Raw genomic sequence first — 55,235 nt, forward strand, 5'->3', positions numbered from 1 at the left:
CCGCGCCGTCGCGCTCCAGCGTGCCGCGCAGCTGGACGATCTTGGGGCCGCCGTAGAGGCCGCCCGCGTTCGCGAGCAGGTCGGTGATTTCCAGCTTCAGCACGGGCACGCCCTGCGCATGGGCGGGCAGCGGCGGTGCGAGCAGGAACTCGTAGGGCGCGAGCAGCTGGTCCTGCACGGCCTGGCGCAGCGAGGCCGGCACGTCGCACGAATCATCCGCCTTCGACAGCGCGACGCCCTTGGCAGTGGTGCCGTAGGCCACGGGCGCCATGACCACGCTGTTGCGCGCCGTGGCCTCGGGCGGCGGGGGTTCGGGTGCGGCGGGCTGGCGCGTGCCGCAGGCGGCCAGCAGCGAGGCGGCGCCCGCGAGTGCAAGAAGCCGCGCGGCAACGCGCGCGGCGAACGGATGTTCGGTCATGTGGAATCCCCCTGAATGATTTGTTCCGCGCCAGGTGGCGCGCGCCGATTCTGCGTCAGCAGCGGCTTGCGCAATGCGCCGCAGAGTCTAGGCCGCGGGGCCCTTCAGCTCGACGCCGTTGCCATCGGGATCTTCGATGTAGATCGAAGGACCACTGCCCTCGGCTCCGAAGTTGTTCTGCACCTCGCCCTGCACCGGCACGCCGTGCCGCGCCATGCGCGCGCGGATCGCGGCCTCGTCGAAAGGCTCGATGCGCAAACACAGGTGATCGACGTTGCGGCCCTCGCGCCCGGCCAGCGCGCCGCCCTGGCGGCCCAGCTTGCCGTCGTGCGTGACGAGGTCGATGAGGCTGCTGCCGGCGCGCAGGTGCACGAGGCCGAGGTCGTCGCGGCGCTTCTCGAGCGTGCAGCCGAGCACCTCGCAATAGAAGGCCATGGACCGCGCGGCGTCGCGCACGCGCAGCACGACGTGGTCGATGCGCAGCACCGCGAACGGGGCCGCATCGGCTGCGGAAGCAACAGGGGACGAAGCAGGCGGGCGCGTCATGCCCGCCAGTGTGTCAGAGCACCCCGGCCGCGCGCAATGCCTCGAAGCGCGAGGCGTCGACGCCCATTTCGGCCAGCACCTCCTGCGTGTGCTGTCCGAGCGCGGGCGGTGCGCGGCGCAGCACGGGCGGCGTGGCCGTGAGGCGCAACGGGCTCGCCACGCCGGTGATGCTGGCGATGCCGTCGCCTGCATCGCGCGGCAGCGTGACGGCCAGGCCGCGCGCCTGGACCTGCGCGTCATCGAAGGCCTGCGCGATGTCGTTGATGGGACCGCAGGGCACGGCCTTGTCTTCGAGCAGCGCAACCCAGTCGGCGGTGGTGCGGGTGCGCGTGAGCTCTTCCATCATCGGGATCAGCACGCCGCGGTGTTTCACGCGCAGCGTGTTGGTCGCAAAGCGTTCGTCGGCGGCCCACCCGGCGTGGCCGGCGGCTTCGCAGAAACGCGCGAACTGGCCGTTGTTGCCGATGGCCAGCAGCATCGCGCCGTCCTGCGTCGGAAAGTCCTGGTAAGGCGCGAGGCTCGGGTGCGTGTTGCCCTGGCGGCCCGGCGCCTTGCCGGTGTTGAGAAAAGCGCTCGCCTGGTTGGCGAGGATGGCCATGCCCACGTCGAGCAGCGCCATGTCGATGTGCTGGCCTTCGCCGGTGCGGTCGCGCACCTGCAGCGCCGCGAGGATGGCGGTGCTTGCGTACACGCCCGTGAACAGGTCGGTGAGCGCCACGCCCACGCGCAGCGGGCCACCGCCGGGTTCGCCGTCGGGGCGGCCGGTGATGCTCATCATGCCGGTCATGGCCTGGATCATCAGGTCGTAGCCCGCGCGCTCGGCGTAGGGGCCGTCGTGGCCGAAGCCGGTCACGCTGCAATAGATCAGGCGCGGGTTGGTCGCGCGCAGGCTTTCCTGGTCGAGGCCGTACTGCTTCAGGCCGCCGGTCTTGAAGTTTTCGACCACGATGTCGGCCTGCGCCGCCATCTGCTGCAGCAGCGCCTGCCCTTCGGGCGTGGCCATGTCGATGGTGACCGAACGCTTGTTGCGGTTGCAGGAGGTGAAGTAGCTGGCCTGGTCGGTGTCGTGGCCGTTCGCGTCCTTCACGAAGGGCGGACCCCAGGTGCGCGTGTCGTCGCCGACGCCGGGGCGTTCGATCTTGACGACATCGGCGCCCAGGTCCGCGAGGATCTGCGTGCACCACGGGCCCGCGAGCACGCGGGACAGATCGAGGACCTTGATGCCGTCGAGTGCTGCGGGCTTGGTGCTCATGCGTTCGTTCAGTTGGCGAAAGCTGCGATGCCGGTGATGGCGCGGCCCAGGATCAGCGCGTGGATGTCGTGCGTGCCTTCGTAGGTGTTGACCACTTCGAGGTTCACCAGGTGGCGGGCCACGCCGAACTCGTCGCTGATGCCGTTGCCGCCCATCATGTCGCGCGCCATGCGGGCGATGTCCAGCGACTTGCCGCAGTTGTTGCGCTTCATGATCGAGGTGATTTCCACCGCGGCAATGCCTTCGTCCTTCATGCGGCCCAGGCGCAGGCTGCCTTGCAGGCCCAGCGTGATCTCGGTCTGCATGTCGGCCAGCTTCTTTTGAATGAGCTGGTTGGCGGCGAGCGGGCGGCCGAACTGCTTGCGGTCCAGCGTGTACTGGCGGGCGCGGTGCCAGCAGTCTTCGGCGGCACCGATGGCGCCCCACGAGATGCCGTAGCGGGCGCTGTTCAGGCAGGTGAACGGGCCCTTGAGGCCTTGCACTTCGGGGAAGGCGTTTTCTTCAGGGCAGAACACGCCGTCCATGACGATTTCGCCGGTGATGCTGGCGCGCAGGCCGACCTTGCCATGGATGGCGGGAGCGCTCAGGCCCTTCATGCCCTTTTCGAGCACGAAGCCGCGGATCGGGCCGACCGTGCCGCTTTCGCTGACTTCCTTGGCCCACACCACGAACACGTCGGCGATGGGCGAGTTGCTGATCCACATCTTCGAGCCGCTGAGCGAATAGCCGCCCGGCACCTTCTTGGCGCGCGTGGCCATGCTGCCGGGGTCGGAGCCGTGGTCGGGTTCGGTCAGGCCGAAGCAGCCGATCCATTCGCCGGTGGCGAGCTTGGGCAGGAACTTCTGCTTCTGCGCTTCGGTGCCGAATTCGAAGATCGGCACCATCACCAGCGAGCTCTGCACGCTGGCCATCGAGCGGTAGCCCGAATCGACGCGCTCGACTTCGCGGGCGATCAGGCCGTAGGCCACGTAGTTCAGGCCGGGGCCGCCGTACTGCTCGGGGATCGTCGGGCCGAGCAGGCCGAGCGCGCCCATTTCGCGAAAGATGGCGGGGTCGGTTTCGCCGGTACGGAAACCTTCGATGACGCGGGGCGCCAGGCGCTCCTGGCAGTAGGCGTTGGCCGCGTCGCGGATCATGCGTTCTTCGTCGGTCAGTTGCTGGTCGAGAAGAAGGGGGTCGTCCCAGTGGAATTGCGCTTTGGCGGCCATGTGGATGTCTCCGGAAAAGGAAGAAGAAACAAAAGAAGGGGGAATGCGGTCGATCGTAGCCACGCAGGAGGCCCGGCGCAAACGATGAATCCTCACCCAGATATGCGTCTGACGCACATCTTGAGAGATACATCTTGTTGATTTACTGGTGAAACCAGAACGCCAGTCATACACTCCCGGCATACATGCGCCGCAAGATCCCGCCCCTGCAGACCCTCGTGTGCTTCGACGCGGCCGCGCGCCACGAGAGCTACACCCGCGCCGCGCAGGAACTGGCGCTCACGCAGAGCGCGGTGTCGCGCCAGGTCGGGGCGCTCGAGGCCTTCCTGGGCGTGGCGCTGTTCCGCCGCACGCGGCACGGCGTGGCGCTCACGGCCAGCGGCGCCGCCTACGCGCGCCAGATCGCCCGCCGCCTGGAGGCCATGGAGCGCGACACGCTCGACGCCATGGCGCATCAGGGCGAAGGCGGGTCGCTGTCGCTGGCCGCGGTGCCCACCTTCGCCACGCGCTGGCTGGTGCCGCGCCTGCGCGGTTTTGCAGCGCTGCAGCCCGACGTGGTGGTGCACATCGAGACGCGCACCCGCCCCTTCCTCTTTGCCGACGCGGAGTTCGACGCCGCGCTGTACGCCGGCACGCCCGCGCAGGTCGAGAACTGGGCCGGCACGCGCGCGCTGCTGCTCATGCATGAAGACGTGGTGCCCGTGTGCAGCCCTTCGCTGCTGCCCCACGGCAAGGCCGTGTCGCCCGCGGCCATCGCGCGGATGCCGCTGCTGCAACAGAGCACGCGCCCCGACGGCTGGCGCCAGTGGTTCGACGCGCAGCAGGTCGACGCCCCCACCGCCCGCGGCGGCCCGCGCTACGAGCTGTTCTCGATCCTCGCCGCCGCCGCCTCGCACGGCCTGGGCGTGGCGCTCATGCCGACCATGCTGGTGGCCGACGAGCTGGCGCGCGGCGAGCTGGTGGTGGCCTGTCCGCGGGCGCTGTCGGGGGAGCGCAGTTATTACCTTGTGACGCCGGAGCGGGCGGACCAGCGGCCGTTGTTGAAGTTGTTCAGTGATTGGCTGTTGGGGCAGGCGCGCGAAGGTTGAAGCAGCCAAAAAATGTATCTCGTACTAGACATTTCATTAGTTTTGCCTAATATGAGATACACATATGCCATCCACCGCCCCGCCGACCTTGGACAAAGCCAACCGACGCCTTGAAGTGTTCGGCCGGCATATCCATGCCCGTCGGAAGTCGCTCAGGATCAGCGCGACCACGGCCGCCGAGGCGGCGGGCATGTCGCGCATGACGCTGCATCGCATCGAACGCGGCGAGCCCTCCGTCACGATGGGGGCCTACATGAACGCCCTGGCGGCATTGGGTCTGGATGTCGAAGTGACGGCACCGGTCGCAGGCACCGCCAAAGAGATGGCGACGCCGGCGCCTTCGCGCACGCCGACGCAGACCGTCCGGGTGGGCGACTTCGCGCAGTTGCGCCGCCTCGCCTGGCAATTGCCCGCGGACGCGGAACTCACCCCCGAAGAGGCCTGGGGCACCTACGAGCGCAACTGGCGTCACGCCGATCCGTCCGCGCTCGAGGCCAACGAACGCCAGCTGCTGGCCGAGCTGGCCCGCCTGCTGGGCCGAAAGCCACTCGATGTTTGAGCGCGCACACCATCGCCAGGTGGCCGAGGTGCTCGCGGCGCTGAATGCGCCCCTGCTGGCGGACAACCATTGCCTGTTCGGCGGCGGCACCGCCATCGCGCTGCGCCATGGCGAATACCGCGAATCGGTGGACATCGACTTCCTCGTGTCCGATGTGGCGGGCTACCGCTGCCTGCGCCAGCTCGCCACCGGCAGCGAGGGGCTGCGCGCGCTGGCCCGGGAAGGCGCGAGCCTGCAGCAGGCCCGCGAGGTGCGCGCCGATCAATACGGCATCCGAAGCGCCGTTCGCGTGGGCGAGACGGACATCAAGTTCGAGATCGTGCTCGAGGCGCGCATCGCACTCGAAGCTCCCGGCGCCGCAGACCGCATCGACGGCATCGCCACCCTCACGCCGCTGGACATGGCGGCGAGCAAGCTGCTCGCCAACTCCGACCGCTGGGCCGACGACAGCGTGTTCAGCCGCGACCTGATCGACCTGGCGATGATGCAGCCCGGCAAGCCCCTGCTGCAGCGCGCGGCAGGCAAGGCGCGGCTCGCCTACGGCGACAGCATCGATGCCGATCTTGCGAAAGGCCGCCGATGCGCTGCTGGAGCGGCCCGGACGCATAGAGCGGTGCATGCACATGCTGCAGATGACCGCGATCGCGCCGGCCTTGCTGCGCAAGCACATCAAGGCCCTGCTGCCGCGAGCGCCGCGCGCGAAGCGCAACCCCGGCTCTTGAGGGACACCCGCTGCGATGTACGACCAGCGGCCGTTGCTGAAGCTGTTCAGTGATTGGTTGCTCGCGCAGGCCCGCCAAGGTTGAGAATGCGCGCCATGCCGCGCGACAGCCGCTCCGAGTACGAATGGCGCATGCACAAGGTGCTGACGCACATCGACGACCACCTGGACGAGGCACTCGATCTCGCGGCGCTGGCCGACGTGGCGCATTTCTCGGCGTACCACTTTCATCGCCTCTTCGCAGCCTGGGCCGGCGAGACGCTGGGCGACTACATCCGGCGCCGCCGCGTGGAGGTGGGTGCGCTGCGGCTCGCGACACAGCCGCGCCTGTCGGTGCTCGAGGCGGCGGTGTCGGTGGGTTTCGGTTCGGGCGAGGCGTTCACCCGCGCGTTCCGCGCGCATTTCGGCAGCGCGCCCAGCGCGTGGCGTGCATCGCACGACTGGGCGCTGCCCTGCGACGATCCCGCACGCAAGAGCAATCCTGATCAGATCGCCCTGCACGGCTTCACGAAGAATGGATCTCCATCGCGCAACGCCGCGCATCATCAGGAGCCACCCGTGAATGTCCAACTGATCACCCGCTCTCCCGTCACCATCGCCTACCTGCGCTACACCGGCCCGTTCGGCGCGCCGGTGGGCGCGTTCTGGGCCGAGAAGGCCGCGCCCTGGATCGGCGCGCACAAGCTGTGGTCGCATGCGCGCTACGGCATCAGCCACGACGACCCGAGCATCACCGCGCCCGAGCACTCGCGCTACGACGCCTGCGTGGAAGTGCCCGACGATTTCGTGCCCGATGGCGGCTTCCAGAAGACGGTGCTGCCGGGCGGACGCTATGCCGCGCTGCGGTTCCAGGGCCTGCCCGAGGAGATCAACGACGCATGGACGCGCCTCATGCGCGACTGGCTGCCCGCGAGCGGCTTCCAGTTCGACAGCCGGCCCGCGTTCGAGTACTACGCGCCCGACATGGCCTTCGACGAGAAGACGAGTGCGTTCGAATGCGACATCTGCATTCCGATCGCGCCGCTCTGAAAGGCGCGGGACGGCAACTGGCCAGCGCGGCGCGATCAGCCCTTCGCGGGCCGGGCGCCTTCCCGCGCATAGGCTTCGATCATCGCCGGAAAGGCGTCCATCGCAGGCAAGGTGCCGAAGCTGTGCTTCGCGGGCGTCGTGGCCCACGGCAACTTCTCGTCGGTCCAGGTTTCCGCAAAGGGCGCGACCCATTCGTGCCGGTCGAGCATGGTGGCGCGCAGGTTGACGAAATAGTCCATGCCCTCGGTGCGCGTGAACATCCAGCTCTTGCAATGCGGGCAGAAGAAGTGGTGCGACTCCTCGCCGTGCAGGCCACCGATGACGGGTTCCCCCGACACCACTTCGAAGCCCGGCGCGGGGATGGCCAATGACAGCGAGAACGCACTGGCGCTCATGCGCTGGCAACCGGTGCAGTGGCAGGCCATGGCCAGCAGCGGCGGCGCGGTGATCCGCAGGCGCACCTGGCCGCAGCGGCAGCCGCCGGTCCAGGGGAGTTGCCAGTCGTTGGTGGTGTCTTGGGGGGTGGGGTTCTGGGTGCTCATGGAATGCTTTCGGGCTTGGTCTTCAGGATGATCGCTCAAGCCGGGCCCTGCTCCACCGAAACCCGCGTCCGAAAACGGCGAGCCCGCATCCCGCCACCGCGCGACACTGCCCGCATGAGTTCTTCCGTCGCCGCCCGCATCCACGCCCTCGACTGGCCCCGCATCGATGCCGACCTCGCCGCGCGCGGCTGTGCCGTCACCGGGGCGTTGTTCACGCCCGCGGAATGCGCCGCGCTCACGACCATGTACGACGAAGGCGCGCGCTTTCGCAGCCGCGTGGTCATGCAGCGCCACGGCTTCGGCCAGGGCGAGTACCAGTACTTCGCGAACCCGCTGCCGTCCAAACTCGTGGCGTTTCGCAGCGCGCTGTACGAGCGCCTCGCGCCGCTGGCCAATGCCTGGGCCACTGCGATGGGCCAGCCGGCCGACTACCCGCCGGACCACGCGGCCTACCTCGCGCGCTGCCACGCAGCGGGACAGCTGCGCCCCACCCCACTGCTGCTGCGCTACGGCGAGGGCGACTACAACTGCCTGCACCAGGACCTGTACGGCGACCTGCAATTTCCGCTGCAGCTCACGGTGCTGTTGAGCCGGCCCGGCGAAGACTTCACGGGTGGCGAGTTCGTGCTGACCGAGCAGCGCCCGCGCATGCAGTCGCGCGCCGAGGTGGTGTCGCTCGCGCAAGGCGAGGCGGTGATCTTCGCGGTGAACCAGCGGCCCGTGGCGGGCACGCGCGGCAGCTACCGCGTGACGATGCGCCACGGCGTGAGCCGCGTGCGCAGCGGACAGCGCCACACGCTGGGCCTGATCTTTCATGACGCGCGCTGAATAGAACGAACGTCCGTTCGCAATCAAGCCCTCGGGCGCAGCAACATCGCACCAAGCGTGCAAAGTTGCACACATGTACCAAATACAGGCGAAAATCCCGCGCGCATCCGGGGGATTGCCAGGATGGCCGGCGCACACGATCGGCCCCGCAACACCCTCCGGACGCCGGACCACGACCTCGTGAGGAGGAGCCGGGGTCCGTTCCGAGTTGTCGTCAGGGAGCTGTATGTACAAGGAATCGTCCGGGCCTCCGGATGCGGCGGGTCGCCCGTCTTTCGCGCACGTCACCACGCCGGTGCCACCATCCCCGTCCCCTTCCACCGCCGAGAGTCCGCCGCCCCGACGCCCGCGTCGCTTCCGGGTCGATGTCGGCTCCATCGTCAGTGCCGTGGCGCTCGCGCAGTCGCTGCTGCTGGTCACGCTGGGCTACTGGGGCTCGCAGCGGCTGGTGACGACGATCGGCACCTCGGCGCACAAGTCGAACCACGACCGCACTGAAGACAAGGTGCTGGCCTTCCTGGCCAAGGCCGAGTCGGCGGTCGGCGCGATCGGCAGCTCGCCCAGCCTCACGCCCGCGGGCGAGAACGTGGACCGCACGGCCGAGCTCCTGTGGACGCTGCTGCAGCAGTCGCCCGAGCTCGACAGCGTCTACGTGGCGAACGTCGAGGGCAAGATGCTGATGGCGCTGCGCTACCCGGTGCCGGCCATCCGGCACATCGCGCGCGGCGCCGACTTCACCACCGAGACCTGGCAGTACAAGCTGCCGCTGGGTTCCGAGGCCGACGTGCAGCAGCGCTTTGCCACGCAGCGCGTCGAGGCCTACCGCAGCAACTACAACCCGACGCAGCGCAGCTGGTTCGTGCAGGCGCGCAAGACGCAGGGTCCGGTCTGGACCGTCCCCTATGTGTTCGCCGCCGCGCAGGAACTGGGCGTGACCTACGCGCTGCCCAGCCAGCGCCGCCAGGCCGAGGGCAGCCCGCAGGCGATGGTGGTGGCGGGTGACGTGTCGCTGGGCCGGCTGTCGGAGTTCGTGCGCCTGTTCAGCCGCAACGGCAACGGCAACAGCGCGCTGCTGAGCGCCGACCACAAGGTGCTCGCGCGCAGCGACATGCCGGGCGTGCTGCACACGCTGGAGGCGCCCACGGGCGCACTCGGCGCTCTGAACGCCCAGATGGTGGCCGACGGCATCGCCGGCAGCGGCAGCGACAAGGCCTTCGCCTTCAGCCACGAGGGGCGGCGCTACCTGGTGCAGGCCTCGCGCATTCCCGCCACCGGCTGGCAGCTGGTCAGTTGGGTGCCCGAAGACGTGCTGCTGGGCGGCCTGCGCCGCGCGGTGGCGTGGTCGCTGCTGCTGGCGCTGGTGTTCCTGGGCCTGGCGCTGTACATGTCGCTCAAGCTCTCGAAGCTGGTGACGGCGCCGGTCGAGAACCTCTCGCGCATCGCGCACCGCATCGGTCGCCTCGAGCTCGACGACCTGCCGCGCGAGCCCAGCCGCGTGCTCGAGATCCAGCACCTGGACCAGGCGCTCGACGATTCGGCGCGCAGCCTCAAGGCCTTCAGCAAGTTCGTGCCGGTGGACGTGATCAACCAGCTGGTGGCGCAGGGCCACGCGCTCGCGCCCAACGGCTCGCCGCGCCAGGTGACGGTGATGTTCACCGACGTGGAAGGCTTCACGTCGATCTCCGAATCGATCGCGGCCGATGTGCTGGTGCGCCAGCTGACCGAGTACTTCAACCTCGCGGCCGCGGTGTTCGCGCGCCACGGCGGCGTGATCGACAAGTTCATCGGCGACGGCATCATGGTGCTGTGGGGCGCGCCGGCCGACCTGGAAGACGCCGAGTACAAGGCCTGCCGCGCCGCGCTCGAACTGCACGCCGAGATGCACCAGCTCAACCGGCAGTGGGCCGAACAGGGCCTGCCCGAGTTCCGCACGCACATCGGCATTCACACGGGCGTGGTGGTGGCGGGGGTGCTGGGCTCGAACGACCGGCTGTCGTACACGGCGTTCGGCGACGTGGTGAACGTGGCCAGCCGCATCGAAGGCGCGAACCGCCAGCTGGGCACGCGCATGCTGATCTCGGAAGTCACCTACGCGGCCCTGAACGGCCGGCTCGCCACACGGCGCATCGAAGAGCTGGTGGAGCTGCGCGGCCGGCAGACGCGCATGGTGCTGCACGAACTGCTGACCTGATCCGCGCGAGCCTGTCGCGCGGATCGGTCGATCAGCGCGAGGGGCGCGGCGGCGGCGGTGGCGTGGCCACGCGCACCAGCATCAGGTTGGCGGTGGTGCCGTTGCCCTGCGTGAGCACCGAATACTGCGTGTCGTTGATGAACAGCAGCTGCTCGCCGCGCGTGATGCGCGCCGCCACGGCGTAGCGCATGCGCGGGTCGATGCGCGCGGCATCGACGCTGAGCTCGAAGGCGAAAGGCGGCTGCTTGCCGTTGGCGGGAATGCGCTGCTCGGCGAGCACGACCGAGGGCGCGTCCATGCGCGACACGTCGAGCAGTTGCACGCGCACTTCGGCCGCGGGGTCGAGCGCGATGCGCTCGCGGTAGGCCACGGTGCCCGTCACGCGCAGCGGTGCGGCGGCGGGTTGGGCCGGCGTGCCGGGCGAGCCGCCCGCGCAAGCGCTCAGGACGGAGGCGCCGGCAACGGCGGAGAGCATGAGGAGGCTGGTGCGTCTTTTCATCGCCCCATTATGCGGAGGCCCGCTGCGCGGCGAAAGCCACATACCAATCCAGGCTGCCGGGGTTTGCCATCGCCTCGCGGTTCACGACCTTCTCGATGGGCTGGCCCAGCAGCAACTTCTTGATCGGCAGCTCCTGCTTCTTGCCCGACAGCGTGCGCGGAATCTCGGCCACCTGGAAGATGTCGTTGGGCACGAAGCGCGGCGACAGCGAGGTCTTGATCGCATTGTTGATGCGCGTGCGCATGGCCTCGTCGAGCGCCACGCCGGGGCGCAGCACCACGAACAGCGGCATGTAGCTGTCGCGGCCCAGGTATTCGAGGTCGACCACCATCGAGTCGAGCACCTCGGGCAGGCCTTCGACCGCGCTGTAGATTTCGCTGGTGCCCATGCGCAGGCCTTGGCGGTTGATGGTGGCGTCGCTGCGGCCGTAGATGATGCAGCCGCCGTCGCTGCCGACCTTGATCCAGTCGCCGTGGCGCCACACGCCCGGGTAGGTGTCGAAGTAGCTCGACACATAGCGCGCGTTGCCTTCGTCGCCCCAGAAGTACAGCGGCATCGACGGAATGGGCTGCGTGCACACCAGCTCGCCGACCTCGCCGATGACCGGCTGGCCCTGCTCGTTCCAGGCCTCGACCGCGTGGCCGAGTTCGCGACACTGCATCTGGCCCGGCACCTCGGGCAGCTCGCGGTTGCCGCCGACGAAGGCGCCGCAGAAGTCGGTGCCGCCCGAGATGTTGCACCACCACACCTCTTTGGAGCCCGCGTCGAGGATCTGCTGCGAGCCCCAGCGCTGCACCTCGTCGGGCAGCGGCGAGCCGGTGCTGCCGAGCGCGCGCACGCGCGACAGGTCGCCGCAGTCTTTCGCGACGAGCCCCGCCTTCATGCAGTTGGTGAAGTAGGCCGCGCCCGCGCCGAAGAAGGTGACGCGGTGCTTCGCAACGAAGCGCCACAGCACGCCCCAGTCGGGCTTCTCCTTGCTGCCCGCCGGGTTGCCGTCGTAGATGCAGATGGTGGCGCCGAAGGCCAGGCCCGAGAGCTGCGAGTTCCACATCACCCAGCCCGTGGAGCTGTACCAGTGGTAGCGCTCGCCGAAGTTGTTGGCGCCGTAGCTCGCGCCCACGTCGTTGTGCAGGCCGCAGGCGTGCATGGTGAGCAGGATGCCGCCCTGCCCGTGCACGATGGGCTTGGGCAGGCCGGTGGTGCCGCTCGAATAGACGATCCAGATCGGGTGGTCGAAGGGCAGCCACTCGGGTTCGAAGGCTGCGACCTGCGCGTCGTCGCGCGCGATGGCTTGTCGCCATTCGACATCGTGCGCCACTGCGTTCGCAGCAAAGGGCGACTGCACGAGCAGCAGCTTCTGCACGCTCGGCAGTTGGCCGCGCAGCTCCTGCAGCACGGTGCTGCGATCGAGCGGCTTGCCGCCGTAGTGCACGCCGTCGACCGCGATCAGCAGCGTGGGTTCGATCTGGCGGAAGCGGTCGGCCACGGCGGCCGTGCCCATGTCGGGCGCGCACACACTCCACACCGCGCCGATGCTGGAGCACGCGAGGAACGCCACCATGGTCTCGGGCACGTTCGGCATGTAGGCGGCCACGCGGTCGCCGCGGCGCACGCCGAGCGACTTCAGCGTGAGCGCCACCGAGGCCACCTGCCGGCGCAGCTCGGGCCACGACAGCTCGCGCACCTCGCCGCGTTCGTTGTCGCTCACGATGGCAGGCAGGCCGGCCGCATGGGCCGCGTCGGCGTGGCGCAGCACCTCGCGCGTGTAGTTGACCTGCGCGCCGGGAAACCAGCGCGCGCCGGGCATGCGGCGTTCGGCGAGCACCGCGGTGTGTGGCGTGGGCGAGCGCAGGCCGGCGTAGTCCCAGATGCTCTGCCAGAAGGCATCGAGGTCGGTGACGGACCAGCGCCACAGCGCGTCGTAGCTGTCGAAGGCCAGGCCGCGCGTGTCGCGCAGCCAGTTCTGATAAAGGCGGATCTGGGGGATGTTGGGAGCGGGCATGCCACGAGCGTAGCGCCGCGAACGGCCGTGCTCAATGAGGGTTGACCTCAGGGTTTGTACGTGTGTTCAACATTTTTGTACAGCCGTTCAATACGCCCCCATGAACGCTCGCACACCGCCGGCCCGAAAACGCAGCGCCTCGCCTGCATCACGCGCCCCGACCGTCGCGCCCGAGGCCGCGCGACCCGACCGCCGCCAGGCGATCCTGCTGGCGGCCGAGAAGCTCTTCGCGCAGCACGGCTACCACGCCGTGACGATCCGCCAGATCGCCGAAGAAGCCGGCGTGCCGCTCGCGCTGGTGGGCTACTACTTCGGCCCGAAGCACGAGCTGTTCCAAGCGATCTTCGAACACTGGAGCCACAGCATCGACGAGCGGCTGGCGCGCCTCGCGGCCGTGACCATCGACCCCGACGACGCGCGCACGCTGCCGCGCATCATCGAGGCCTTCACCGCGCCCGTGCTGGCGCTGCGCGCGAGCACCGAAGGCGAGTACTACGCGCTGCTGGTGGCACGCGAGCTGTACCACGCCACCGAGGAAGCCGACCGCGTGCTGCGCGGCTACTTCGACCCGCTGGCCGAGGCCTACATCGACGCGCTGCACGTGGCGCTGCCGCATGCCACGCGCAGCCAGGTCGCATGGGGCTACCAGTTCGCGCTGGGCGCGCTGCTGCACCACCTGACCGACAGCCGCATCGAACGGCTCTCGCGCGGCGAGAACACACGCGCCGACCCGGCCGTGGCGCCGATGCTCGTGAACTTCATCGCCGGCGGTCTGCGCGCCGCGCTGCCGAAACCGAAGGCGGCTGCCAAGGCCGCCGCCGCCAAGTCCTCACGCACGAAAAAGACCATCCCCAGGAGACCCCAGCCATGATGAATAGACGCACCCTGCTGTCGGCGCTCGCGGCCGCATCGGCCACCGCCTCGTTGCCTTCGCGCGCACAACAGGCGCACCCGAAGATCGTGTTCGGCTACACGGCGGTGACCGACTTCGCCTCGGTCTTCGTGGCGGCCGAAGAGGGCTACTTCAAGAAGCGCAGCCTCGACGTGGAGCTGAAGTTCATTCCGCTCAACTCCACCATCCCGGCCGCGCTGCAGTCCGACTCGCTGCAGATCGGCGGGCCCACGCCCTCGGTGTTTCTGCAAGCGGTGGACGGCGGGCTCGACCTGGTGCTGGTGGCCGGCGGCGGCCTCACCTCGAAGACGATCACGGGCTTCGGCCTGGTGGCGCGCGCGGGCTCGGGCATCAAGAGCGCGCAGGACTGCGTGGGCAAGAAGATCGGCGTGCCGGGGCTCGGTGCCTTCCTGCACGTGACCTTCCGCGCGTGGCTGAAGGACAGCGGCGTCGACTATCGCAAGGTCAACTTCATCGAGGCCGCGTTCCCGCAGCATGCCGACCTGCTGCGCGGCGGCTCGGTCGACGCGGTGGTGTCGGCCGACCCGTTCATGAGCCGCATCACCGAGAGCGGCGCGGGCTACGTGGCCTCGTACTACTCGACCTTCCTGCCCGAGAACAACCAGACCATCGTGCACGCGGCCAAGCGCGAGTGGGTGGCGAAGAACCCCGCCACCGCGCGCGCCTTCCGCGAGGCGCTGGTCGAGGCCGGCGCCTTCATCCAGCAGCCGAAGAACGACGCGAAGGTGCGCACGGCCATCGGCAAGTACATCAAGCTGCCGCCCGAGGTGCTGGCCAAGGTGCAGGTCTCGCCGCCCGGTCCCGTGGTCACCGACAAGCAGCTGGGCTACTGGACCGGGCTCATGAAGGAGCAGGACATGCTCAAGACGAACATCGACGTTGCGAAGCTGATCGCCAAGTGAGCGCGGCCGCCGATTCCTTCCTGCGCTTCGACGGCGTCACCATCCGCCTCGGCGGGCGCGAGATCCTGTCGCCCACCTCGTTCGATGTGGCGCGCGGCGAGTTCGTCTGCATCGTCGGCCCGAGCGGCTGCGGCAAGACCACGCTGCTACGCGCAGCCAGCGGCCTCGTCACCGCGAGTGCCGGCGAAGTGCGACGCAAAGGCGTGCCGATGACAGCGCCCTCGCGCGAAGTGGCCTTCGTGTTCCAGGACTACGGCCGCGCGCTGCTGCCGTGGCGCACGGTCGAAGGCAATGTGAGCCTGGCGCTCGAGGCCGCCGGCGTGCCCGCGGCCGAGCGCGCACCGCGCATCGCCGACGTGCTCGGCAAGGTCGGGCTCGCCAAGCACGCGCACAAGTTTCCGGTGCAGCTGTCGGGCGGCATGCAGCAACGCGCGCAGATTGCGCGCTGCCTCGCGCAGAAGCCCGAGCTGATGATGATGGACGAGCCCTTCGGCGCGCTGGACGCGCTCACGCGCCAGAGCCTGCAGGACGAGCTCGCGCGGCTGGTGCGCGACGACGGGCTCACGGTGCTGTTCGTCACGCACGACCTGGAAGAAGCCATCTACCTCGGCGACCGCGTGATCGCGCTGCAGGCCAACCCCGGACCGGGTCGGCCGAGCCTGGCGCGGATGATCGACGTGAAGATTCCGCGCCCGCGCGACCAGCTCACGACCAAGGAGCATCCGGAGTACCTGCAGTTGCGGCGTGAGCTGTTCGCCTTCATCGAGCAGGGCCATGACTGAAGGCCGTCTCTTTCGCTGGCTGCGGCCGTGGGTGTTTCCCGCGCTGCTGGTCGGCGCCTTCGAGTGGTACGCGCGGCGTGCGGCGGCCTTGGGCAGCGATGCGCTCGCACCGCCGAGCGCAGCGGCCAAGGCCTTCGTCGGCGCGGCGATGGACGGCTCGCTCTGGCAGGCCACGGGCTTCACGCTCGGCACGGCGGCGCTGGGCCTGCTGCTGGGCGCCGTGCTCGGCATTGCATTCGGGCTGTTGCTCGGGCTCTCGCGCCGCGCGGCGCAGCTGGGCGCCGTCTCCATCGAGGTGCTGCGCCCCGTGCCGTCGGTCGCGCTGATCCCGCTTGCGATGCTGGGCTTCGGTTTCGGCGTGCGCATGGAAGTGGCCATCGTCGCCTTCGCCACCTTCTGGCCACTGCTGGTGCTGGTGCAGTCGGCGGTGCAGCAGATCGAGCCCCGGCTGCTCGAGGTGAGCCGCGTGCTCGGGCTGTCGGCGCGCGAACGTGCCTTCAAGATCGTGCTGCCGGCCATCGTGCCTCGCCTGTTCGTCGCGCTGCGCCTCGGTGTGGCCGTAGCGCTGGTGGTGGCGGTGACGGTCGAGATCGCCGCGAATCCGCACGGCATGGGCTACGCGATGATGATCGCGCAGCAGAGCTTCGACCCCGCGCTGATGCTCGCGTGGCTGGGCTGGATCGGCGTGGTGGGCTTCGCGGTCAACGCGGGCATGGTGCGCCTGCAAGCCTGGGTCGCGCGACGCATGGGGGTGCAGCCATGAACAACAACCGCAACGGCCGACTGGGCCTGGGGTGGCTGGGCTCGGTGGGCGTGCTGCTCGCACTGGTTGCGCTGTGGTGGGTCGCGAGCAACGCGGGCTGGGTCAGCCGCGTGTTTTTGCCGACGCCGCAGGCCACCTTCGCGAGCCTGCTCGAAGGGCTCAACCTCTCTTCGGGCAACGATGGCAATGGCGAACTGCTCGCCTTCACGCAGGCCACGGTCGGCCGCATGGTCGAAGGCTGGCTGCTCGCATCGCTGTTCGGCGTGCTGCTGGGCGCGGCCATCGGCGTGTCGCCCGCAGTGCGCGCGTGGGTGCAACCGACGCTGGAGTTCATCCGACCGCTGCCTGCGTCGGCGCTGCTGCCGCTAGCCATTTCGATCTTCGGGCTGAACCCCGGCATGGTGCTCTTCGTGGTCGCCTTCGGCGCGATGTGGCCGGTGCTGCTGGCCACGGTGCACGGCTTCGCGGCGGTGGAGCCGCGCCTGTCGGAGGTGGCGCGCTGCCTGCAGATGTCGCGCACCGCGTACATCTGGAAGATGGGCCTGCCCAACGCCATGCCCGACATCCTGGCCGGCATGCGGCTGGCGTTGACCATCGCGCTGATCGTCGCGGTGGTGGGCGAAATGATCGCCTCGCAAAGCGGCCTGGGCCAGGCCATCCTGCTGGCGGCGCGCGCCTTCCGCGCCAGCGATCTGTTCGCCGGCATCGTGCTGCTCGGGCTCATCGGCTTCGTGAGCAACGCGCTGCTGGCCTTGGCCGAGAAGCGCCTGCTGCGCTGGCAACAGCCCTGATCGATTGCTTCTTTTCCTTCACGCCAACACCAACATCTCCCACAAGGAACTCGCCATGCCACGCAAATTCGTCGACCTCTCGATCTTTCTGGAGAACGATGTGCTCTCCGACCCGCCCGCCTTCGCGCCGAAGATCCAGTACTTCACGCACGAGCAGACCTACGAGCAGATCGAGCCCTTCTTCCCCGGCTTGAAAAAGGAGGACCTGCCCGACGGCGAAGGCTGGGCCGTGGAGCTGGTGCAGCTCTCCACGCACAACGGCACGCACCTCGATGCGCCCTATCACTTCCACTCGACCATGGACAAGGCGCTCGGCGAGAAGAAGCCTGCCATCGCCATCCACGACGTGCCGCTCGAATGGTGCTTCCAGCCGGGCGTGAAACTCGACTTTCGCCACTTCGCCGACGGCTACGTGGTCACGGCCGACGACGTGGAAGCCGAACTCAAGCGCATCGGCCACACGCTGAGCCCGCTGGAGATCGTGGTGGTCAACACGCGCGCCGGCAAGCGCTACGGCAACCCCGACTATGTGTCGGCCGGCGCGGGCATGGGCTACGAAGCCACCATGTATCTGCTGGAGCGCGGCGTGCGCCTCACCGGCACCGACGCCTGGAGCTGGGACGCGCCCTTCGTGCACACCGCGAAGAAGTACGGCGAGACGCACGACGCCTCGCTGATCTGGGAAGGCCACAAGGCCGGCCGCGACATCGGCTACTGCCACATCGAGAAGCTGCACAACCTGGAGGTGCTGCCGCCGACAGGCTTCTTCATCAGCTGCTTTCCGCACAAGATCCGCGGCGCCTCGGCGGGCTGGACGCGTGCGGTCGCGATCTTCGACGACGCGTTGATGGCATCGGCCTGAACGAAAGAGAACCCCTTCGATGACCGAACTCAACCACACACACGACGCCAGCGCCCGCAGTTGGGTCGAGACCGCCAACGCGGCCGGCACCGATTTCCCGATCCAGAACCTGCCGTATGCGGAGTTCCGCCGCATCGGCAGCCCCGAGCCCTTTCGCGGCGGCGTGGCCATCGGCGACCAGGTGCTCGACCTCGCGGCGCTGGCCGCGGGCTCGCATGTCGACGGGCTGGCGCTCGATGCGGCGCGGGTCGCGGCACTGCCCGCACTGAACGACTTCTTCGCGCTCGGGCCCACGGCGTGGCAGGCGCTGCGCCATGCGGTCTTCGCGCTGCTGCACAGCGACGCGCCGGCCGCGACCGCAAACGACCTGCGCGGCTGCCTCGTGCCGCAGGCCGAGGTCGAATACACCATGCCCGCGCGCATCGGCGACTACACCGACTTTTACACCTCGATCGACCACGCGCTGAACATCAGCCGCCTGATGAACCCCGACGGCGACGTCACGCCCAACTTCCGCTGGGTGCCGACCGCGTACCACGGGCGCGTGTCGACCATCGGCGTGAGCGGCCAGCGCTTTCACCGGCCGATGGGCCAGGCCATGGCGCCCGGCGCGAAGGCGCCGACCTACCAGGCCTGCGCGCGGCTCGACTACGAGCTGGAGCTGGGCGTGTGGATCGGCCAGGGCAATGCGCAGGGCGAGGCGATTCCGCTCGCGCGCGCGGAAGAGCACATCTTCGGTCTCTGCCTGCTCAACGACTGGTCGGCGCGCGACATCCAGTTCTGGGAGATGGCGCCGCTCGGGCCCTTCCTGGCGAAGAACTTCGCCACCACGATCTCGCCGTGGATCGTGACGATGGAAGCGCTGGCGCCCTACCGCCAGGCGTGGACGCGGCCCGCGAACGAGCCGCAACCGCTGGCGTACCTGGAGAGCAGCGCGAACCGAGAAGGCGGCGCGCTCGACATCCGGCTCGAGGTGTGGCTCGAAAGCGAGAAAGCGCGCGCGCAGAAGACCGGGCCGTCGCGCCTGTCGGCCACGAGCTTCAAGCACCAGTACTGGAGCGTGGCGCAGATGGTGGCGCACCACACGGTGGGCGGCTGCAGCCTGAACCCGGGCGACCTGTTCGGCAGCGGCACCATCTCGGGCCCCGGCGAGGGCGAGGCCGGCGCGATCATCGAGCTGACGCGCGCGGCCCAAACCCCGGTGACGCTGGCCAACGGCGAGACGCGCGGTTTCCTGGAAGACGGGGATGCGGTGCTGCTGCGCGGCTGGTGCGAGAAGCCCGGCCATGCGCGCATCGGTTTCGGCGAAAGCCGGGGGACCGTGCTGCCGGCGCGGGGATGAAAGCGACGCGCCAATGAAAAAGGCCACCTGGTGAGGTGGCCTTTTCATGCGATTTGGAGCGGGAAAAGAGTCTCGAACTCTCGACCTCAACCTTGGCAAGGTTGCGCTCTACCAACTGAGCTATTCCCGCGTGAGCCTCAGATTATAGGGTGGTTTGAGGCGGTTTGCCATCCTCCCCCGAAAAAATTTGAAATCAGGCGCCGAACACCAGCGCGCGGTGCATCGACACCCCGGCGAACAGCCCGTCGGCCGAGGCCAGCGTGGCGTTGGAAAAAGCCATCGCCACATCGCCCGCCGCGTACACGCCGGGCACCGTGGTCGTCTTCATCGCGTCGACGCGCAGCACCGGGCCCGTGGGGCCGTCGTCGAACGCGCAGCCCAGCTGCTCGGCCAGCGGACTGGTCGGCCGCGTGTGCGGTGCCACGAACAGCGCTTCGATCGGCACGTGCCGGCCGTCGTCGAGACGCACGGCCGCGAGGTTCGTCCCCTGCCCTTCGAAGCCGGCGATGCGCCCGGGCTCCACGGCCACGCCGCGTGATTGCAGCCGGGCGCGTGCCTCGGCATCCGGCCCCGCGTCGCCATTCAGGAAGAGCGTGGTCGGGCCCCACTCGGCGATCAGCAGCGCGTGATCCGGCGGATGCGCGCTGTGAAAGAGCACGCCCAGCGGACGGTCGCCGAACTCGTAGCCGTGGCAATAGGGACAGTGCAGCACGCTTTGGCCCCAGCGCTCGCCGAGGCCCGCGATGTCCGGCAGGCCGTCCTGCACGCCGAAGGCCAGCAGCAGCTTGCGCGTCGACAACTGTTCCCCGCTGTTCAACGAGACCGTGAAGCCCTCCGCGCCATCGGCCGTTGCCGCAGTCGCCATGCCCTCGACAAAGGTGACCGATGGATAGGCAAGCAGCTTGTCGCGCGCATCGGCAATCATCTGCAGCGGCGGCATGCCGTCCTGCCCGAAGAAGCCATGCGAGGCCGCGGCGAAGCGGTTGCGCGGCGCGCCCGCGTCGACCACGCAGACCTTCCTGCGTGCGCGCGCCAGTTGCATGGCAGCGGAGAGGCCGGCAAAGCTGCCGCCCACGATGAGTGCGTCATAGCGCATGTGCGATGTCCTTCGCGGTGAAGCCGCCACCCGTCATGCGGCGATGAAAGTCCCTGGAGAGATCGGCCAGCGTGATCCCGTTGAGCCGCCGCAGCAGCAGCGCCTCGGCCTCCTGGCAGGCGCCGTCGAGCGCCGCGTTCACCGCCTGCTCGACGATGCAGCCCGGGCTCTCGGTGCGGTTGCCCATGGCCAGCAATGCAGGCGCACCGACGGCGTTGTGGATGTCGCCCAGCGTCACCGAACCCAGCGAGCACGACAGCACCCACCCGCCGCCGTGCCCCTTGGCCGAGCTGACGAAGCCGGCCTGCCGCAGGCCCGCCATGAGCCGGCGCACGACCACAGGGTTGGTCTGCATCGCCGCGGCGAGCGCCTCGGAGGTAATGGGGGCGTCCAGCTCGGCCATGTGCAGCAGCACGTGGAGCACACCGGAAAGCTTGCTGTCTCGTTTCATGCAACATTATGAGTTGCATGTTTTCAATGGCACTGCGCGTCGCACCAAGAAACCCCGGATCGGGCGGGGATTTGCAAACGCCGCCCTAACGCACGAGCCCCCGATTCCGCCGACGGTCGATTCCCACAGCGTCGAGCGAACGCGCCGCACATGGCGACAACCTGCCGGCCCGTCATGGTTGCCCCCGAATCGATCGAACCCCGGTCGGTTCTGCAAACCGTGACTCAGCAACGAAAGGAACTGTCACTCATGACTACACATGCAACCAACCGCATCTTCATCGGCGCCATGCTGGCGGGCCTGCTGGCCCTCGGCGGGACGGCCCAGGCGCAAGGCGTCGGGGTCGGCGTGGGGGTCAACGCCGATGTGAAGGCCTCGGGCAGCACCGGCGCGACGCAAGGCGGCGCAGCAGGCGCACGCGCGCAGACCGGTGCGTCGGCCGATGCCAACGCGGACACCTCCACCTCCGGCGCGACCGGCGGCGTGGGCAATGCCGTCGGTGGCGTGCTCGGCACGGCCACGGGTGCGGTCGGCGGTGCCACCGGCGCCGTGGGCGGCGCGACGCAAGCCGTCGGCGGTGTGACCAACACCGTGGGCAGCACCGTGAACAGCGCGACCGGTGCCGCTGGCGCCGTGGGCGGCGCCGTGAAACCGGCCACGGCCGGCGCCAAGGCGAGCGGCAAGGCCCAGGGCTCGGGCGCGGTCGACCTGCACAAGAAGTAAGCAGGTCCAAGCTACAGCGGCCGGACGCGGCTGTTGCAGCGCATCGCTCCGCAAGTAATCAAGCCCGCAGCGCTAACGCGTTGCGGGCTTGTGTCGTTCAGAGGTCGGGGGCGGGCAGCTTGAAGAGGCTGGTGACTTCGGTGTCGAGCACCACCAGCGCGCGCTGGTTGAACAGCCGCCAGCGCCAGCGCAGGATGCCGAGCGTGGGGCGCTTCTCGGAACGGCGCACCTCGATCACATCGGCCACGAGCCGCAGCGCATCGCCGGGTCGCACCGGGTTCGGCCAGCGCACGTGCTCGAGCCCGGGCGACGCGAACGATTCGGAACCGGCCAGCGCCGCCTCCACCACCAGCCGCATCGCGATCGAGCAGGTGTGCCAGCCGCTCGCGATGAGCCCGCCGAAGGGGCTGCCTGCCGCCGCCTCGGCGTCGGTGTGGAAGCACTGCGGGTCGTAGGCCCGCGCGAACTGCACGAGTTCGGCTTCGGTGAGCACATAGGGCCCGGCCTCGATGACCTGGCCTGCGTGGAAGTCGGCGAACTGCATCCGCCGCAGCTTAGTACGTTTCGAGGTGCAGGCGGCCTTCGCGCTTCAGCGCGGCGCCCACGGTGTCCCAGTCGAGCCCCGCTTCTTTCGCCACATCGCGCAGTGCGAGCACCACGCCCTCTTCCATGCTCTTGAGGCCGCACACGTAGAAGTGGCTGGCGCCGTCTTTCAGCAGCGCGGCCAGGTCGGCGGCGCGTTCGCGCATCAGGTCCTGCACGTAGCGCTTGGGTTGGCCCGGCGTGCGCGAGAACGCGAAGTTGATGTCGATGAAGTCTTTCGGCAGCGATTGCAGCGGGCCGAAGTACGGCAGTTCCTGCTGCGTGCGCGCGCCGAAGAACAGCATGAGCTTGCCGCCTTCGAACTTGCCGCTCTTGCGCAGGCGGCGGCGCCATTCGGTCATGGCGCGCATGGGCGCGCTGCCGGTGCCGGTGCAGATCATCACGATGTGCGACTTGGGGTGGTTCGGCATCAGGAACGATGCGCCGAAGGGCCCCACCACCTGCACGGTGTCGCCCACCTTGAGGTCGCACACGTAGTTGGAGCACACGCCGCGCACCGGGTCGCCTTCGTGGTCCTCGGTGACGCGCTTCACGGTGAGCGAGACGTTGTTGTAGCCGGGCCGCTCGCCGTTGCGCGGGCTGGCCACCGAGTACTGGCGCGCATGGTGGCGCTTGCCGATGGCATCGACGCCCGGCGGCACGATGCCGATCGACTGGCCTTCGAGCACCGGGAACGGCACCACGCCGAAGTCGAGCACGATGTGGTGCGTCTCGCTGTCGAAGCCGGCCTCGGTGCAGTTGAAGTTGCCCACCACGGTGGCGGTGGTCGGCGTCTTCGGCGGAAAGAGGTTGGTGTAGGCGTGCGCGGCCGACCAGGGCGGCACGCTGGCGCCGTACTGCGCGGAATTGAAGGCGGGCTCGGTGCCCTGCACGGCGGCCTGGGCCTGCGTCTGGGCAGGCACTTCCGCGGCCTCGGCGGCAGCGCCGGACACGCCCGCGGCCTCGAGTTCCTCGGGCGAGAGCTCGGCGGGGAGTTCTTCCCACGTGAGCTGTTCTTCGATGGTGTACGCGCGCACCAGCGGCATGGTGCGCCAGTTGTCGATCGAGCCCGTGGGGCACGGCGAGATGCAGGCCATGCAGCCATTGCAGACGTCCGCACGAACGACGTAGTTGTTGTCGTCGTGCGTGATCGCGTTCACGGGGCAGGTCGCCTCGCAGGTGTTGCAGCGGATGCAGATCTCGGGGTCGATCAGGTGCTGCTTGATGACCCCGGCTTCAACGACCATGTCCATGTTGTTCTCCATGCCCTCGCCGTGGGGACGAGGGCTTCATATCCAGGTGCTCAGCCGAAACGCACGTACTCGAAATCGACGGGCTGGCGGTTGATGCCCATCACCGGCGGCGAGATCCAGCCCGCGAACTTGCCCGGCTCGATCACGCGGCCCATCAACGATGCCACGAAAGCGAAGTCTTCGGAACTCGGCAGCCATTCGTCGCGCTTGGCGGCCCATTCGATGTCGTTCACCACGCGGCCCTCGGGCGACATCTTGATGCCGGCGAGTGCGCCGATCTGGCGGTTGAAGGCCTTGTGCGGCACGACCAGGCGGGTGGGAATGCCGGCCTTCTCGAGCACCTTGTTCCAGCGGCCGACGCCGGCCACCGAGTCCTTGATGAAGTCGTCGCGCAGGACTTCGTTCAGGGCGTTGAGCATCGGCACGTCCTTCTCGACGAGCTGGCCGTCCTTCACCTCGAGCACCTTGTAGGTCTGGCCCTTGAGCACGTGGTCGTCGTCGCGCTTGCCTTCTTCGTAGCGGCCCTTCAGACCCGAGCTGTAGAAGATGGCGGCGTTGCTCGACTGGTCGGCGCCGAACAGGTCGATGGTCACCGAGTAGTGGAAGTTCAGGTAGCGCTGGATGGTGCCCAGGTCGATGCAGCCGGCGGCGCGGATCTTCTGCGCGTCGTCGGTCTTGAGCTCGTTCATGACCTGCGCGGTGCGCGCGATGACGCGCGACACGCCGCTCTCGCCCACGAACATGTGGTGCGCCTCTTCGGTCAGCATGAACTTCGTGGTGCGCGCCAGCGGGTCGAACGCGCTCTCGGCCAGCGCGGCCAGCTGGAACTTGCCGTCGCGGTCGGTGAAGTAGGTGAACATGAAGAACGCGAGCCAGTCGGGCGTCTTCTCGTTGAAGGCGCCCAGGATGCGCGGGTTGTTGGCGTCGCCCGAGGTGCGCTGCAGCAGCGCGTCGGCCTCTTCGCGGCCGTCGCGGCCGAAGTGCTTCTGCAGCAGGTAGACCATGGCCCACAGGTGGCGGCCTTCTTCGACGTTGATCTGGAACAGGTTGCGCAGGTCGTACATCGACGGCGCCGTGAGGCCCAGGTGGCGCTGCTGCTCGACCGACGCGGGCTCGGTGTCGCCCTGCGTGACGATGATGCGGCGCAGGTTGGCGCGGTGTTCGCCGGGCACGTCCTGCCAGACCTTCTCGCCCTTGTGGTCGCCGAAGTGCACTTCGCGGTTGGCGTCGCCCGGGTTCAGGAAGATGCCCCAGCGGTAGTCGCGCATCTTCACGTGGCCGAACTGCGCCCAGCCCTGCGGGTCGACGCTCACGGCGGTGCGCAGGTACACCTCGTGGTTGGTCGAGCCTTCGGGGCCCACGTCGTCCCACCAGTTGATGAAGTTGGGCTGCCAGCCTTCGAGCGCGCGCTGCAGCGTGCGGTCTTCGCCGAGGTTGACGTTGTTGGGGATCTTCTCGCTGTAGTTGATCGTGCTCATCGTTGTTCCTTGGGTTGTGCGGACTGCTCTGTGCTCAAACGCGGTTCAGGTCGAAGCCGGCTTTCTGGCCGGTGCCGTAGACCTTCAAGGCGCCCTTCTCGCCGACGGCGTTGGGGCGGTTGAAGATCCAGTTCTGCCAGGCCGTGAGGCGGCCGAAGATGCGGGTGGCCATGTTCTCCTTGCTGGCGAAGCGCAGGTTGGCTTCGAGGCCGGTGAGTGCGTCGGGCGACATGGCGGCGCGCTCTTCGATGGCGATGCGGATCTCGTCGTCCCAGTCGATGTCGTCGGGCGCGGCGGTGACGAGGCCGAGCTTCACGGCTTCGTCGGCGTCGAGCGCCTGGCCGGCGGCGGCACGCGCGGCTTCGAGCGGCGCGGCCTCTTCGTAGAAGCGGCGCTGCAGGCGGCTCTGGTCGTTCACCATCGGGAAGAAGCCGAAGTTGAATTCGTTGAGCGTGAGCTTGGGGGCGCGCGCGGCGTCGTCGGGCAGCGCGAGCATGTAGGTGCGGTCGGCCGCGAAGGCCAGCTCGGCCAGCGTGCCGGCGAAGCACGAGCCGGCCTCGACCAGCGCGAACAGGCTGCGCGACGACACATCCAGACGCGCCAGCGTGCGGCGCAGCGCGCCGATGGTTTCGCGCACCAGCCAGTGGTCCTTGTTGGCGAACATCACGGCGTCGGAGGCGAGCACGGCGGCGGCGTCGCCTTCGGTCTTGAGCAGCCAGGTGCCGACGTCGAGTTCGTTGGTGCGCAGGTTGAGGATGGCGTCGTCGAGTTCGCGGCACACGGCCAGCGGCCACCAGGCGGCGCCCGCGGCTTCGATGGCGGCGATGTCGGCCGGCTGCGCGCCGGTGGGCGCCTTCACGGTGATCGTCGCGGTGCGCTTGCTGCGGTCGATCTGCACGTTGACGTTGGCGTACGCGATGCCGTCGGCGCTGTCGGTGCGTTCGACGCGGGTCAAGGCCACGCCCTTGGCGCCGGCGGGGCGGTCGCTGCCGGCAGCGAGTTGGGTGGCGCGTTCCTGCACGGCGGCGGGGAACTGCGCGGGCTTGGCCACGGCATCGACCAGGCGCCAGTCGACCGCGCGCTGGCCGCGCACGCCTTCGACGCTGGTGCAGAAGATGTCGGCGAGGTCATGACGCACATGGCGCTTGTCGGTCACGCGGGTCAGGCCACCGGTGCCGGGCAGCACGCCGAGCAGCGGCACTTCGGGCAGCGAGACGGACGAGGAGCGGTCGTCGACCAGCAGGATCTCGTCGCAGGCCAGTGCCAACTCGTAGCCGCCGCCAGCGCAGGCGCCGTTCACGGCCGCGAGGAACTTCAGGCCCGAGTGCTTGGAGGTGTCTTCCATGCCGTTGCGCGTCTCGTTGGTGAACTTGCAGAAGTTCACCTTCCAGGCGTGGCTGGAAACGCCGAGCATGAAGATGTTGGCGCCGGAGCAGAAGATGCGGTCCTTGCCGCTGGTGACGATCACGCTGCGCACTTCGGGGTGCTCGAAGCGGATGCGGTTGAGCGCGTCGTTCAGCTCGATGTCCACGCCCAGGTCGTAGCTGTTGAGCTTGAGCTTGTAGCCGGGGCGGATGCCGCCGTCTTCCGCGATGTCGAGCGTGAGGCGCGCAATGGCGCCGTCGAAGCTCAGCGACCAGTGGCGGTACTGGGCGGGTTCGATGCGGTAGTCGACGCGCTGGGGCGCCTGGAGCGTGGTGTCGGTCATGCGGAAGTCTCCTGTGGGGCTGTGTTCAGAAAACCGTGAACAGGAATAATAATGCACTTCCTTGTTCCGATGACATGCATCATGCTGCATGCAAACAGGCAAGTCAATGCCTGTTGTGCTTTTTTTCAGATTTCAGGCAAATGAGGGATCAGGGGGCGTGCGCAGGACACCGGGTACTTCCCTCCGCGAATGTCCCCCGGGCTTCGCCCTCCTCCTTAATTTCGCTGCGGGAAGCACCCAGTGCCCTGCGCACGGGGGCACGCGGTCGGTTCACGGCCGATCAACAACTGCTCTGAAACGCTCCCGCCGATGGGGTGCCTTGCGCAGCGAAATCAAGGAGGAGGGGCGAAGCCCCGGGGGACATTCGCGGAGCAAGGTACCCCGTCGGCGGGAGCGTCGCCCTGAACAGCGAGCGCCCCAACGCCAGCAGCAAGAAACTCAGGCCAGCCCCATCGACTGCCGGGCAACGCTGCGCAGTGCCTGGAAGCTCTGCGGCAACGTCTTCCCACTGGTATCGACCGACAGATCGGCCTTCGAATAGAAAGCGGCGCGCCCATTCAGGATGCGGCGCAGGTCTTCCATGGCCTCCTTGCTGGCCGCCATCGGGCGAGTGTCGCCCTGCGCGGCCACGCGGCCCATGTGCTCCTCGGGCGCGGCCTGCAGCCACACGGTGGTGCAGTGGGCCAGCAGCTCGTTGAAAGTGGCCGGGTCGGACACGATGCCGCCGGGCGTGGCAATGACCACCTCGCTGTAGATCTGCACCGCCTCTTCCAGCGCGCGGCGCTCGTAGCGGCGGTAGGCGTTGGTGCCGTACAGGTCGTGGATTTCGCGCACGCTGCAGCCCGCGAGCTTCTCGATCTCGCGGCTCAGCTCGATGAACGGAATTTCGAGGTCTTCGGCCAGCATCTGGCCCAGCGTCGACTTGCCCGCGCCGCGCAGCCCCACCAGCGCGATACGCCGGTGCCGCGCCGGGTCGACCGAGGCCGTGCCCAGCATCTCGCCCAGCGCCACGCGCACGCGGCGCAGGTCGGCCTCGCTGCGGTGCTCCAGCAGTTCGCGGATCAGCAGCCACTCGGGCGAGCTGGTCGTCACGTCGCCCACCAGCTCGGCCAGCGAGCAGTGCAGCGCCCCGGCCACCTGCTGCAGCACCAGGATCGATGCGTTGCCGATGCCGTATTCCAGGTTCGCCAGGTGGCGCTCCGACACGTCGGCCGACAAGGCCACCGCCTTGCGCGTGAGGCCGCGCTGCGCGCGCAGATTGCGCACGCGGTCGCCCAGTGCCACCAGCAGCGGGTTCTTGGCCTCCCCGGCCACGGCGGCGCCGTGGTGGTTGCCGGTGCCGCCCTCGGGCGCGGTGGCCAGCACCGCGTCTACATGCTCGTTCATGCCATTCCTCGTTCTTCGCCGGGATTGTGCGCGCTCAGGGTAAACACCATAGATGCACTATATTGCTTGACACCTGTTGTCTCGCTGCTTATTGTTCGATCACACGCAAGATACTGCACGCGCAGACTTCCTGCAAGAAGACGATAGTTCATCTGTTCGAGGCCCACGATGTCCGACACCCCCACGCCCGCTACCGGCAAGGCGGCATTTCACCAGCTGATCGCCGACCTGACCGCCGAGATCGCCGGCCAGCCGCTGGACGCCACGCTCGACCAGTGGCTCAACGCCACCCACGGTGCCGGCAGCACCCGTTTTGCGCAACTGCGCCAGGCCTGCATCGGCGGCGTCGCCGAAGGCTGGCTGTGCGACCGCGAAGGCGGCGGCATCAAGTACGGCCGCGTCTTCAAGGCCGAGGACGCGCTGCACCGCTTCTCGGTCGACGTGGTCGACATGCAGGACCTCGCCGGCCCGCACCACACGCACCCCAACGGCGAGATCGACCTGATCATGCCGCTGGACGACACCCCCGCCGCCACCTTCGACGGACGGCCCGCGGGCTGGTGCGTCTACGGGCCCGGCACCGCACACCGCCCGACCGTGGCCCAGGGCCGCGCGCTCGTCCTCTATCTCCTGCCCGAAGGGCAGATCAAGTTCACTTCATGACCGACCTTCTCGCCAACCACGTCGCCGGCCGCTGGCAAAGCGGCACGGGCGCCGGCACGCCCCTGTTCGACCCGGTGCTCGGCACCGAACTCGCGCGCGTCGACGCCACCGGCCTCGACCTGCCCGAAGCTTTTGCCTTTGCGCGTGAGCAAGGCGGCCGCGCGCTGCGCGCCCTCACCTACCGCCAGCGCGCCGGCCTGCTCGCCGCGCTCGTGAAGGTGCTGCAGGCGAACCGCGACGCGTACTACGAGATCGCCACCGCGAACTGCGGCACGGTGAAGAACGACTCGGCCGTCGACATCGACGGCGCGATCTTCACGCTCGGCCAGTACGCCAAGTGGGGCGATGCGCTCGGCGACATGCGCGCGCTGCGCGACGGCGAGGCCGTGAAGCTCGGCAAGGAGCCCGTGTTCCAGTCGCAGCACCTGCAGGTGCCGACGCACGGCGTGGCGCTGTTCATCAACGCCTTCAACTTCCCCTCGTGGGGCCTGTGGGAAAAGGCCGCACCCGCGCTGCTGTCGGGCGTGCCCGTGATCGTCAAGCCCGCCACGGCCACCGCCTGGCTCACGCAGCGCATGGTGAAAGACGTGGTCGATGCGGGCGTGCTGCCGGCCGGCGCGCTGTCGGTCATCTGCGGCAGCTCGGCCGGCCTGATGGACCAGCTCCGGCCTTTCGACGTGGTCTCGTTCACCGGCTCGGCCGAGACCGCCGCCATCATCCGTTCGCACCCGGCCGTGGCCGAGCGCTCGGTGCGCGTGAACATCGAGGCCGACAGCCTCAACAGCGCCCTGCTGCTGCCCGGCGCCGCGCCCGGCAGCGAAGCCTTCAACCTGCTCGTGCGCGAAGTGGTGCGCGAGATGACGGTCAAGTCCGGCCAGAAGTGCACCGCCATCCGCCGCATCCTGGTGCCGGCCGAGGTGTACGACGCCGCCGCCGAAGCCATCGGCGCCAAGCTTGCGGGCGTGACCGTCGGCAACCCGCGCAACGAGAACGTGCGCATGGGCTCGCTCGTGAGCCGCGCACAGCTGAACGCGGTGCGCGACGGCCTCGACGCGCTCGCCGCGCAGACCACCGTGCTGCACGACAGCAGTAACAAGCCCCTCATCGACGCCGACCCCGCCGTGGCCGCCTGCATCGGCCCCGTGCTGCTGGGCGCACGCGATGCCGATGCGGCGCAGCGCGTGCACGACGTGGAGGTGTTCGGCCCGGTCGCCACGCTGCTGCCTTACAACGACCTGGCGCACGGCATCGCGCTCGCGCACCGGGGCCAGGGTTCGCTCGTCACCTCGCTGTACGGCAGCGACGATGCCGCGCTGGCCCAGGCCGCGCTGTCGGTCGCGCCGAGCCACGGGCGCGTGCACGTCATCACGCCCGAGGTGGCGCAGGCCCACACCGGTCACGGCAACGTGATGCCGATGTCGCTGCACGGCGGCCCCGGCCGCGCGGGCGGCGGCGCCGAACTGGGCGGCCTGCGCGCGCTCGATTTCTATCACCGCAGGAGCGCGGTGCAGGCGAGCCCCGGCGTGCTCGCCGCCCTCGGCCTCTAGAGCCAGCCACGCACAGGCCCCAAGGAGACACACGATGAACAGCAGCCTGCCCGCACGATTCAACTTTGCCGAACACCTGTTCGCCCTCAACCGCGGCCGCGCCGAGCGCACCGCCTACATCGACGACCGCGGCACGCTGGGCTACGGCCAGCTCGAAGACCGCGCGCGCCGCCTGCCCGCCGCGCTGAAGGCCGCGGGCATCCGCCGCGAAGAGCGCGTGCTGCTGCTCATGCTCGACGGCAACGACTGGCCCGTGAGTTTCCTGGGCTGCCTCTACGCGGGCATCGTGCCGGTGGCCGTGAACACGCTGCTCACGCCCGACGACTACGCCTACATGCTCGACCACAGCCGCGCGCAGGCGGTGCTGGTGTCGGGCGCGCTGCTGCCGACCCTGCAAGATGCGATGGCGCGCGGCGGCCATGAAGTGCAGACGCTGTTCGTGTCGCAACCGACGGGCGCATTGCCCGAGGGCGCGCAGGAATTCGAAGCCGCGCTCGCCGCCGTCGAGCCCCTGCCCGCACCCGCGCTCACCGCGTCGGACGACCCGGGCTTCTGGCTCTATTCCTCCGGCTCCACCGGCAAGCCCAAGGGCACGGTGCACACGCACGCCAACCTGTGGTGGACCGCCGAGCTCTACGGCAAGCCCGTGCTCGGCCTCACCGAAGGCGACGTGTGCTTCTCGGCCGCCAAGATGTACTTCGCGTACGGCCTGGGCAATGCGCTGACCTTCCCGCTGTCGGTGGGCGCCACCGTCGTGCTGATGGCCGAGCGCCCCACGCCCGATGCCACCTTCCGCCGCTGGACCGAGCACAAGCCCACGGTATTTTTCGGCGCGCCCACCGGCTTCGCGGGCATGCTCGCCTCGCCGAAGCTGCCGGCGCGCGAAGCCGTGGCGCTGCGCATGTGCTCGTCGGCCGGCGAGGCGCTGCCCGGCGAGATCGCACAGCGCTTCAAGACGCACTTCGGCTGCGAGATCATCGACGGCATCGGCTCGACCGAGATGCTGCACATCTTCATCTCCAACCGCCCCGGTGACGTGCGCTACGGCACCACGGGCAAGCCGGTGGACGGCTACGAGGTCGAGCTGCGCGGCGAAGACGGCCGCCCCGTGCCCGACGGCGAGGTGGGCGACCTGTACATCCGCGGCCCGAGCTCGGCGCTCATGTACTGGTGCAACCGCGAGAAATCGCGCGACACCTTCCAGGGCGGCTGGACCAAGAGCGGCGACAAGTACACGCGCGACGCCGACGGCTACTTCACCTATGCGGGCCGCAGCGACGACATGCTCAAGGTCAGCGGCATCTACGTCTCGCCCTTCGAGGTCGAGGCCACGCTGATGCAGCACCCCGCCGTGCTCGAGGCCGCCGTCATCGGCAAGGACGACGCCGACGGGCTCACGAAGACCAAGGCCTTCGTGGTGCTCAAGGACGGCGCCGCTGCCACCGAGGACGAGCTCAAGGCCTTCGTGAAGGAGCGCCTGGCGCCCTACAAGTACCCGCGCTTCCTGGAGTTCGTGAGCGAGCTGCCGAAGACGGCCACCGGCAAGATCCAGCGCTTCCGGCTGCGCGAACGCGAGAAGCAGGCATGAGCACGCCGACGGTTGCCACCGACTTCGCCACCATCGACTGGCGCGGGCGCACCGTGCGCATCGAGTGCCAATGGATCGCCCCCGAACGCGGCACCGACACCCCGCTCATCGTGTTCCTGCACGAAGGCCTGGGCTCCGTCGCGATGTGGAAGGACTTCCCCGCCCAGGTCTGCGAAGCCGCCGGCGCGCGCGGGCTCGTGTTCTCGCGCCCCGGCTACGGGCGCTCCACGCCGCGCGCCGAGGACGAGATCTGGAACGTCGACTTCATGCACCGCCAGGCGCACGAGGTGCTGCCCGCGCTGTTCGCCGCGCTGAAGCTCGGCGACGAGAAGCCCTGGCTCTTCGGCCACAGCGACGGCGGCTCGATCTCGCTGCTGTACGCCTCGCGCTTTTCGGACAGGGTCGCGGGCCTCGTGGTGCTCGCGCCGCACATCTTCGTGGAGGACAAGACCGTCGCGAACATCGAGATCGCACGCACTGCCTACCGCACGACCGACCTGCCCAGCAAGCTCGGCCGCTACCACGACAGCGCCGACTCGGCCTTCTGGGGCTGGAACCGCATCTGGCTGCACCCGCCCTTTCGCGACTGGAACATCGAGGCCGAGCTGGCCACCATCCGCTGCCCCGTGCTCGCGGTGCAGGGCATCGACGACGCGTACGGCACGCTCGCGCAGATCCGCGACATCGCCCCGCGCGTGGCGGGAACATGCGAGCTGCTCGAAATCCCTGAATGCGGGCATTCCCCGCATCGCGATCAGCCGGATCGTGTCATCGTCGCGACCGCTTCTTTCATCACCAACAACAGGAGACAGACACCATGACGAACCTTCGCACCGCGCGCCTGGCGCTCACGGCCATCGCCTTCGCCGCCCTGGCCTCCGCGGCCGGCGCACAGGGCACGGCAAAGCTCAAGGTCGGCCTCATGCTGCCCTACAGCGGTACCTACACCGCCCTGGGCGTGGCCATTGAAAACGGCTTCAAGCTCTACGTGGAACAGCAGGGCGGCAAGCTGGCCGGCCGCGAGATCGAATACTTCAAGGTCGACGACGAGTCCGACCCCGCCAAGGCCACCGACAACGTCAACAAGCTCATCAAGCGCGACAACGTCGACGTGATCGTGGGTACCGTGCACTCGGGCGTGGCGATGGCCATGGCCAAGGCCGCCAAGGAAAGCGGCACCGTGCTCATCGTGCCCAACGCCGGCGCCGACGCGGTGACGGGCCCGATGTGCGCGCCCAACATCTTCCGCAGCTCGTTCAGCAACTGGCAGCCGGCCTACGCCATGGGCGAGGTGGCGGCCAAGCAGCAGGGCAAGAAGAAGGTCATGACCATCACCTGGAAGTACGCGGCCGGCGAAGAGTCGGTCAACGGCTTCAAGGAAGGCTTCGAGAAGAACGGCGGCAAGGTCGACAAGCAGCTCACCCTGCCCTTCCCCAACGTGGAGTTCCAGGCCCTGCTGACCGAGATCGCGGCGGCCAAGCCCGATGCGGTGTACGCCTTCTTCGCGGGCGGCGGCGCGGTGAAGTTCGTCAAGGACTACCAGGCCGCCGGCCTGAACAAGACCATCCCGCTGTACGGCCCCGGCTTCCTGACCGACGGCACGCTCGACGCGCAAGGCGAATCGGCGCAAGGCATGCTCACCACGCTGCACTACGCCGACGGCCTGAACACCCCGCGCGACAACGCCTTCCGCGTGGCCTATGCCAAGTCGTTCAAGCTGCAGCCCGACGTGTACGCGGTGCAGGGCTACGACGCCGCGCAGATGCTGGGCGTGGGCCTGAATGCCACCAAGGGCGACATCTCGAAGAAGGCCGAGTTCACGGGCGCGATCGAGAAGGCCAAGATCGACAGCCCGCGCGGCACCTTCACGGTGAGCAAGTCGCACAACCCGGTGCAGGACATCTACCTGCGCAAGGTCGAGGGCAAGGAAAACAAGCTGGTGAGCACCGCGATCAAGGGTCTCTCGGACCCGGCTCGCGGCTGCCGGATGTAAGCAAGGCCACGGGCCTTCGGTTCTCTCTCGTTCCCTCGCGGCCCTGACCGGGTTCAGGGCCGCGAGCCGCCTTGCGGCAACCACACTCAACTGGGATCACACGGTGGATTTCGGAACCTTCTTGGTGCAGTGCCTGAACTCCGTTCAATACGGCCTGCTGCTCTTTCTCGTGGCCTCGGGGCTGACGCTGATCTTCGGGATCATGGGCGTCATCAACCTCGCCCACGGGAGCTTCTACATGATCGGCGCCTACATGGCGTTCTCGCTGGCGCCGCTGTTCGGCGACCAGTTCCTGCTGATGCTGGTGGCCGGCGTGGTGCTGGCCGCGATCTTCGGCTATGTGCTGGAGTGGGCCTTCTTCAGCTACCTCTACCAGCGCGACCACCTGCAGCAGGTGCTCATGACCTACGGGCTCATCCTGGTGTTCGAGGAACTGCGCTCCATCTTCGTGGGCAACGACGTGCACGGCGTGAAGGTGCCCGCGTGGCTGGACGGCAGCTTCGCGCTGGGCAACGTCATGAGCTACCCGTGGTATCGCCTGTTTGCCTCGGCCGCCTGCATCGTGCTGGCCGTGGGCCTGTACTACGTGGTGAACCGCACGCGCCTGGGCATGATGATCCGCGCCGGCGCGAGCAACCGCGACATGGTGCGCGGCCTGGGCATCGACGTGAAGCGGCTGTACCGCATCGTGTTCGCGGCCGGCGTGGCGCTGGCGGCGCTGGCCGGCATGATCGCCGCGCCCATGTCCTCGGTGTACCCGAACATGGGCGCGAGCGTGCTCATCATCTGCTTCGTGCTGGTGGTGATCGGCGGCATCGGCTCGATCACGGGGGCGCTCGTGGCCTCGCTGCTGGTGGGCTTCGTCGACACCTTCGGCAAGGTGTTCTTCGCCGACCTGGCGGGCATCGGCATCTACCTTCTGATGGCCATCGTGCTGATCTGGAAGCCCGAAGGCTTGATGGGGAGGCGGCCATGAGCCCGGTGGTTGCATCCGCACCTTCGTCGCCGCGGCGTGGTGCCTTCATCGTGCCCGTGCTGTGCTCCATCGCCCTCGCCGTGGCCGGCCCGCTGCTGGGCAACTACGCGTCGGACTTCATCGTCAAGGTGATGATCCTGTCGATCTTCGCGCTCAGCCTGGAGCTGCTGGTGGGCATGACCGGGCTCGTGAGCCTGGGCCACGCGGCCTTCTACGGCATCGGCGCGTACGTCACCGTGCTGGCCTCGGGCAACGAGGGCGGCAACTTCGCAGTGCTGCTGGTGCTGTCGATGGGCGCGGCGGCGCTGTATGCGCTGTTCGTGGGCGCACTGAGCCTGCGCACGCGCGGCGTGTACTTCATCATGGTCACGCTGGCCTTTGCGCAGATGGCCTTCTTCGTGTTCCACGACACCAAGGTCGGCGGCGGCAGCGACGGCATCTACCTGTACGTGCGCCCGGCCCTCGGCGCGCTCGACATGGAGAACCGCACGGTGCTGTTCTACGTGGTGCTGGCGGCGCTGGTGTTCACCTACGGCCTGCTGGCGCTCATCCGCCGCTCGCGCTTTGGCGCGGCGCTCGCGGGCATCCGCGTGAACGAGCAGCGCATGCGCGCGGCGGGCTTCGCGGTGTATGGCTACAAGCTCGCGGCCTTCGTGCTCGCGGGCGCGCTGGCCGGGCTCGCGGGCTTCCTGCTGGCCTCGCGCGACGGCGTGGTCAACCCCGAACTGATGGCCTGGCACAACTCGGGCGAGGTGCTGCTGATGGTGATCCTGGGCGGCCTCGGCCACCTGCGCGGCGCGGTGATCGGCGCCGTGGCCTTCACGCTGCTGAAGGAAATCTTCTCCACCCACGCCGTGATGGGCCCGCTGGCCGACCACTGGCAGCTCACGCTGGGCATCGCCATCATCGTGTTCGTGGCGCTGCTGCCCAAGGGCCTGATCGGCCTGGTGCAGCGCCTGTCGCCGAAGGGAGGCGCATGACCGCCGCACTGCTGTCCGTGGACAAGCTCACGCGCCGCTTCGGCGGCCTCACGGCCGTCAACGCCGTCACGCTCGACCTGCACATCGGCGAGGTGCATGCGGTGATCGGCACCAACGGCGCCGGCAAGTCGACGCTCATCAACATGCTCTCGGGAGAGATCGAGGCCTCCGAAGGCCGCATCGCGTTGGACGGCGTGGACATCACCGCGCGCGCGCAATCGCGCCGCGCCCGCGACGGCGTGGGCCGCAGCTACCAGCGCACCACCATCTTCCCGGAGTTCACCGTGCACGAGAACTGCCGCCTCGCCGCGCAGGCCGCCACGGCAAAACCGTGGGCGATCTGGCAGTCGTCGCAGCGCTGCGCCACCAGCAACGCCTCGGCCGACGCCGCGCTCGAAGCGGCGGGCCTCACGGCCGAAGCCCGGCGCGTCGCCGGCACGCTGAGCCACGGCGCGCAGCGTCAGCTCGAAGTGGCGATGTGCCTGGCCACCCACCCGCGTGTGCTGCTGCTCGACGAACCGCTCGCCGGCATGGGCGCCGAGGAAACCGACCGCATGCTCACGCTGCTCGCGCGGCTGAAGGCCACGCACGCCATCCTGCTGGTGGAGCACGACATGGACGCCGTGTTCCGCATCGCCGACCGCATCACGGTGATGGTGAACGGCACCGTCATCGCCACGGGCAACCCACAAGAAATTCGCGAGAACCCCGAGGTCCGCACGGCCTACCTCGGCGAGGAGCAACACTGATGCTGATCGTTCGCGACCTCAACACCTACTACGGCAACAGCCACATCCTGCGCGGCGTGCATGCCGGCATTCCCGCGGCGACCTCGGTCGGCCTGCTCGGGCGCAACGGCATGGGCAAGACCACGCTGATCCGCACCATCATGGGCTACGTGCGCCCGGCCTCCGGCGAGGTGCAGGTCGACGGCCGCACCGTCACCGGCCTGCCGCCCGAGAAGATGGCGCGGCTGGGCATCGGCTACGTGCCCGAGGGGCGCGGCATCTTCCCGAACCTGTCGGTGCGCGAGAACCTCGTGATGAGCGAACGCGCCGGCATCGACGGCCAGCGCGCCTGGACCTTCGACCGCGTGATGGCCACCTTCCCGCGCCTGTCGGAACGGCTCTCGCACGGCGGCCAGCAGCTGTCGGGCGGCGAGCAGCAGATGCTCTCCATCGGTCGCGCGCTCATGACCAACCCGCGCCTCTTGATCCTCGACGAAGCCACCGAAGGCCTCGCGCCGCTGATCGTGGCCGAGATCTGGCGCGTGATCAGCGAGATCCGCGCGACCGGCATCGCCACGCTGATCGTCGACCGCGACTACCGCAAGGTGCTCGCGCACACGGACCTGGCGGTGGTGATGGAGAAGGGGCAGATCGTGCGGCATGGGGCTTCGGCCGATCTGCTGGCCGAGCCGCAGGTGCTGGAGGAATTGCTGGGGGTTTGAGACTGGCGCAGGAACACTCCACGCGGGATTTCCAGGAGCGCTCCAGCGGTGCGCTTGACCTAAATTGAAGGCCTTCAAACAAGAGGGAGGCACATCATGCTCAAGGTCATCAATCAGGTCAGCCTCAAGCGGGCCACCAACCCCCAACACGGGAACATCCAGACATTCCTGGAACAGTTGCTGGTAGAAGTGGTATCGGGAAACTATCGATACTTTCTCAACGAACATCTCATCAACTCGGCCCCCGACCTCGACGAAGCTGAAGCGTATTGCTGGCCTCCCCTCCTAGCCAACGAGCGTCAGGTTTCCGGTCTCTTCGCCAATGCCCTGGCCGCAGTTTGTCCGGTGTCACGGCCGGAATTCACGATCTCCCGTCCCGGCGTCACAGACAAGCGCGGTAAGGTGGGACCGGAGCGCAGCGGACGCATCGACTTTTTCGCCACGTATGGAAAGCGCTGCATCGGGTTGGAGCTCAAGCAGATTCCAATCTCGTCGCTGGGCGATACCGCAGCCAAGCGCGGACTCTCGGACCGATGGGACAGCGTCAAGGAGCAGTCATCCCAAGCGTTGTGGCACTTTCGCAAAGCCCCTCGCATCTACCCCCATCCGGTGACGGTGGGACTCCTGGTAATTCGCGTGAGCCGAAAGGTCTCACGGAGGAAAGCCCCCGCCGATGTCCGCACGGAGGCCGTGAACCAAATGACCTCGATGCTGCAAGACATCAGCTCCAGCCTGAAGCCTGACTTCCTTGCGCACTATGTACCGCCGGTCGAGATGCAGACGTTTCTGGGCTGGGGAAAGAACGAGGATGAGTACCGGGTTTTCCCAGGCGTCATCTTCGCCGGCATCGTTCACGGAAAGCAGGCTGCGAAAAATTAGGCCGACAAAGGAGCCATAACGAGGCCCACCGGGTTTCACCTCTGTCCTGCGACAGCGCGACAGCCGAATCATGTCCGGCTGCGCAGCCCCTCCCCGTGCCGCGCCCACTCCACGCACGAGGCTGCGCATGACGTCCCTGCAATCGCGCCACATCGACAACGTCTATTCGATCGCCACCGGCACGGCGCTGCGGGCCGATCCGGCGGCGAGCCTGGTGCACAAGTCGTGGGCGCGCTGCGTGCGCGACCACGGGCTCGATCCGTCGCGACCGACGCCCGCGCGCATCCTGCCGGCGCAGGAGGTGCGCGTGCACCAGCAGCAGCTCGAGCACTTCCTGCGCGCCGCGCGCGCGGGCATGGAGGACATCTACCGCCGCGTGGCCGAGCTGGGCTACATGGTGCTGCTGACCGACGCCGAGGGCATCACGGTGGACTACATCGGCAACCCGGCCTGGGACGACCAGCTGCGCCGCGCCGGCCTGTACCTGGGCGCCGACTGGAACGAGGCGCACGCCGGCACCTGCGGCGTGGGCACCTGCCTCATCGAGCGCCAGCCGATGACCTGCCACCAGACCGAGCACTTCGACGCCACGCACATCGCGCTCACCTGCACGACGGCGCCGCTGTTCGACCACAGCGGCAAGCTCACGGCCATCCTCGACGTGTCGGCGCTGCGCTCGCCCGAGGCGCGCGAGAGCCAGCACCTGGTGCGTCACCTGGTGTCGATCTACGCGCGGATGATCGAGGACGCCGACTTTCTGCGGCACTTTCGCGGCCACTGGATCCTGCGGCTGGGCAGCGCCTTCGGGCTGGTCGACGTGGCGGGCGAGGTGATGCTGGCCTTTGACGAGGGCGGCACGGTGGTGGGCGCCAACGGCGGGGCGCGCGAGGTCTTTTCGGGGCCGCAGCAACAACTGCTGGGCGGCGCGGTGTCGGCGCTGCTGCACCTGCCGATGGACGCGATCTGGCGCCTGGGCAACGGCGGTGCGTCGGCTCTGCCCTTTGCGCACACGGTGCTGCTGCCCGGCGGCGGCGAGTACCACGCCTCGCTGATCGCGCCGCGCCTGCGGCGCTCACCAGTCACGACGCCCGCATCGCCGCCGCCCCAGCCTTCGGACCGCCTGCCGCCGCTCGAGCGCATCGCGGGCGACGACGACCCCGCCATGCAGCAGCTGATCGCGCAGGCGCGCCGGCTGGTGGACCGCGGCATCCATGTGCTGGTCGAGGGCGAGACCGGCTGCGGCAAGGAGGTGCTGGCGCGCGCGCTGCATTGCGCGAGCCGGCGCGCGGCGCTGCCCTTCGTGGCGGTGAACTGCGCGGCCATTCCCGATTCGCTGATCGAGAGCGAGCTCTTCGGCTACACGCCCGGCAGTTTCACGGGCGGCCGCGCCAAGGGCATGAAGGGACTGATCGCGCAGGCCGACCGCGGCACGCTGTTTCTCGACGAGATCGGCGACATGCCGATGGCGCTGCAGACGCGGCTGCTGCGCGTGCTGTCCGAAGGCGAGGTGCTGCCGCTGGGGGCCGAGTCGCCGCAGCGCGTGGACCTTGCGGTGGTGGCGGCCACGCACCGCGACCTGTCGGCGCTGGTCGCGGCCGGGCGCTTTCGCGAGGACCTGTACTACCGCCTGTGCGGCGCGGTGCTGAAGCTGCCGCCGCTGCGCGCACGGCGCGACCGGCGCTACCTGATCGAGGCGATGTTCCATGAAGAGGCCGCGGCGATGGGCTCGACCGCGCGGCTGTCGGAAGCGGCGATGCTGCGGCTGATGGCGCACGACTGGCCGGGCAACCTGCGCGAGTTGCGCAATGTGCTGCGGTTGGCGCTGGCGCTCTGCACGGGCGCGAGCATCACGCCCGAGGAGCTGCGCCTGGCGCCGCATCGTCCGTCGCTCGACCGCTGTGACACATCACCCACGCCGGCAGACGACGACGACAGCGCCGCCGACGCCACGCGCCTGCTCGACGCGCTGCAGCGCCACCGCTGGCATGTGGCACGGGCCGCGCAGGCGCTCGGTATCAGCCGCGCCACCGCGTACCGCCACATGAAGCGCTTCGGCATCGTGGCGCCGCAGCGCGGCTAGCGCCTCAGGATCTGCGCGATCGCGCGCACGGCCGTGCCCAGGCCGTCTTCCGCGCGCATGCGTTCGCCCAGTGCACGGGCCCGCGCGCGCACCTGCGGGTCGTGCGCAAAGGCAATGCCGCGCGCCAGGTCGTCCGCACCGAACCGGCCGCCGGCTACGGCGGGCGGTGCCACACCCGCCTGCGCGAGGTGGTGCGCCCAGAACGCCTGGTCGCCCGCGAAGGGCACGACCACCGAAGGCACGCCCGCGCGCGCGGCCGAGTGGCTGGTGCCCGAGCCGCCGTGGTGCACCACCAGCGCCATCCGCGGAAACAGCCAGTCGTGCGGCGTGTCACCGATGACGTGGAAGTTCGGCGGCGGCTGTGCCCCATCGAGGCCGCTCCATCCGGGGTGCAGCACCGCGCGCCGGCCGGCGATGCCGTCGACGAGGGCCGCGAGCAGCCGCGCCTTGTCGAAGCCCGTCATGCTGCCGAAGCCGATGTAGACGGGCGCCTCGCCGGCCGCGAGGAAGTCGCGCAGCGCCGGCGACGGCTGCCAGTCGGGCACGGGCGCGAGCCACTGGCCGCACACGGCGGCGTTGGCGGGCCAGTCGGCCGGGCGCGGCAGCAGGCTCGGCGAATAGCCGTAGAGCGCGGGGTGCGTGGTCCACAGGCGGCGGCGCGGCGGCAGGCCGCAGACCTCGGCGCGCGCGGCATTCACGGCCGGCCGGAAGGCGCGCCAGAGCAGCCCGTTGACGAGGTGGTGGCTCGCGCGGTTCAAGAAGCGCGGCACGCGGGCGGGCGGCAGAAAGGGCGAGGCGAACGCGGCCGTCGGCGTGAGCGGGAACATGCCCGCGCCGATGGCGGGCACGCCCAGCGCCTCGGCCGCCGACAGGCCCACGAAGGCCGCGAGCCCCGCGCAGACGATCGCATCGCAGCCCTGCGCGGCCTCCACGGTCTGGCGCAGCCAGAGCGTGGCGTTGGCATTGGCGATGTCTGCGAGCGCCTTCGCGGCGGCGGCCGGTTTGTCGCCCTGCGCGATGACGCCACCGAGCGCCTGCCGGATGTCGCCGGCCAGCGCCTGCGAGCGCACGCCGAGCCGTTCGGCCGCGCCGAGCGTGGTCGCGTCCGCCAGCAGCACCGACGCATGGCCCGCGTCGTCCAGCGCGCGGCACAGCGCGGCGAGTGGGCGGGCGTCGCCCTCGGTGCCGTAGGTGAGCACGGCGATCTTCATGGGACGCGTCTCCTTGCAGTGGGTTTGGGGGTCGCGCGCGCGCCGCCGACGAAGAGGTCGACGACCACCGCGAACTCGTCGCGCAGCACGAGGCCGGGCAGCGTGAGCCAACGCATCAGCGCGCCGAAGTACAGGTGGTGCAGCAGGCTCGCGAGGTGCGCGGCCGAGACGTCGGTGCGCAGCGTGCCGGCCTGCTGGGCGGCGGCAATGAGCGCTTCGAACAGCCCCGACAGGTCGCGCGGCGTGCCGCGGTCGCCGCCGCCGAGTTCGCTCTCGATGTTGAGGAAGCGAAAGCGGAAGTAGTCGAGCAGGTAGGCCCGGTAGCGCTCGGACCAGTCGGCCGAGGCATCGAGCAGGCCGGTGAGCTGCGCCGTGAAGCCCGCCTTCGGGTCGATGGCCTCGTGCAGGCGCTGCGCATCGACCACGAGTTCGAGATGCACCCAGTGCGCCAGGATCGCTTCCTTGGTCGGGAAGTGGTTGTAGAGCGTGCCCTTGGCCACGTCGGACTGCTGCGCGATCTGCTCCATGGTGGTCGCGTCGTAGCCCTGGGCTTCGAACAGGCGCATGGCGGTGGCGGCGACGTGGTCGAGCGTCTGGGTGCGGCGGCGCTCGCGGCGGCCTGGGGGGTCTGGTTCGGTCACGGTTCGCAGCCCTTGAATTTGAACGTCGTCCAATTTTAGACGTCGTTCAGATTCTCATGCATCGTCTCAGTCTCGGTGAGACAGCGACAGGTGCCTGCGACAAAACCGCCGCCAACCCCTTGATTCTTCGTCGCCCCCTGCACGGCACGAAAGCTGCGCCACGCTCTTCGCGTGCGCCTTGCCGCGCCGCGATTCGATTCGATTCGTTCAACGACACAACGGAGACATGCAATGACAGACCCGACCACCGGCCCCACCCGGGCCGCCGCCCAATGGCTGGCCGACTTCGCCGCCGCGCTCGCACGCGGCGACATCGATGCGGCCGTCTCGCTGTTCGAGGCCGACAGCTACTGGCGCGACCTCGTCGCGTTCACCTGGAACCTCCGCACGCAGGAAGGCGCGGGCGCCATCCGCGCGATGCTGCAGGCGCGCCTGGCCGACACGCAGCCCACGGCCTTCGCGCTCGAAGGCGAGGCGACCGAGGCCGACGGCGTGGTCGATGCGTGGTTCGGCTTCGAGACGCGCGTGGCGCGCGGGCGCGGCCACGTGCGCTTGCGCAATGGCAAGGCCTGGACGCTGCTCACCACCATGACCGAGCTGAAGGGCTTCGAGGAAAAGACCGGCGACAACCGCATCAAGGGCGCGGAGCACGGCGTGCACAAGGGCCGCAAGAACTGGCTCGAGAAGCGCCGCGACGAAGAGGCCGCGCTGGGCTACACCGAGCAGCCCGAGGTGGTGATCATCGGCGGCGGCCAGGGCGGCATCGCGCTGGGGGCGCGGCTGCGGCGGCTGGGCGTGCCGACGATCATCGTGGAGCGCAACGCCAAGGCCGGCGACTCCTGGCGCAAGCGCTACAAGTCGCTGTGCCTGCACGACCCGGTCTGGTACGACCACCTGCCCTACATGCCCTTCCCCGACGACTGGCCGGTGTTCGCGCCCAAGGACAAGATCGGCGACTGGCTCGAGATGTACACCAAGATCATGGAGCTCAACTACTGGAGCTCCACGAACGCCACCAAGGCGCGCTTCGACGAGGCCACGCAGCGCTGGGAGGTGCAGGTGGAGCGCGAAGGCAAGCCCGTGACGCTGCGCCCGAAGCAGCTGGTGTTCGCGCTCGGCGTGTCGGGCTATCCGAACGTGCCGAAGGTGGCGGGCGCCGAGAACTTCCTGGGCGACCAGCACCACTCCAGCCAGCACCCCGGGCCCGAGGCCTACGCGGGCAAGAAGTGCGTGGTGCTGGGCTCGAACAACTCGGCGCACGACATCTGCGCCGCGCTGTGGGAGCACGGCGCCGACGTGACGATGGTGCAGCGCTCGTCCACGCACATCGCGCCCTCGCAGTCGCTCATGGAGCTGGCGCTGGGCGGGCTGTATTCCGAGCAGGCGGTGAAGAGCGGCATCGACCACCACAAGGGCGACCTGATCTTCGCCTCGGTGCCCTACAAGATCATGCACACCTTCCACATCCCGGTGTACGAGGAGATGAAGAAGCGCGACGCCGACCTGTATGCGCGCCTGGAAAAGGCCGGCTTCCTGCTCGACTTCGGCGTGGACGGCTCGGGCCTGTTCATGAAGTACCTGCGGCGCGGCTCGGGCTACTACATCGACGTGGGCGCCTCGGAGCTGGTGGCCAACGGCAGCATCCACCTCAAGAGCGGCGTGAACATCGAGCGCGTGAACGAACGCTCGGTCACGCTCACCGACGGCACCGAGCTGCCGGCCGACCTGCTGGTGTACGCCACGGGCTACGGCTCGATGAACGGCTGGCTCGCCGACCTGATCTCGCCCGAGACCGCCGACAAGGTCGGCAAGTGCTGGGGCCTGGGCTCCGACACGCCGAAGGACCCGGGTCCGTGGGAAGGCGAGCTGCGCAACATGTGGAAGCCGACGCAGGTGCCCCAGCTGTGGTTCCACGGCGGCAACCTGCACCAGTCGCGCCACTACTCGCAGTTTTTGGCGCTGCAGCTGAAGGCGCGCATGGAAGGGATCGACACGCCGGTGTACGAGCTGGCGGCGTCGCACCACAAGCGCTGAGCGGCTCCGGCTTCCTCTCCCCTCGGGGAGAGGGAGTCATTCACTCCTGGATGAAGCGCCGCAAGCCTTCGAGGTCGGTCACGGTGATGCCGCCGTACTCGATGTGCAGGAACCCGGCCTCCTTCAGCCGGTTGAGCGCCGCGTTGCAGCGCTGGCGCGACACGCCCGACAGGTTGGCGATTTCTTCCTGCGAGGTCTGCAGGTGCGGCTCGCTGCCCGGGTGCAGCCAGGGGTGGAACAGGCCGGCCAGCGCGCGCGCCACCTGGCTGTCGGCGTCGAGCAGGCGGTGCGCGGCGTAGCTGCCCATGAACCAGTGCAGCCGTTCGTTGATCTGCTGCAGCAAAAAGTGATCGAAGCCGCGCTGCGTGCGGTGCAGCCACTCGAAGGTCTCCAGCGGCAGCTGCGCCACGCGGCTGGGCCGCAGCGCAATGATGTCGGCCGAGCGCGGCACGGCGCGCAGCAGCGTGCCTTCGCCGAACCAGCTGCCCACCGACAGCCCGCCCAGCGTGACCGAGCGGCCGTCGCTGGAGGTGATCGACCACTTGAGCAGCCCTTCGAGCGTGCCGTACCAGTGCAGCGGCGTGTCGCCGCGCCGGCACAGCGCGGCACCGGCGGCCACCTCGACCTCGCGCATCTCGTCGAGCACGCGCTCGCCCGCGCCCACGTCGAGCAGCGGGAACCAGGCCGAGCCCTGCAGCAGCTGGGGAATGGTCAGGGAGGCCGCGGGGATCGCCGGCTTGGTCGGGGGCATGCTGTCTTTTTTGTTTACTGCGCGCCCTTGAGCTGCTGCAGCTCGGCCTGCGCCTCGTGCAGCTTCTTCTCGCGGTCGGCGATCTTGCTGGCGCGCCCCTTCTCCTGGGCTGCGCGCAGGTCACGTTCGCGCTCGGCCACCTTGCGCTCCTGGGCGCGGATGCGCTTCTGGTGCTCGGCCGCCAGCTTGGCGTCGGTGCAGTTGCGGTTCACTTCCGCCAACGCGGTTTCGAGCCCGCGAACCCGCTGCTTCTGGCCCTTGGACTTGGCCATCTCGATGTCGCGGCCGATGGCTTCGCGCTTGGCGTCGCAGGTGGCGGGGCCGGCGGGTTGCGGGGCGGCGCCGAGGGCGGTGAACGCGGCCGCGGCGGCCAGCACGAGGGGCAGAAATTTCATGGAGAGGTTCCTTGTGTGCGCAACGGTGCAGGGGCGACTTTAGCGGCTGACGCCGCGTAAACCCTGCCCCGGAATGTCGTCGCGATGACTGAGTACGAACGCATCACAAAAAATAATGGCGCGCCCCCATGACTGACTGACCCCCAGGAGCCCCGAGCATGTCGAAGCGCAAAGTGATCGTGACCATCGCCCCCACCGGCGGCATGGCGCACAAGTCGCAGAACCCCCACCTGCCCACCCAACCCGCCGAGATCGCCGCCGACGTGCTGCGCTGCTGGAACGCCGGCGCCAGCGTGGTGGCCATTCACGCGCGCCGCCCCGACGACGGCGCCACCTGCAACGCCGAGGTGTACCGCGACATCAACAGCCGCATCCGTGCGCTCGGCAGCGACATCGTGCTGAACAACTCCACCGGCGGCGGCGTGCACGGCGACATGGTGAAGCCGCTGGCGGGCGATCGCTGGGAGATCGCGTGGGAAGAGCGCATCAAGGGCATGGACGCCGGCGCCGAGATGTGCACGCTGGACGCCACCACGCTCAACCTGAGCTTCGAAGGCAAGCAGATCCTGATGGACACGCCGATCACGCGCGGGCGCGAACTGGCCGCCGGCATGAAGGCGCGCGGCATCAAACCCGAGTGGGAGGTGTTCAGCCCCACGCACATCCTGCAGGACACGACCACGCTGATCGAGGAAGGCCATGACGACGAGCCCTACTTCATCAACCTGGTGATGAACGTGCATCGCAACTTCCAGAACGCGATGCCGTACTCGCCGCGCAACCTGCAGATGATGGTCGACACGCTGCCCAAGGGCGCCATCTTCGGCGTGAGCGGCATCGGCATGTCGCAGCTCGAAGCCAACGTGGCAGCGCTGCTGCTGGGCGGCCACGCGCGCGTGGGGCTGGAAGACAACCTCTACTTCCGCCACGGCGAGCTGGCCACCAACGTGCAGCTCACCGAGCGCATCGTGCGCGTGATCCGCGAGCTCGACATGGAAGTGGCCACGCCGGCCGAGGCGCGCCAGATCATGGGCCTGCCGCGCGTGGGCGGACCGCGGCCCGAGTTCGCACTCGGCTGACAAGACAACGACAACAACGAACGGAGACACGACACATGAACGCTTCCCGCACCGCACTGGCCCTCGCGCTCGGCGCCCTCTTCACATCGAGCGCCTTCGCCCAGGTGTCCGACGACACCATCCGCATCGGCTTCATCAGCGACATGTCAGGCCTGTACCGCGACTACGACGGCCCGGCCGGCGCCGAAGCGATCCGCATGGCCATCGCCGACATGGGCGGCGCCATCGACGGCAAGAAGATCGAGCTGGTCACGGCCGACCACCAGAACAAGCCCGACATCGCCGCCGCCAAGGCGCGCGAATGGTTCGACGTGAACAAGGTCGACATGCTGATCGGCGGCGTGAACTCGGGCGCGGCCATTGCCATGGCCGGCGTGGCGGCCGACAAGAAGAAGCCGTACTTCGTGGTGGGCTCGGGCGCGTCGAGCCTCACCAACGAGTACTGCTCGCCCTACACCGTGCACTACGCCTACGACACCGTGGCGATGGCGCGCGGCACGGCGAGCGCGGTGGTCAAGGCCGGCGGCAAGAGCTGGTACTTCGTGGCGGCCGACTACGCCTTCGGCGCCGCGCTGCAGAGCGACGCCACCAAGACCGTGCAGGCCAGCGGCGGCACGGTGGCGGGTTCGGTGAAGCACCCGCTGGGCGCGAGCGATTTCTCGTCGTTCATGCTGCAGGCGCAAAGCTCGAAGGCGCAAGTGCTGGCGCTCGCGAATGCCGGCGGCGACACGGTGAACGCCATCAAGTCGGCGGCGGAGTTCGGCATCAGCAAGAACATGAAACTCGCCGGCATGATCATCACCATCAACGACGTGCACGCGCTGGGCCTGAAGGCCTCGCAGGGCATGTACCTCACCGACAGCTGGTACTGGAACCAGAGCCCCGAGTCGCGCGCCTGGGCGCGGCGCTTCTTCGACAAGCACAAGCGCATGCCCTCCTCCTTCCACGCCGGCGACTACTCGGCCGCGCTGCAGTACCTGCAGGCCGTGAAGGCCGCGGGCAGCGACGACGCCGACAAGGTGATGGCGCAGCTGCGCAAGACGAAGTTCAACGACATGTTCGTCAAGGGCGGCTGGCTGCGCGACGACGGCCTCATGGTGCACGACATGCACCTCATGCAGGTGAAGGCGCCGACCGAGTCGAAGGAGCCGTGGGACTATTACAAGGTGATCGAGAACATCCCCGGCGAAGCCGCCTGGACCACCAAGACGGAGAGCCGCTGCGTGCGGTGGAAATCGGCATGAACCTCACCACCGACGTGAAGCGCGTCGCCGTCGTCGGCACCGGCGTGATCGGCGCCAGCTGGGCCGCGCACTTCCTCGCGCACGGGCTCGACGTGAACGCGACCGACCCCTCGCCCGGCGCCGAAGACCGGCTGCGCGCTGCCGTGGCGCAGCACTGGCCGACGCTGGCGCGCTTCGGCCTCGCCGAGGGCGCCTCGGTCGATCGCCTGCGCTTTCACGACAGTCTGGAAGACGCCGTGGCCGTGGCCGACTTCGTGCAGGAGAACGGCCCCGAGCGCATGGATTTCAAGATCGACCTGTTCCGCCGCATGGACGCGGCCGCGCCACCCGAGACCATCCTCGCGTCGAGCTCGTCGGGCCTGGCGATCAGCGGCGTGCAGTCGGGCTGCGCGCACCCGCAGCGCGTGGTGCTGGGGCATCCGTTCAACCCGCCGCACCTGATTCCGCTGGTGGAAGTGATCGGCGGCGAGCAGACCTCGCCCGACACCATCGCCCGCACGATGGCCTTCTATGCCGCCATCGGCAAGCGGCCGATCCACGTGAAGCGAGAGGTGAAAGGCCACATCGCGAACCGGCTGCAGGCCGCGCTGTGGCGCGAGGCTTTTCACCTCGTCAACGAAGGCGTGGCGAGCGTGGCCGACATCGACACCGCCATCGCGCACGGCCCCGGCCTGCGCTGGGCCGTGATGGGGCCCTTCATGAACCTGCACCTCTCGGGCGGTGCGGGCGGCATCGAGCATCTGCTGGCGCACCTGGGCGGGCCCATCGAAGACTGGTGGAAGGACCTGGGCGCGCCCTCGATGACGGACGCGTTGAAGCAGCAGGTGGTGCAAGGCGTGGACGAGGCCCTGGGCACGCGCCACACCGCCGACCTCGAAGCCGCGCGCGACACCCTGCTGTTGAACCTGATTCGCGCCAAGGCCGAGACGGGTACGCTGGATTGACATGACCGACTTCCTTCTCGACGACACCCTGGTCGCGCCGCCCCGCACGGTGCGCATCGACTTCGACGACGGCTCGTTCGTGCTGCGCTCGCCGACGGCGCTGCAGCCGTATGCGCGCTGCATCGGCGAATGGATCGAGCGCTGGGCGCGCGAGACGCCCGATGCGCTGGCCTTTGCCGAGCGCGATGAGACGGGCGAAGGCTGGCGCAGGCTCGACTACCGCGCACTGCGCGCCGCCGTCGGCGCCGTGGCGCAGGGCCTGCTCGACCTGAACCTGCCACCGGGTCGACCGGTCGTGATCCTCTCGGACAACGCCATCGACCACGCCGTGCTGATGCTCGCGACGATGCACATCGGCCGCACGGCCTGTTCGCTGTCGAGCGCCTACTCGCGCATGGCGAAAGACCCGTCGCGGCTGCACGGCATGCTGAAGGCGCTGCAGCCCGGGCTGATCTACGCCTCCGACGCGAAGGTGTACGGCGCATCGCTCACAGGCTGCTGCATCGAGGCCGTGACGGTGTTCAGCCGCAATGCCAACACGCATCCGGGCGCGCTGGCTTTCGACCAGTTGCTCGACGCGAAGGAAACGCCCGCCGTCATGCAGGCCTTCGCCGCCGTGGGCCCCGACACGCACGCCAAGTACCTGCTGACCTCCGGCTCCACCGGCCAGCCCAAGGTGGTGATCAACACGCACCGCATGCTGTGCGCCAACCAGCAGATGATGGCGCAGACCTGGCGCTTCCTCGCGCAGGAAAAGCCCGTGCTGGTCGACTGGCTGCCGTGGAGCCACACCTTCGGCGCGAACCACAACCTGCACATGGTGCTGTGCCACGGCGGCGCGCTCTACATCGACGAAGGCCGGCCCGCGCCGGGCCTCATCGAGAAGACCGTGCGCAACCTGCGCGAGGTGAAACCCACGCTGCTGTTCAACGTGCCGCGCGGCTTCGACATGCTGCTGCCGTTCCTCGAAGCCGACGACGCACTCGCCGCCGAAGTGTTCTCGCGGCTGCGCCTGGCCTTCTACGCGGCGGCGGCGCTCGCGCCTTCGACCTGGCAGCGGCTCGAAGCGGTGGCGCGGCGCGTGCGACCCGCGCGCCCGCTGTGGCTCACGACCTCGTGGGGCGCGACCGAGACCTCGCCCGCCATCACCTCGGCGCACTGGCAGCTCGACGGCGCCGGCTGCATCGGCGCGCCGCTGCCGGGGCTGGAACTGAAGTTCGTGCCCAACGGCGAGAAGCTGGAGATGCGCGTCAAGGGCGTCTCGGTGTTCCCCGGCTACCGCGACGCGCCGCGCGAGACCGCCAGTGCCTTCGACGCCGAGGGCTACTACCGCATCGGCGACGCCGGCTTTCTTGCGAACCCCGGCGACCCGACGCAGGGCGTGATCTTCAACGGCCGCGTGGCGGAAGACTTCAAGCTCTCGACCGGCACCTGGGTGTCGGTGGGCACGCTGCGCGTGAAGCTGGTGTCGCTGCTGGCGCCGCATGTGCAGGACATCGTGCTCACCGGCCACGACCGCGACGCGATCGGCATGCTGGTGTTCGCCAGCCCGCAAGGCGCCGCGCTCGCGCCCGGGGCGCTGGCCGCGCGCATCGCCGGGGTGCTGCGCGCTCTGCGCGACGAAGGCGCGGGCTCGTCGCAGTGCCCGGCCTGCGCACTGGTGCTGGCCGAACCGCCGAGCCTCGATGCGGGCGAGATCACCGACAAGGGCTACATCAACCAGCGCGCCGTGCTCACGCGGCGCGCGGCCGAGGTGGCGCGGCTGCATGCGCTGGCGGCGGGCGATGCGGACGTGATCCGCGCCACTTGAACGCGGTGGGGTTGGAGAACCCGGGAATGTTTTCTACGATGGCCGGGCCACCCGCCATTTCAACTTCCCGGAGACGCCGCCCATGTCCACCCCACCCTGCGTGACCTTCGAAGCGGACGGCCCCGTCTGCACGCTCACGCTGAACCGTCCCGACAAACGCAACGCCGTGGACGGCGTGGTGGCCGCCGCGTTGCGCGCGGCCTTCGAACGCTTCGAGGCCGACGACGCGCTGCGCGTGGCCGTGCTGACGGGCGCGGGCGGCCATTTCTGCGCAGGTGCCGACCTGGGCGCGGTCGGTGATCCGGCGCGCCGCAACGAGCTCGACCCCGACGGCGGCGGCACCGGCCCGATGGGCCCGACGCGCATGGCGCTGTCCAAGCCGCTGATCGCGGCGGTGAACGGCTACGCGGTGGCGGGCGGGCTCGAGCTGGCGCTGCTGGCCGACCTGCGCGTGGCCGACGACGACGCGGTGTTCGGCGTGTTCTGCCGCCGCTGGGGCGTGCCGCTGATCGACGGCGGCACCGTGCGGCTGCCGCGCCTCGTGGGCATGGGGCGCGCGCTCGACCTGATCCTCACGGGCCGGCCGGTGTCCGCCGCCGAGGCGCTGGCGATGGGCCTGGTGAACCGCACCACGCCACCGGGCGGTGCACTCGCCGCCGCACAGGAACTGGCGCGGCAGATCGCCGCCTTTCCGCAGCAATGCATGCTGGCCGACCGCCGCTCCGCCTTCGAACAGTGGGACCTCCCGCTGGCCGAGGCACTGCGCCGCGAAGGCGCGCAGGGCGTGCCGATCGTCGCGGCCGAAGGCGAAGCCGGCGCCGCGCGCTTTGCCGGCGGTGCGGGCCGGCACGGCACCTTCAAGGGCTAGTTCAGGCGCGCCGCCGCAACGCGGTGCGCAGCGCCTTCGCAAAGCGCGGATCGGCCATGGCGCCGACGTTGAAGCGCGACCAGCGCGAGACCTGCGTCGAATCGACGCTGAAGATGCGCCCCGGCGCCATCACGATCTTGCGCGGCAGCAGTTCCTTCGCGAAGGCCAGCGAGTCGTCCACGCCGGGCAGCGCGGCCCAGATGTAGAGCGACTGCGGGCTGCGCGCGAAGACCTCGGCGTCCACGGCGTCGAACAGCTTCAGCGCGTCGCGCGTGGCCTCGCCCAGCCGCTGCTGCAGCCGCTTGAGGTGCCGCTGGTAGTGGCCCTCGCTCAGGATCACGTCGACCGTGCGCTCGCTGTACTCCGAGCTGCTCACGTGGATCAGCGCCTTCAGGTCGGCCAGATCGCTCGCGAGGTCGGCGCCGCAGGCGATGAAGCCCACGCGCAGCGCGGCCGAGAACGATTTCGAAAAACTGCCGATGTAGATCGTGCGCTCGAGCTGGTCGAGCGCCGAGAGCCGCGGCAGCGCCGTGGGCTTGAAGTCGGCCAGCGGGTCGTTTTCGACGATCAGCAGGTCGTACTTCTGCGCCAGCTGCAGCACGCGAAAGGCCTTGGCCGGCGAGATGTCGGAGCCCGTGGGGTTGTGCGCGAGCGACTGCGTGAAGAACAGGCGCGGCCGTTCGGCGATGAGCAGCTGCTCCAGCACCTCGAGGTCGGGCCCGTCGGCCAGGCGCGGCACCGCGAGCATCTGCGCGCCCGCGAGCTTGAGCTTGCCGAACAGCGGGTAGTAGCCCGGGTCGTCCACCAGCACCTTGCCGCCGGGCGGCACGAAGTAGCGGATGACGATGTCCATCGCCTCGTTGGCGCCGTGCGTGAGCACGATCTGCCGCGGCTCGGCGCCGATGCCGAAGTCCGCCAGCTTGCGCACGAGGTGGTCGCGCAGCGGCGCGTAGCCGAAGCGGCTGCCGTAGCGGAACAGCGCACCGAGCCCCGTGCGCACGACCTTGGGGTGGTACTTGTCCAGCCGCACGTCGGCCAGCCATTCGACCGGCGGAAAGCCGTCGCCCACGGCCACCGCATCGGGCTGCGTCTTGAGTTGCTCGCGCATGAGCCACACGATGTCCATCGCGCGGCCGAGGCTGCCCGCGTCGTCCTCGGCGGGCTTGGGCGTGGCCGTGGCTTGTGCCAGCACGTAGTAGCCCGAACCGCGCCGCGGCTCGACGAGGCCGCGCGACACCAGCAGCTCGAAGGCGGCCACCACGGTGTTCTTGGCATAGCCGTGCAGCTGTGCGAGTTCGCGCAGCGAGGGCAGCTTGTCGCCGGCCTTGTAGGCGCCGCTCGAGATCTGGCGCGCGAGGGTGTCGGCGAGCGAATCGGCGATCGTGGTCATGGGCTTCGACTGTGACACAGCGAGGCCTGGCGGCGCACCACTGTCCGCACTGTCCCGCCAAACTGTGCCTTCCGCGGGCGGTACAGCCGGCCTAAATTGCCTGCTCCCGAATTCACCTTCCGAAGAGACACGCACCGATGGCCGCCGATTCCCGCATTCCCAATTTCCGCGCACTCACGCCCGCCCAACGCCTGGCCCACATCGCACAGGCCGCCGCGCTCACCGACGACGAGGTGGCGCTGCTCGCGCAGCCCGGCGCGCTGGGCGTGGAGCGCGCCAACGGCATGGTCGAGAACGTGATCGGCACCTTCGAGCTGCCGCTGGGCGTGGCCGGCAACTTCACCGTGAACGGTCGCGACTACCTCGTGCCGATGGCGGTCGAAGAGCCCTCGGTGGTCGCCGCCGCCTCGTTCATGGCCAAGCTGGCGCGCGAAGGCGGCGGCTTCGAGGCCTCGAGCACCGGGCCGCTGATGCGCGCGCAGGTGCAGGTGATCGGCATCACCGACCCGTACGGCGCGCGGCTCGCGCTGCTGCGTGCGCGCGACGAGATCCTGGCCGTGGCGAACAGCCGCGACAAGGTGCTGATCGGCCTGGGCGGCGGCTGCCGCGACATCGAGGTGCACGTGTTCGGCGACACGCCGCGCGGCGCGATGGTGGTGATGCACCTGATCGTCGACGTGCGCGACGCGATGGGTGCGAACACGGTCAACACGATGGCCGAGGCGGTGTCGCCGCTGGTCGAGAAGCTCACCGGCGGCACGGTGCGCCTGCGCATCCTGTCGAACCTGGCCGACCTGCGGCTGGCACGTGCGCGCGTGCGGCTCGCGCCTTCCGTGCTGGCCACGCGCGAGCGCAGCGGCGAAGAGGTGGTCGAGGGCGTGATCGACGCGTACACCTTCGCGGCCATCGACCCCTACCGCGCGGCGACGCACAACAAGGGGATCATGAACGGCATCGACCCGGTGATCGTCGCGACCGGCAACGACTGGCGCGCGGTGGAAGCCGGCGCGCATGCGTACGCCTGCCGCAGCGGGCGCTACACCTCGCTCACCACTTGGGAGAAGGACGCGGGCGGCGCGCTGGTCGGCACCATCGAGATGCCGATGCCGGTGGGCCTGGTCGGCGGCGCGACGAAGACGCACCCGCTCGCACGGCTCGCGCTGAAGATCCTCGACGTGAAGTCGGCGCAGGAGCTCGGCGAAGTCGCCGTGGCCGTCGGCCTCGCACAGAACCTCGGCGCGTTGCGCGCGCTCGCCACCGAAGGCATCCAGCGCGGCCACATGGCGCTGCACGCCCGCAACATCGCGCTGGTCGCGGGCGCCACCGGCGACGAGATCGACGCCATCGCCAGACAGATGGCCGCCGAGCACGACGTGCGCACCGACCGCGCCGTGGCGCTGCTCGACGCGCTGCGCAAGAAGTAAGCAACGCGGGAGCCTCCCGCACCACGGTCCGCGGCCGACACCGCGGCGGTCGCGCACGCGGCCGTCACACAACCACAGACGGAGACAACTCGAATGAACGCAGACAGTGCAACGCCCGCCCGCTGGCGGCTGGTGGAGATATGGGGCGACACGGCCGACCTGGGCCACCTCGCGTGGTCGATCGTGATCGGCGTCGCGGTGAGCCTCTCGGGGTATCTCGTGGCGAGCCGCGTGCTCGCGAGCGTGGTGAGCACGCCGGAGCTGGCGCGCGCCTACGCGATGCTCGCGGGCCTGGGCGGCTGCGTGGTCTCGGGCGTGATCTGCGCGAAGCTCTTCACGCCCAAGCGCGAAGTGGTCGAAGGCACCGCCGCCGATCCGCGCTGGCGCGAAGAGGTGCTGGCCGAGCTGGCCGCCGAGCACGGCGACCTGGGCTCGGTGGACGACCTGCCGCCCGTGGTGGTGCGCGAGATGAAGGAGCTCGAGATCTACGAGCTGTTCGCGTCGTACAAGCCCCAGGCCGCCAAGGCCGCCGAAGGAGCCGCCTCGTGATCGATGCTGCCCTCTTCAACCAGATCCTCGTCGCCACCGGCATGGGCCTCGTGGGCGCCATCGTGTTCGCGGCCATCGGCCTCGTCTCGGGCACCGACGAAACCACCACGCTCGCGCCGCTCACCCTGCTGGTGGTGCTGCTGGGCGTGCCACCCGAAGGCGTGTTCACCTTCTTCCTGGCCGCGGCCGTGGCCAAGCACATGACGCACGCGGTGCCCACCGCGCTGCTGGGCATTCCGGGCGACACCATGGCCACGCCGCTGCTGCAGGACGCCAACGTGCTGCGCAACCTGGGCGTGCCGCACATCGCGCTGCGCAAGATGGTGTCGGGCGCGATCATCGCGGCCTTTCTCGCGGTGCCGCTGGCCGTGCTGTTCGCGGTGCTGCTCGCGCCGTACGGCGCGGCCATCACCAAGGCGGCGCCGTGGATCTTCGTGGTGGCGGCCGTGGCCATTGCCTACTTCTCGAGCGGTCGCTGGGCCTCGGTGGCCACGCTGGTGCCGTTCGTGATGGTGATCGTGGCGCTGCAGGCGCTCACGGGCAAGTACGGCGTGAAGCTCAGCATCAGCTACTTCCTGGGCATCGCCATCGGGCCGCTGGTGGCCGATCTGTTCTCGGTGATCTCGCCCGCGGCACGTGCGCGCATGAAGCGCGACAAGGTCCGCACCTTCTCGCTCGCGCCCGACGTGAAGGGCTGGTCGGGCTACTTCCCGAACCCGTTCAAGGTGCTCGACCGCGGCCAGGTGAAGTGGACCTTCGCGACCGCCGCGATCTCCAGCGCCACCTTCGTGTTCAGCCCGGTCGCGATGACGGTGGTGCTGGGC

The 55,235-nt window shown here is 69.1% G+C and carries 53 protein-coding genes and 1 tRNA gene (2 of these 54 only partly in view); 34 read left to right on the forward strand and 20 right to left on the reverse strand.

The genetic code is table 11. The features are described from left to right. The 4 genes from AC07SQ_RS19195 to AC07SQ_RS19210 all read right to left on the reverse strand — a co-directional run. On the reverse strand, window positions 1-418 hold the 5' portion of the coding sequence (locus tag AC07SQ_RS19195) for a hypothetical protein (RefSeq protein WP_495272539.1). 158 nt of this gene lie to the left of the window's left edge; only the first 418 of its 576 coding nucleotides appear in the window; it begins with the start codon at window positions 416-418; its stop codon lies off the left edge, out of view. Between the two features lie 87 nt (window positions 419-505). After that, a complete protein-coding gene (locus tag AC07SQ_RS19200; protein WP_495272540.1) occupies window positions 506-964 on the reverse strand; it encodes a VOC family protein in 459 nt (152 codons plus the stop codon). Between the two features lie 13 nt (window positions 965-977). Further along, entirely contained in the window at window positions 978-2,216 is a 1,239-nt protein-coding gene (locus tag AC07SQ_RS19205; RefSeq protein WP_495272541.1) for a CaiB/BaiF CoA transferase family protein, read from the reverse strand. A gap of 8 nt (window positions 2,217-2,224) precedes the next feature. Continuing rightward, a complete protein-coding gene (locus AC07SQ_RS19210) occupies window positions 2,225-3,424 on the reverse strand; it encodes an acyl-CoA dehydrogenase (protein ID WP_093057036.1) in 1,200 nt (399 codons plus the stop codon). 185 nt (window positions 3,425-3,609) lie between these two features. On the opposite strand from AC07SQ_RS19210, the gene AC07SQ_RS19215 reads away from it, so the two are divergent. From AC07SQ_RS19215 to AC07SQ_RS19230, 4 genes are all read left to right on the forward strand, one after another. Continuing rightward, window positions 3,610-4,512, forward strand: a complete 903-nt coding sequence (locus AC07SQ_RS19215) for a LysR substrate-binding domain-containing protein (protein WP_495272542.1) — start codon at window positions 3,610-3,612, stop codon at window positions 4,510-4,512. Between the two features lie 88 nt (window positions 4,513-4,600). Further along, window positions 4,601-5,071 (forward strand): helix-turn-helix domain-containing protein, encoded by a 471-nt coding sequence (locus AC07SQ_RS19220; RefSeq protein ID WP_495272543.1) that lies wholly within the window; start codon window positions 4,601-4,603, stop codon window positions 5,069-5,071. Continuing rightward, on the forward strand, window positions 5,064-5,846 hold the full coding sequence (locus AC07SQ_RS19225; RefSeq protein WP_495276206.1) for a nucleotidyl transferase AbiEii/AbiGii toxin family protein: 783 nt from the start codon (window positions 5,064-5,066) through the stop codon (window positions 5,844-5,846). The genes AC07SQ_RS19220 and AC07SQ_RS19225 overlap by 8 nt, the downstream gene beginning before the upstream one ends. Before the next feature lie 42 nt (window positions 5,847-5,888). Next, window positions 5,889-6,821, forward strand: a complete 933-nt coding sequence (locus AC07SQ_RS19230) for an AraC family transcriptional regulator (RefSeq protein WP_062470524.1) — start codon at window positions 5,889-5,891, stop codon at window positions 6,819-6,821. A gap of 35 nt (window positions 6,822-6,856) precedes the next feature. Here the strand turns inward: AC07SQ_RS19230 and AC07SQ_RS19235 are convergent, their stop codons facing one another. Next, complete coding sequence (locus tag AC07SQ_RS19235) at window positions 6,857-7,363, reverse strand: GFA family protein (RefSeq protein WP_495272545.1); 507 nt, start codon at window positions 7,361-7,363, stop codon at window positions 6,857-6,859. A 114-nt stretch (window positions 7,364-7,477) separates the two neighbouring features. Here AC07SQ_RS19235 and AC07SQ_RS19240 point away from each other — a divergent pair, with 114 nt between their 5' ends. Together AC07SQ_RS19240 and AC07SQ_RS19245 are read left to right on the forward strand one after the other, a co-directional pair. Then, window positions 7,478-8,191: a 2OG-Fe(II) oxygenase gene (locus tag AC07SQ_RS19240; protein ID WP_495269949.1), complete on the forward strand. Its 714-nt coding sequence runs from the start codon at window positions 7,478-7,480 to the stop codon at window positions 8,189-8,191. Window positions 8,192-8,417: 226 nt separating this feature from the next. Next, window positions 8,418-10,382, forward strand: coding sequence for an adenylate/guanylate cyclase domain-containing protein (locus AC07SQ_RS19245; protein WP_495272546.1), 1,965 nt, complete (start codon window positions 8,418-8,420; stop codon window positions 10,380-10,382). Between the two features lie 31 nt (window positions 10,383-10,413). On the opposite strand, the gene AC07SQ_RS19250 is transcribed toward AC07SQ_RS19245, so the two are convergent. Together AC07SQ_RS19250 and AC07SQ_RS19255 are read right to left on the reverse strand one after the other, a co-directional pair. After that, complete coding sequence (locus AC07SQ_RS19250; protein WP_082817958.1) at window positions 10,414-10,857, reverse strand: YbaY family lipoprotein; 444 nt, start codon at window positions 10,855-10,857, stop codon at window positions 10,414-10,416. Window positions 10,858-10,888: 31 nt separating this feature from the next. Continuing rightward, window positions 10,889-12,883: an acetoacetate--CoA ligase gene (locus tag AC07SQ_RS19255; RefSeq protein WP_495272547.1), complete on the reverse strand. Its 1,995-nt coding sequence runs from the start codon at window positions 12,881-12,883 to the stop codon at window positions 10,889-10,891. 100 nt (window positions 12,884-12,983) lie between these two features. Between AC07SQ_RS19255 and AC07SQ_RS19260 the strand changes: the two genes are divergently transcribed. The 7 genes from AC07SQ_RS19260 to fahA are packed head-to-tail and all read left to right on the forward strand — an operon-like array spanning window position 12,984 to window position 19,238. Further along, window positions 12,984-13,754, forward strand: coding sequence for a TetR/AcrR family transcriptional regulator (locus AC07SQ_RS19260; RefSeq protein WP_495272548.1), 771 nt, complete (start codon window positions 12,984-12,986; stop codon window positions 13,752-13,754). Continuing rightward, window positions 13,751-14,698, forward strand: a complete 948-nt coding sequence (locus tag AC07SQ_RS19265) for an ABC transporter substrate-binding protein (RefSeq protein ID WP_070061384.1) — start codon at window positions 13,751-13,753, stop codon at window positions 14,696-14,698. Before AC07SQ_RS19260 ends, AC07SQ_RS19265 begins: the two co-directional genes overlap by 4 nt. Further along, window positions 14,695-15,480, forward strand: a complete 786-nt coding sequence (locus tag AC07SQ_RS19270; protein ID WP_139703481.1) for an ABC transporter ATP-binding protein — start codon at window positions 14,695-14,697, stop codon at window positions 15,478-15,480. Before AC07SQ_RS19265 ends, AC07SQ_RS19270 begins: the two co-directional genes overlap by 4 nt. Then, window positions 15,473-16,243: an ABC transporter permease gene (locus AC07SQ_RS19275; RefSeq protein WP_495272549.1), complete on the forward strand. Its 771-nt coding sequence runs from the start codon at window positions 15,473-15,475 to the stop codon at window positions 16,241-16,243. Before AC07SQ_RS19270 ends, AC07SQ_RS19275 begins: the two co-directional genes overlap by 8 nt. After that, complete coding sequence (locus tag AC07SQ_RS19280; protein ID WP_495272550.1) at window positions 16,240-17,034, forward strand: ABC transporter permease; 795 nt, start codon at window positions 16,240-16,242, stop codon at window positions 17,032-17,034. The genes AC07SQ_RS19275 and AC07SQ_RS19280 overlap by 4 nt, the downstream gene beginning before the upstream one ends. Window positions 17,035-17,089: 55 nt before the next feature. Further along, complete coding sequence (locus AC07SQ_RS19285) at window positions 17,090-17,896, forward strand: cyclase family protein (protein WP_495272551.1); 807 nt, start codon at window positions 17,090-17,092, stop codon at window positions 17,894-17,896. Window positions 17,897-17,915: 19 nt separating this feature from the next. Next, complete coding sequence (gene fahA / locus AC07SQ_RS19290) at window positions 17,916-19,238, forward strand: fumarylacetoacetase (RefSeq protein ID WP_495272552.1); 1,323 nt, start codon at window positions 17,916-17,918, stop codon at window positions 19,236-19,238. 54 nt (window positions 19,239-19,292) lie between these two features. On the opposite strand, the gene AC07SQ_RS19295 is transcribed toward fahA, so the two are convergent. The 3 genes from AC07SQ_RS19295 to AC07SQ_RS19305 all read right to left on the reverse strand — a co-directional run bounded on the left by AC07SQ_RS19295 (window position 19,293) and on the right by AC07SQ_RS19305 (window position 20,785). Then, window positions 19,293-19,368: transfer RNA gene (locus AC07SQ_RS19295), tRNA-Gly, on the reverse strand. A 63-nt stretch (window positions 19,369-19,431) separates the two neighbouring features. Then, window positions 19,432-20,334, reverse strand: coding sequence for an NAD(P)/FAD-dependent oxidoreductase (locus tag AC07SQ_RS19300; protein WP_495272553.1), 903 nt, complete (start codon window positions 20,332-20,334; stop codon window positions 19,432-19,434). Next, window positions 20,324-20,785: an Rrf2 family transcriptional regulator gene (locus AC07SQ_RS19305; RefSeq protein ID WP_495272554.1), complete on the reverse strand. Its 462-nt coding sequence runs from the start codon at window positions 20,783-20,785 to the stop codon at window positions 20,324-20,326. Before AC07SQ_RS19305 ends, AC07SQ_RS19300 begins: the two co-directional genes overlap by 11 nt. A 249-nt stretch (window positions 20,786-21,034) precedes the next feature. Here AC07SQ_RS19305 and AC07SQ_RS19310 point away from each other — a divergent pair, with 249 nt between their 5' ends. Continuing rightward, window positions 21,035-21,508, forward strand: a complete 474-nt coding sequence (locus AC07SQ_RS19310) for an adhesin (protein WP_390347524.1) — start codon at window positions 21,035-21,037, stop codon at window positions 21,506-21,508. 97 nt (window positions 21,509-21,605) lie between these two features. Here the strand turns inward: AC07SQ_RS19310 and AC07SQ_RS19315 are convergent, their stop codons facing one another. The 5 genes from AC07SQ_RS19315 to AC07SQ_RS19335 all read right to left on the reverse strand — a co-directional run bounded on the left by AC07SQ_RS19315 (window position 21,606) and on the right by AC07SQ_RS19335 (window position 27,915). Beyond that, the gene (locus AC07SQ_RS19315; protein WP_495272555.1) at window positions 21,606-22,052 is read right to left on the reverse strand and encodes a MaoC family dehydratase; all 447 of its coding nucleotides are present in this window, start codon (window positions 22,050-22,052) and stop codon (window positions 21,606-21,608) included. A gap of 10 nt (window positions 22,053-22,062) precedes the next feature. Beyond that, a complete protein-coding gene (gene boxA / locus AC07SQ_RS19320) occupies window positions 22,063-23,343 on the reverse strand; it encodes a benzoyl-CoA 2,3-epoxidase subunit BoxA (RefSeq protein ID WP_070061454.1) in 1,281 nt (426 codons plus the stop codon). Between the two features lie 50 nt (window positions 23,344-23,393). Further along, window positions 23,394-24,821, reverse strand: coding sequence for a benzoyl-CoA 2,3-epoxidase subunit BoxB (gene boxB / locus AC07SQ_RS19325; RefSeq protein ID WP_062470322.1), 1,428 nt, complete (start codon window positions 24,819-24,821; stop codon window positions 23,394-23,396). Between the two features lie 34 nt (window positions 24,822-24,855). Continuing rightward, a complete protein-coding gene (boxC, locus tag AC07SQ_RS19330; RefSeq protein WP_062470320.1) occupies window positions 24,856-26,529 on the reverse strand; it encodes a 2,3-epoxybenzoyl-CoA dihydrolase in 1,674 nt (557 codons plus the stop codon). A gap of 438 nt (window positions 26,530-26,967) precedes the next feature. Continuing rightward, window positions 26,968-27,915, reverse strand: a complete 948-nt coding sequence (locus AC07SQ_RS19335; protein WP_495272556.1) for a helix-turn-helix transcriptional regulator — start codon at window positions 27,913-27,915, stop codon at window positions 26,968-26,970. Window positions 27,916-28,083: 168 nt separating this feature from the next. On the opposite strand from AC07SQ_RS19335, the gene AC07SQ_RS19340 reads away from it, so the two are divergent. The 11 genes from AC07SQ_RS19340 (at window position 28,084) to AC07SQ_RS19390 (ending at window position 40,071) form a co-directional block, all read left to right on the forward strand. Then, window positions 28,084-28,578, forward strand: coding sequence for a 4-hydroxylaminobenzoate lyase (locus AC07SQ_RS19340; protein WP_495272557.1), 495 nt, complete (start codon window positions 28,084-28,086; stop codon window positions 28,576-28,578). Beyond that, window positions 28,575-30,125: a 3,4-dehydroadipyl-CoA semialdehyde dehydrogenase gene (locus tag AC07SQ_RS19345; RefSeq protein ID WP_495272558.1), complete on the forward strand. Its 1,551-nt coding sequence runs from the start codon at window positions 28,575-28,577 to the stop codon at window positions 30,123-30,125. The genes AC07SQ_RS19340 and AC07SQ_RS19345 overlap by 4 nt, the downstream gene beginning before the upstream one ends. Before the next feature lie 34 nt (window positions 30,126-30,159). After that, complete coding sequence (locus AC07SQ_RS19350; RefSeq protein ID WP_495272559.1) at window positions 30,160-31,713, forward strand: benzoate-CoA ligase family protein; 1,554 nt, start codon at window positions 30,160-30,162, stop codon at window positions 31,711-31,713. Beyond that, entirely contained in the window at window positions 31,710-32,534 is an 825-nt protein-coding gene (locus AC07SQ_RS19355) for an alpha/beta fold hydrolase (RefSeq protein WP_495272560.1), read from the forward strand. Before AC07SQ_RS19350 ends, AC07SQ_RS19355 begins: the two co-directional genes overlap by 4 nt. Beyond that, on the forward strand, window positions 32,531-33,706 hold the full coding sequence (locus AC07SQ_RS19360; RefSeq protein ID WP_070061398.1) for an ABC transporter substrate-binding protein: 1,176 nt from the start codon (window positions 32,531-32,533) through the stop codon (window positions 33,704-33,706). The genes AC07SQ_RS19355 and AC07SQ_RS19360 overlap by 4 nt, the downstream gene beginning before the upstream one ends. Before the next feature lie 103 nt (window positions 33,707-33,809). After that, a complete protein-coding gene (locus tag AC07SQ_RS19365; RefSeq protein WP_062470301.1) occupies window positions 33,810-34,682 on the forward strand; it encodes a branched-chain amino acid ABC transporter permease in 873 nt (290 codons plus the stop codon). Next, window positions 34,679-35,662 carry a branched-chain amino acid ABC transporter permease gene (locus tag AC07SQ_RS19370; RefSeq protein ID WP_495272561.1) on the forward strand — a complete coding sequence of 328 codons (984 nt, stop codon included), beginning with the start codon at window positions 34,679-34,681 and terminating at the stop codon, window positions 35,660-35,662. Before AC07SQ_RS19365 ends, AC07SQ_RS19370 begins: the two co-directional genes overlap by 4 nt. Further along, window positions 35,659-36,411 carry an ABC transporter ATP-binding protein gene (locus AC07SQ_RS19375; RefSeq protein WP_062470295.1) on the forward strand — a complete coding sequence of 251 codons (753 nt, stop codon included), beginning with the start codon at window positions 35,659-35,661 and terminating at the stop codon, window positions 36,409-36,411. Before AC07SQ_RS19370 ends, AC07SQ_RS19375 begins: the two co-directional genes overlap by 4 nt. Further along, window positions 36,411-37,112 carry an ABC transporter ATP-binding protein gene (locus AC07SQ_RS19380; RefSeq protein ID WP_139703457.1) on the forward strand — a complete coding sequence of 234 codons (702 nt, stop codon included), beginning with the start codon at window positions 36,411-36,413 and terminating at the stop codon, window positions 37,110-37,112. Before AC07SQ_RS19375 ends, AC07SQ_RS19380 begins: the two co-directional genes overlap by 1 nt. Before the next feature lie 96 nt (window positions 37,113-37,208). Beyond that, a complete protein-coding gene (locus AC07SQ_RS19385; RefSeq protein WP_495272562.1) occupies window positions 37,209-37,991 on the forward strand; it encodes a hypothetical protein in 783 nt (260 codons plus the stop codon). A gap of 127 nt (window positions 37,992-38,118) precedes the next feature. Continuing rightward, a complete protein-coding gene (locus AC07SQ_RS19390) occupies window positions 38,119-40,071 on the forward strand; it encodes a sigma-54-dependent Fis family transcriptional regulator (protein ID WP_495272563.1) in 1,953 nt (650 codons plus the stop codon). Here AC07SQ_RS19390 and AC07SQ_RS19395 read toward each other — a convergent pair. Both AC07SQ_RS19395 and AC07SQ_RS19400 read right to left on the reverse strand, forming a co-directional pair. Continuing rightward, window positions 40,068-41,282 (reverse strand): glycosyltransferase, encoded by a 1,215-nt coding sequence (locus AC07SQ_RS19395; protein WP_495272564.1) that lies wholly within the window; start codon window positions 41,280-41,282, stop codon window positions 40,068-40,070. The two genes, AC07SQ_RS19390 and AC07SQ_RS19395, sit on opposite strands and share 4 nt — an antisense overlap. Then, complete coding sequence (locus tag AC07SQ_RS19400; protein ID WP_495272565.1) at window positions 41,279-41,923, reverse strand: TetR/AcrR family transcriptional regulator; 645 nt, start codon at window positions 41,921-41,923, stop codon at window positions 41,279-41,281. The genes AC07SQ_RS19395 and AC07SQ_RS19400 overlap by 4 nt, the downstream gene beginning before the upstream one ends. Window positions 41,924-42,154: 231 nt before the next feature. On the opposite strand from AC07SQ_RS19400, the gene AC07SQ_RS19405 reads away from it, so the two are divergent. Next, window positions 42,155-43,957, forward strand: coding sequence for an NAD(P)/FAD-dependent oxidoreductase (locus AC07SQ_RS19405; protein WP_495272566.1), 1,803 nt, complete (start codon window positions 42,155-42,157; stop codon window positions 43,955-43,957). Between the two features lie 40 nt (window positions 43,958-43,997). Here the strand turns inward: AC07SQ_RS19405 and AC07SQ_RS19410 are convergent, their stop codons facing one another. Together AC07SQ_RS19410 and AC07SQ_RS19415 are read right to left on the reverse strand one after the other, a co-directional pair. Beyond that, window positions 43,998-44,708, reverse strand: coding sequence for a Crp/Fnr family transcriptional regulator (locus AC07SQ_RS19410; protein ID WP_070061409.1), 711 nt, complete (start codon window positions 44,706-44,708; stop codon window positions 43,998-44,000). A 14-nt stretch (window positions 44,709-44,722) separates the two neighbouring features. Then, window positions 44,723-45,103, reverse strand: a complete 381-nt coding sequence (locus AC07SQ_RS19415; protein WP_495272567.1) for a DUF1090 domain-containing protein — start codon at window positions 45,101-45,103, stop codon at window positions 44,723-44,725. Between the two features lie 158 nt (window positions 45,104-45,261). On the opposite strand from AC07SQ_RS19415, the gene AC07SQ_RS19420 reads away from it, so the two are divergent. The 5 genes from AC07SQ_RS19420 (at window position 45,262) to AC07SQ_RS19440 (ending at window position 51,048) form a co-directional block, all read left to right on the forward strand. Then, window positions 45,262-46,182, forward strand: a complete 921-nt coding sequence (locus AC07SQ_RS19420; RefSeq protein WP_369645773.1) for a beta-keto acid cleavage family enzyme — start codon at window positions 45,262-45,264, stop codon at window positions 46,180-46,182. A gap of 35 nt (window positions 46,183-46,217) precedes the next feature. Then, a complete protein-coding gene (locus AC07SQ_RS19425; RefSeq protein ID WP_495272568.1) occupies window positions 46,218-47,426 on the forward strand; it encodes an ABC transporter substrate-binding protein in 1,209 nt (402 codons plus the stop codon). Further along, the gene (locus AC07SQ_RS19430; protein WP_495272569.1) at window positions 47,423-48,370 is read left to right on the forward strand and encodes a 3-hydroxyacyl-CoA dehydrogenase NAD-binding domain-containing protein; all 948 of its coding nucleotides are present in this window, start codon (window positions 47,423-47,425) and stop codon (window positions 48,368-48,370) included. The genes AC07SQ_RS19425 and AC07SQ_RS19430 overlap by 4 nt, the downstream gene beginning before the upstream one ends. Before the next feature lies 1 nt (window position 48,371). After that, window positions 48,372-50,180, forward strand: coding sequence for a feruloyl-CoA synthase (locus tag AC07SQ_RS19435; RefSeq protein WP_495272570.1), 1,809 nt, complete (start codon window positions 48,372-48,374; stop codon window positions 50,178-50,180). Between the two features lie 82 nt (window positions 50,181-50,262). Then, a complete protein-coding gene (locus tag AC07SQ_RS19440) occupies window positions 50,263-51,048 on the forward strand; it encodes a crotonase/enoyl-CoA hydratase family protein (RefSeq protein ID WP_495272571.1) in 786 nt (261 codons plus the stop codon). Between the two features lies 1 nt (window position 51,049). Here the strand turns inward: AC07SQ_RS19440 and AC07SQ_RS19445 are convergent, their stop codons facing one another. Further along, window positions 51,050-52,438, reverse strand: a complete 1,389-nt coding sequence (locus AC07SQ_RS19445) for an aminotransferase-like domain-containing protein (protein WP_495272572.1) — start codon at window positions 52,436-52,438, stop codon at window positions 51,050-51,052. 137 nt (window positions 52,439-52,575) lie between these two features. Between AC07SQ_RS19445 and AC07SQ_RS19450 the strand changes: the two genes are divergently transcribed. From AC07SQ_RS19450 to AC07SQ_RS19460, 3 genes are all read left to right on the forward strand, one after another. Then, window positions 52,576-53,862: a hydroxymethylglutaryl-CoA reductase, degradative gene (locus tag AC07SQ_RS19450; RefSeq protein ID WP_487850385.1), complete on the forward strand. Its 1,287-nt coding sequence runs from the start codon at window positions 52,576-52,578 to the stop codon at window positions 53,860-53,862. A gap of 93 nt (window positions 53,863-53,955) precedes the next feature. Next, window positions 53,956-54,411, forward strand: coding sequence for a hypothetical protein (locus AC07SQ_RS19455; protein WP_495272573.1), 456 nt, complete (start codon window positions 53,956-53,958; stop codon window positions 54,409-54,411). A 41-nt stretch (window positions 54,412-54,452) separates the two neighbouring features. Continuing rightward, on the forward strand, window positions 54,453-55,235 hold the 5' portion of the coding sequence (locus AC07SQ_RS19460; RefSeq protein ID WP_139140391.1) for a tripartite tricarboxylate transporter permease. The gene runs 561 nt beyond the window's last position; only the first 783 of its 1,344 coding nucleotides appear in the window; it begins with the start codon at window positions 54,453-54,455; its stop codon lies off the right edge, out of view.

Source organism: Variovorax sp. GW821-FHT06D12 (genome assembly GCF_059419205.1).

Coding starts and splice junctions, on each gene's coding strand:
- AC07SQ_RS19255 (WP_495272547.1), bottom strand. CDS start 12,883: ATGCCCGCTCCCAACATCCCCCAGATCCGCCTTTATCAGAACTGGCTG.
- AC07SQ_RS19425 (WP_495272568.1), top strand. CDS start 46,218: ATGAACGCTTCCCGCACCGCACTGGCCCTCGCGCTCGGCGCCCTCTTC.
- AC07SQ_RS19200 (WP_495272540.1), bottom strand. CDS start 964: ATGACGCGCCCGCCTGCTTCGTCCCCTGTTGCTTCCGCAGCCGATGCG.
- AC07SQ_RS19450 (WP_487850385.1), top strand. CDS start 52,576: ATGGCCGCCGATTCCCGCATTCCCAATTTCCGCGCACTCACGCCCGCC.
- AC07SQ_RS19260 (WP_495272548.1), top strand. CDS start 12,984: ATGAACGCTCGCACACCGCCGGCCCGAAAACGCAGCGCCTCGCCTGCA.
- AC07SQ_RS19355 (WP_495272560.1), top strand. CDS start 31,710: ATGAGCACGCCGACGGTTGCCACCGACTTCGCCACCATCGACTGGCGC.
- AC07SQ_RS19405 (WP_495272566.1), top strand. CDS start 42,155: ATGACAGACCCGACCACCGGCCCCACCCGGGCCGCCGCCCAATGGCTG.
- AC07SQ_RS19370 (WP_495272561.1), top strand. CDS start 34,679: ATGAGCCCGGTGGTTGCATCCGCACCTTCGTCGCCGCGGCGTGGTGCC.
- AC07SQ_RS19245 (WP_495272546.1), top strand. CDS start 8,418: ATGTACAAGGAATCGTCCGGGCCTCCGGATGCGGCGGGTCGCCCGTCT.
- AC07SQ_RS19385 (WP_495272562.1), top strand. CDS start 37,209: ATGCTCAAGGTCATCAATCAGGTCAGCCTCAAGCGGGCCACCAACCCC.
- AC07SQ_RS19415 (WP_495272567.1), bottom strand. CDS start 45,103: ATGAAATTTCTGCCCCTCGTGCTGGCCGCCGCGGCCGCGTTCACCGCC.
- AC07SQ_RS19345 (WP_495272558.1), top strand. CDS start 28,575: ATGACCGACCTTCTCGCCAACCACGTCGCCGGCCGCTGGCAAAGCGGC.
- AC07SQ_RS19205 (WP_495272541.1), bottom strand. CDS start 2,216: ATGAGCACCAAGCCCGCAGCACTCGACGGCATCAAGGTCCTCGATCTG.
- AC07SQ_RS19410 (WP_070061409.1), bottom strand. CDS start 44,708: ATGCCCCCGACCAAGCCGGCGATCCCCGCGGCCTCCCTGACCATTCCC.
- AC07SQ_RS19440 (WP_495272571.1), top strand. CDS start 50,263: ATGTCCACCCCACCCTGCGTGACCTTCGAAGCGGACGGCCCCGTCTGC.
- AC07SQ_RS19315 (WP_495272555.1), bottom strand. CDS start 22,052: ATGCAGTTCGCCGACTTCCACGCAGGCCAGGTCATCGAGGCCGGGCCC.
- AC07SQ_RS19445 (WP_495272572.1), bottom strand. CDS start 52,438: ATGACCACGATCGCCGATTCGCTCGCCGACACCCTCGCGCGCCAGATC.
- AC07SQ_RS19210 (WP_093057036.1), bottom strand. CDS start 3,424: ATGGCCGCCAAAGCGCAATTCCACTGGGACGACCCCCTTCTTCTCGAC.
- AC07SQ_RS19360 (WP_070061398.1), top strand. CDS start 32,531: ATGACGAACCTTCGCACCGCGCGCCTGGCGCTCACGGCCATCGCCTTC.
- AC07SQ_RS19350 (WP_495272559.1), top strand. CDS start 30,160: ATGAACAGCAGCCTGCCCGCACGATTCAACTTTGCCGAACACCTGTTC.
- AC07SQ_RS19335 (WP_495272556.1), bottom strand. CDS start 27,915: ATGAACGAGCATGTAGACGCGGTGCTGGCCACCGCGCCCGAGGGCGGC.
- AC07SQ_RS19230 (WP_062470524.1), top strand. CDS start 5,889: ATGCCGCGCGACAGCCGCTCCGAGTACGAATGGCGCATGCACAAGGTG.
- AC07SQ_RS19215 (WP_495272542.1), top strand. CDS start 3,610: ATGCGCCGCAAGATCCCGCCCCTGCAGACCCTCGTGTGCTTCGACGCG.
- fahA (WP_495272552.1), top strand. CDS start 17,916: ATGACCGAACTCAACCACACACACGACGCCAGCGCCCGCAGTTGGGTC.
- AC07SQ_RS19240 (WP_495269949.1), top strand. CDS start 7,478: ATGAGTTCTTCCGTCGCCGCCCGCATCCACGCCCTCGACTGGCCCCGC.
- AC07SQ_RS19420 (WP_369645773.1), top strand. CDS start 45,262: ATGTCGAAGCGCAAAGTGATCGTGACCATCGCCCCCACCGGCGGCATG.
- boxA (WP_070061454.1), bottom strand. CDS start 23,343: ATGGACATGGTCGTTGAAGCCGGGGTCATCAAGCAGCACCTGATCGAC.
- AC07SQ_RS19340 (WP_495272557.1), top strand. CDS start 28,084: ATGTCCGACACCCCCACGCCCGCTACCGGCAAGGCGGCATTTCACCAG.
- AC07SQ_RS19250 (WP_082817958.1), bottom strand. CDS start 10,857: ATGCTCTCCGCCGTTGCCGGCGCCTCCGTCCTGAGCGCTTGCGCGGGC.
- AC07SQ_RS19395 (WP_495272564.1), bottom strand. CDS start 41,282: ATGAAGATCGCCGTGCTCACCTACGGCACCGAGGGCGACGCCCGCCCA.
- AC07SQ_RS19275 (WP_495272549.1), top strand. CDS start 15,473: ATGACTGAAGGCCGTCTCTTTCGCTGGCTGCGGCCGTGGGTGTTTCCC.
- AC07SQ_RS19305 (WP_495272554.1), bottom strand. CDS start 20,785: ATGAAACGAGACAGCAAGCTTTCCGGTGTGCTCCACGTGCTGCTGCAC.
- AC07SQ_RS19285 (WP_495272551.1), top strand. CDS start 17,090: ATGCCACGCAAATTCGTCGACCTCTCGATCTTTCTGGAGAACGATGTG.
- boxB (WP_062470322.1), bottom strand. CDS start 24,821: ATGAGCACGATCAACTACAGCGAGAAGATCCCCAACAACGTCAACCTC.
- AC07SQ_RS19300 (WP_495272553.1), bottom strand. CDS start 20,334: ATGCGCTATGACGCACTCATCGTGGGCGGCAGCTTTGCCGGCCTCTCC.
- AC07SQ_RS19375 (WP_062470295.1), top strand. CDS start 35,659: ATGACCGCCGCACTGCTGTCCGTGGACAAGCTCACGCGCCGCTTCGGC.
- AC07SQ_RS19390 (WP_495272563.1), top strand. CDS start 38,119: ATGACGTCCCTGCAATCGCGCCACATCGACAACGTCTATTCGATCGCC.
- AC07SQ_RS19265 (WP_070061384.1), top strand. CDS start 13,751: ATGATGAATAGACGCACCCTGCTGTCGGCGCTCGCGGCCGCATCGGCC.
- AC07SQ_RS19235 (WP_495272545.1), bottom strand. CDS start 7,363: ATGAGCACCCAGAACCCCACCCCCCAAGACACCACCAACGACTGGCAA.
- AC07SQ_RS19455 (WP_495272573.1), top strand. CDS start 53,956: ATGAACGCAGACAGTGCAACGCCCGCCCGCTGGCGGCTGGTGGAGATA.
- AC07SQ_RS19380 (WP_139703457.1), top strand. CDS start 36,411: ATGCTGATCGTTCGCGACCTCAACACCTACTACGGCAACAGCCACATC.
- AC07SQ_RS19430 (WP_495272569.1), top strand. CDS start 47,423: ATGAACCTCACCACCGACGTGAAGCGCGTCGCCGTCGTCGGCACCGGC.
- AC07SQ_RS19310 (WP_390347524.1), top strand. CDS start 21,035: ATGACTACACATGCAACCAACCGCATCTTCATCGGCGCCATGCTGGCG.
- boxC (WP_062470320.1), bottom strand. CDS start 26,529: ATGACCGACACCACGCTCCAGGCGCCCCAGCGCGTCGACTACCGCATC.
- AC07SQ_RS19225 (WP_495276206.1), top strand. CDS start 5,064: ATGTTTGAGCGCGCACACCATCGCCAGGTGGCCGAGGTGCTCGCGGCG.
- AC07SQ_RS19280 (WP_495272550.1), top strand. CDS start 16,240: ATGAACAACAACCGCAACGGCCGACTGGGCCTGGGGTGGCTGGGCTCG.
- AC07SQ_RS19435 (WP_495272570.1), top strand. CDS start 48,372: ATGACCGACTTCCTTCTCGACGACACCCTGGTCGCGCCGCCCCGCACG.